Here is a 44,207-nt window from a genome sequence, read left to right as displayed (position 1 = left end):
CTCCGCCGCGACGACCGTCGCGACGACAACCGCGGCGGTGGCTTCAACCGTGACCGCCGGGACGACCGTGGTGACCGTGGCTTCGAGCGCCGTGACGACCACCGCGGTGACCGTGGCGGCTTCCGCCGCGACGACCGCCCGTCCGGCGGCTACCGCTCGGCCGGCGGCGACCGTCCGTTCAACCGCGACCGCCGCGACGACCGTCCCTCGGGCGGCTTCCGCTCCGGCGGCGGCGACCGCCCCTACGGCCGCCGCGACGACCACCGTCCGTCCGGCTCGGGCTCCGGCTCCTTCGGCCGCCGCGACGACAAGCCGCGCTGGAAGCGCAACGGCTGACGGTCACTCCTGATCTGACGGACAGGGCCCGTACGACACCTCGTGTCGTACGGGCCCTGTCCCGTTCCCGGGGCCGGTTCTCGTACATCCATCCGGGGTGCTCGTGAGTCTCCTCTCCGGCACCCGCAGGGGTGCCACCTCTGAGGAGACCGAGGAAGCCCATGCCATCCGCACGGCAGAGATCCGTACGCGTACCGCGCCGATCCGTACACAGGAGGAGTCGGAGCGCCCTGGGCGCCGTCGCGCTCGCGCTCGCCATGGGCGCGGGCGTACTGGTGGACGCGCCCATGGCGACGGCGGCCCCCGCGGCGGGGACGGAGCTGACGATTCCTGCTCCACCGACCAAGGCGCCGCCGCAGCAGCCCCTCTACGCCGCCGGGACGGGATTGCTGACGCACGTGGCGGGGCCCGATTTCCGATGGCAGCGTCTTTCGGACGGCAAGACCGCCACGGCGCCGTACTGCGACCAGTTCTCGACCGGCGACTCGTTCGCCTGTTACACCGATTTCGGACGGACGGGGGCGCTCCCCATCCACGACTTCGTCTCGGGCTCGACCGAGCAGGTCGCCCTCCCCGCGGGCCACACGTGGATGAAGGCGTTCTCCCGAACTCATGCCCTGACCTTCAGCGTTCGCCCCGACGGGTGGAAGGAGCTGCACCTCGTGGGCCGGTCGGGCAACCCGGTCAAGGACGCGGTCGTCAAGACCACGGCGAAGGTCAGCGGGACTCCCCGGGTCATGGACTTCAACGCGACCCACGCACTGATCGGCTACCTCACGAACGGGGGCCATCAGCTCGGCCTGATCGACTTCGCCGGCGCCTCGATGGAGGTCGTGCCGCTTCCTGCGGGCTCCCGCACCGACAACGCGGACGCCGCCTTCGGCTCCGACTGGGTCGCTGTCACCCTCTTGCCGTGGGAAGCGACGGTCGCTCCCCGCAACAACCTCGGCGCGCAGCGGAAGATCTACCTGCCGTTCTCTGCCGAGAGCATCCAGGTGCTCGGCAACTGGCTTCTCGTGCAGCGGCGCGAGGGTGACGTGGACATGTACTCGCTGACCGCCTCGGGGACCCCCGAACCCCGAGCACTCATCGGCAGCCCCGGTTACGGGGTCGACAACCTGCAGATGATCCAGGGGGCGGACGGGGCTGTCTACGCCGTCGGCGGCAAGGAGTCCACCTCCTGGGGCGTCAACCGCATCTTGCTGGATGCCGCGGGGCGGCCGACGGTCGAGCAGGTGCTGCGTACGACACCCGACCCAGTGGGCCGTGAGGAGCTGCGGTTCGCCCAGGGGCAGGTCGTCTTCAACCAGGAGGAGCCGTTCAGCCGGGTCGGTCATGACGTGTCACTCACCTCGCCCGCCTCGGTCTCCGCGTCGCCGACGTGGACGTGCACGGACGAAGCCGAGGGCGGCCTGTGCAGCTACGGGGATGCGTGGCACACGGCCGTGACCGGTGACGGCCGGTTCATCGGACTCTCACGGAAGCCCGACGAATTCGGCAGCGGCCTTTGCTACGAGTGCGGCGTTGTGGTGCAGGTGCGGGATGCCAAGGCCGGGGCCGCCGTGCGCAAGGTGGCGCTGGCCGGGGGTGACACGCTCGCCCTCAGGGGGGTCAGGGGCGTCTCGGGCCGGAACGTCCACTTCTACGCGAACGAAAGCGGCGCCGGACAGGTCGACGTCGTGGCCGACATCGACAGCGGCAAGATCGTGAAGAAGATCCCGCTGACGGCCTCCGCCCTGTGGGGGACGACCCTGTGGACCCCCGACACCACTCCGGGGGTCGTCGTAGGGACAGATGTGTACACCGGGCAGGTCAGGAAGGTCGACCTCGGCACGGGCTGCCGACCGTTCGACCTGAAGGTGGTCGGCGACTGGTTCTACGCGACCTGCTACATGGCCGGGACCTCCAGCGTGTACAACGCCGTCAGCAAGAAGCGCTTCGACGGACTGCCCGACGACAACGTGAAGCTCGGTGACGGGTTCCTGCTGACGGGCTACGTCCCCGACGTCACCGACTTCCGATCCGGGGTACCCGTCGTGACGAGCCACGGCCCGTCCCGGGAGGCAGCCGTCGACCCGTTCGGCGGTGGGTACGCCTACCTCGACCACCGGAACGTCGTACACGTCGCCGCGGTCGAGGGCGCCGCGAGCCCCTTGGCCCTCATGGATTCGGTGGTGCCGGGGACCGCGGACCTGACCGGTGCCAGGACGTGGGCGCCCAGCTGGTGGACGTCCAAGCCGTCCTCTTCCTGGAGCCTGTCACTGACGCGGAAGGCCACGGGCACGCTCGTCCGGACGCTGGGCGGAGGGGAGACCCGTGGGGTGGTCCGTCCGGTGTGGAACGGGAAGGACACGGCAGGGAAGTACGTCCCGAACGGGGAGTACGGGTGGACCCTGACGGTCAAGCCGGCCGACGGGCAGGGTGCCGAGCTGAAGCTTTCCGGGTCGGTGAAGGTGTCCGGCGGGGCGGAGGCGCGTCGGGACCACGTCGGCAAGGACGGCTTCGGGGATCTGGTGACGCTGGACTCCGCGGGCGTGCTGGCCTTCCACGGCGGTGACGGCAAGGGCGGTCTGACCGGGGCGAAGGCGACGGGCGCCGGCTGGCCGACCACGTCGACGGTCGTCCCCTTCGGGGACATGAACGGCGACCGGTGCAACGACGTACTGGTGCGGAACTCGACCGGCACGTTGAGGCTGTACCAGCCGGCGTGCGGGGCGGGCGTTCCGGCGTCCACGGGTTCGAAGTGGCTGGGCACGGGCTGGAACGCGTACGACGTGCTGACCTCGGCCGGGGACGTGACCGGCGACGGGCGGGCCGACCTGCTGGGCCGGGAGGCGGCCACCGGGGACCTGTACCTGTTCGCGCAGGACGCGGGCGCGGTGTTCAAGCCGCGGGTGAAGGTCTCGGCGGGCTGGAAGACGTACAAGCAGGTGCTCGGGGCCGGTGACCTGAACGGCGATGGCCGTGGCGACCTGCTGGCGGTCGACTCTGCCAACACCCTGTGGCGGTTCGACGGCGTCGGCAACGGCACCTTCAAGGCCCGGGCGCAGGTGAACGGTGCGGGCTGGGCGGCCGGCCGGGTGCAGTTCATCGGTGTCGGGGACATCTCCGGCGACGGGAAGACGGACCTCGTGTCCCGGAACGCGGCCGGCGAGCTGCTCCGCAACAGCGGCGACGGCAAGGGCGGCCTGCTGGCCACGGTGAAGATCGCCACCGGCTTCGGCGGGTACAAGAGCGTGCTCTGAGAGCGGTGGACCCGGAAGGGCCCGTACGGAGCCTCGTGCCGTACGGGCCCTTTCCCATTCCAAACCAGGGGAAAGCGGAAAGTCGTATATCACTTTCCTGATCTTGTGCATCCCTGGGTGATCCAGGCGAGTCAGACCCTGCGAGCGTGTGCGCGACTTGCGTACGAGCGCCGTCACCTGCGATCACGGGGGGATCCTTGCTGCGCAGAACAACCGTGGCCGTCGCCGTCGTGGCGACCTTCGCCACCGCCCTGCCGCTCACCGCCGCCGTCACGACCGCCACGGCGGCGCCGCTGGCGCCGGCAGCACAGGCAGCACCGGCAGCGACGCCGACCGCCGCCGAGTACGTCATTCCGGCCCGTCCGGTGCCCGACCGCTCCCTGGCCGCCTCGGCCGCCATCGAGTCCGGCTATCTGATGGCGGGCGAGGGCGCCGGGAACCACATATGGCGGAAGTACGGGGAGGCGCAGGGGGCACCGGTCCAGGTGCCCGCCGGGGAGCAGGTCGTCGCGGGCGGGCCCAACTCGCTGGCCTTCGTGAAGGACCCGAAGGGGCCCGGCACCGTCGTCACCTTCCGCGACATGCGGGACGGGAAGACCTCGACGCTGACCGTGCCGGCCGGCCACACCTACCGGGCCGTCGTCGGCGACGCGGTCCTCACCTCGACCGCCGAGACCGGTGGCGACCTCCTGCACTGGCTGACCCCGGTGAGCGGCCAGGCCGGCCAGATCACGGACAAACCGCTCTCGGTGCTGCCACCGGGCGGAGCCGGCCTGGTCAGCCACAGTTCCTCCGGCGCGCTGGTGAAGGCGGGCGGGGAACACTTCTTCGTCACCCCGGCGGGCAAGGTGCGGCCGGCTCCCGAGGGAACCCTCTACGGTGACTGGCTCATCGCCACTGAGGGCCGGTGGGCCGGAGACGAGAAGGAGCTCAAGTTCACCGTCTGGGACACCCGGGGCTCGCTCGCCCCCAAGAGCGGGAAGACCACCGACTGGTTCGGCGCCCGCAGTGGCGGTCCGAACGTCCGCGGTGTGATCGGCAACGAGCTGATCCTGGGCGGGACGGCGCACGACCTGGTCACGCGCACGCAGCGGAAGCTCCTGGACGGGGACGCGCTCCACGACGCCGCGGTGCCGGGTGACCGGATCGTGGTGGCGGGTGTCGGCCCGGCCGGGCACGGCCTCCACACCCTGGAGAAGGGCCCGGACGGCAAGGCCACCGTGGTGAAGCAGCTCGACGTGGTGCCCCAGGCCCAGACGTTCACCCGGATCGCGGCGGAGAACGGCCGGCTGCACGTGTTCGACGGTGAGCCCGGCGGGCTGAAGTACCAGCACTACCAGATGAACGCGACGGGCGCGCCGCAGGCGGGCACCTGGCGCGAACGGAACATCGGGTTCCAGACCTCGTTCCCGCCGTGCGCCACCGGCAGCACCTGTACCCCGATCACCGGTACCGGCGACGGCGGTCTGGTCTTCCCCGGCAACGGGGGGCTCTACCACGCGCAGCCCGTCTCGGACTGGGCACACACGGTCTACTGGACCAAGGCCGTCCCGGAGACGGTCCAGGTGTCCGGACGGTTCGCCGCCTACCTGCTGGCCACCGATCCCAAGCGCCCGGTCCAGGTCTACGACCTCGACGCCTCCAAGAAGGTCCGCAGCATCGTGGCGCCGGGCGGGACGTTCGCGCTGTCGGGCTACTGGCTGTGGCGGGAGAAGTCCGCCGGCGTGCTGGAGGCCGTGGACGTCCGCACCGGTGCGGTGGTCCGTACGGACAAGGCGGCGTCCTGCGACATCAAGGCGCTCGATGCGTGGGGCACTTCGGTGTACTGGAAGTGCGACAAGGAGTCCGGGGTCTACGACACCGGCACCAGGACGAGCGTGAAACTGCCCGCCCACAACACGGCACGGGTCGGCCACGGCTTCGTGGCCTGGGAGAAGGACGGCGTGCTCCGGGTCACCGACCTGAAGGGCACGAACGGCGAGCGTGTGATCGGCCGCCCGGCCAATCCCGTGTACGGCGCGGGCTGGGCCGTGGACCGCTACTCGGGGCGGATCGTCTACGGGGACTCCGGCCACAACATCCACGTGGTCGACGCCGGAGTGGCCCAGGTCACCAACCTCGCCGTCATCGACCGCGACGTCTGGCCCGTGCAGAACGTCTTCGAGAACCCCATCCGCTACGGCTACGAACGCTGGCCCGCCGCCTGGTTCCTGAACAAGCCCATCGGGTCCTGGTCCTTCACCCTCCGCCACCGCCCGACCGGAAAGGTCGTCCACCAGGAGAGCGGAGGCGGGGGGAGCGTCGTACGCCCGAACTGGCGTGGCTACTACGACGTGAACGGCACCTACGACTGGTCACTCACCGTCCGGCCCGCCGACGGCAAGGGCCCGGAAGCCAAGCAGAGCGGGTCGGTCCAGCTGCTGGGCCGGCTCGCCGCGAACCGTGACTTCGTGGGGAACGACGGCTTCGGCGAGCTGCTGACCATGGACTCCAAGGGCGCGCTGACCTTCCACCGCGGCGACGGCAAGGGCGGGCTGGGCGCCAAGGAGACCAGCCAGGGCTGGCCGATGGGCTCCACGCTGGTCACCATCGGAGACCAGAGCCAGGACGACTGCAACGACATCGTGGTCCGGACGCCGGCCGGCGAGCTGTGGCAGTACGCCCCGACCTGCCGCGGGCCGCTGTCGAGCGCCTCGGAGTCCAAGCCGCAGCGGATCGGCACCGGCTGGAACCAGTACGACCTCCTCACCTCGGGGCCGGGACTGGGCTACAACTCGCTGGCGGAGAACGGTCTGATCGCGCGCCAGAAGGGCACGGGCGAGCTGTACCTGTTCTACCGGGAGTACGCCCCCGGGCTCACTTCCGCGACCCGGCTGGAGGGGGACTTCAAGGCGTACAAGCAGCTGTTCAACGCCGGTGACCTGAACGGCGACGGGCACACCGACCTGCTGGCGGTGGACGGCGCGAACACCCTGTGGCGGTTCGACGGCACCGGGAGCAAGGACCGGAAGGCCTTCAAGCCGCGGGTCCAGGTCAACGCCGCGGGCTGGGCGAACGGCCGGAACGCGTTCGCCGCCGTCGGTGACATCACCGGCGACGGCAAGCCCGACATCGTCTCCCGGAACGCCGCCGGTGAGCTGCTGCGCAACAGCGGCGACGGCAAGGGCGGCCTGCAGGCCACCGTGAAGATCGCGACCGGTTTCGGCGGCTACAAGGGGATCTACTGATGCAGAAGAAGCAGTACGGGCAGCCCCGCCGGCGGCTGCGCCGCGCCGTCGCGGTCGGCGCGTCGGTGGCCGCGGCCGCCACCGCGATACCGCTCGTCGTGGCGGGTGCCGGCACGGCGGTGGCCGCCGGCCCGCCGGCCGTGGCCGCCGGCCCGCCGGCCGTGGCCGCCGAGTACGTGGTCCCGGCCCGGCAGCTGGCCGACCCGGCTCCTGCGCCCGTGGCCACGACCGCCGAGGGCTTCCTGCGCAAGGGCGCCACGGCCGGCACGTACACCTGGACGGCGTACGGGAGCAACGAGGCCGAGCAGGTGGGCCCGTTCCCGGGCACCCCGCACCAGGCCGGGCAGCACACGGTCGCCTTCGTGCAGGACGGGGGCGGCTCCGTCACCTTCCGCGACATGCGGGACGGTTCGGCGAAGACCGTCGCCGTACCCTTCGGCCGGACGTTCCGTGCCGTGGTCGGGGACAGCGTCCTCACCACGGAGGCCGCCCCGGCCAACACCAACCTGCACTGGCTGACCCTGGAGAACGGCCAGGTCGTGGACCGCGTCGGGGGCCGGGCACCGGGCTCCGACGTGAGCGAGGTCAGGGGGGCCAACCGGTACGGCGCCCTCCTGAAGACCTCGGACGGGACGGGGACCTACTTCTCGTGGGCGACCTCGGACGGAAAGATCCGCGAGTCGGAGGACTTCGGCGACCTGAAGGTCGTCGGGGACTGGCTCTTCACCACCGACCGGGACGACGACACCCTGGTCCGCTGGTTCAAGGTGTGGGATGCCAGGGGGCCGCTGGATCCGGGGGCCGCGAAGCGGCTCACCGAGCCCTACCTGCACTCCGGGGGGAACCTCGTGGGGGTCGTCGGAGGCGACGCGCTCCAGCTGGCCGCCGACGGCAGGCTGTACGCGCTGCCGCTGGACGGCGGTGCCGCCCGGGTGCTGGTCGACAAGGTGACCACGGCCACGGCCGGCCCCGGGGGAACCGTGGTCGCGACCGGTCCGCAGTCCGACTCGGCCGACCCCGTCCATCCCGTGCACGCCGTCGTGCCGGGTGAGGACGGCCGGTCCGTCGTCCGCCGCACCGACGTGCAGCCGGTCCCGCAGCGCATCGCCCGGATCGCGATGGACAACGGCCGGCTGCACACCCTCGACACCTACCCGCAGAAAGCCCCCCAGCTCAGCGTATACCTGATGGCTCCCGGCGGGACACCGCAGGCAGGCACCTGGCGGACGCGCTTCGGCTTCCTGGGGCGTCACTTCGCGAACGGCTGCCAGGCGCCGACGACCTGCCCCGACCTGCTGGCCCTGGGTGAAGGGCAGCTGCTGGCCGACGCGCCCACGACGGAGTTCCTGCGGATACAGACCAATGGCGGCATCACTCCGCACACCAACATCGCCAAGGTCCACGGGAGCCTGCAGGGGTCCGGACAGTACGCGGCCTGGCTCGCGCACGACCGGAAGACGGTGGGCACGTTCAACCTCTACAACACGGCGAACCCCAGCCCGATCTCGATCCCGGTGTCCGACGGGATCTTCGCGCTGTCCGGTTCATGGGTGTGGCGGGAGCAGTCCGCCGGTGCGCTGGAGGCCGTGGACGTCCGGACCGGCGGGGTGGTCCGCACCGCGACGGTCGCGGACTGTGACGTGAAGTCACTGGAGGCGTGGGCCAGTTCGATCTACTGGAAGTGCGACGGCGAGTCCGGTGTGTACGACACCGCGACCAAGGCGAACGTGCCGCTGCCCGCGCACAACAGCGCCCGGCTGGGCAACGGCTTCGTCGCCTGGGAGAAGGGCGGGGTCGTGTACTCCACGGCGCTGCGCGGCACTTCGGACACGCGGGAGCTCGGCAGGCCGGCGAGCGCACGGCCCGGTGAGGGCTGGACCGTGGACAAGCAGGCCGGCCGGATCGGCTGGGTCGACGCCCAGCAGGCGGTGCACGTGGTCGACGCCGGGGTGCCGGCGGTGGCGCTCTCCTCCTACGACCGGAACGTCCCGGCGGAGGGGGTCGTCAACGTGGGCGGAGGCCTGTTGTGGCGTGCGAACTGGTGGCTGAACCACCCGGCCGCCTCGTGGCAGCTCACGCTCACCCGCAAGGCGGACGGCACCGTGGTCCGTACGATCACCGGCGGGGAGGCCCGCGGTGAGATCCGGACCTCGTGGAACGGCCGGAACGAGTCCGGCGCGCTCGCTCCGACGGGCGAGTACCTGTGGACCCTGACGGCCAAGCCCGCAGATTCCGCGGCCGCCCCGTTGAAGGCGACCGGCACGGTCGTGCTCAGGAGCGCGGCCGAACAGCGGCGCGACGTCGCCGGGAACGACGGCTTCGGTGACCTGGTCACCCTGGACGCGAAGGGCGCGCTGACCTTCCACGGCGGCGACGGCAAGGGCGGCCTCACCGGCGCGAAGGTGACGGGTGGCGGCTGGCCGGTCACCTCCACCGTCATCCCCTTCGGCGACCTCAACGGCAACCGCTGCAATGACGTCCTGGTCCGCAACTCGGCGGGCACGCTGCGCGCGTACCAGCCGGCCTGCGGCACCGCCGTGACCCCGAGCACGGGCAACACCTGGCTCGGCACCGGCTTCAACGCGTACGACGTCCTCACTTCGGCCGGGGACGTGACCGGCGACGGCCGCCCCGACCTGCTGGGCCGTCAGGCGAGCACCGGTGACCTGTACCTGTTCGCGCACGACGGCAAGGGCGCGCTCAAGCCGGGCGTGAAGGTCTCCGGTGGCTGGAAGGCGTACCGGCAGGTGCTCGGGGCCGGCGACCTGAACGGCGACGGGCACGGCGACGTGCTGGCGGTGGACTCCGCGAACACGCTGTGGCGGTTCGACGGCACGGGCAAGGGCACCTTCAAGGCGCGGGTGCAGGTCAACGGCGCCGGCTGGGCGGCCGGCCGGCTCCAGCTGATCGGCGTCGGCGACCTCACCGGTGACGGCAAGGCGGACATCGTGTCCCGCAACGCGGCCGGTGAGCTGCTGCGCAACAGCGGCGACGGCAAGGGCGGCCTCCAGGCCACCGTCAGGATCGCCACCGGCTTCGGCGGGTACAAGGGCGTCTTCTGACGGAGGCGGTCCGCGGAAGGGCCCGTACGGCACTCCTCGTGCCGTACGGGCCCTTCCGCCGTCCCAAACCGGCAGAAAGCGGAAAGCTGCATATCACTTTCCTGATCGTGTACATCCCCGGGCGATCGCGGTGAGTCAGACCCTGCGGGCGTGTGCGCCACTCGCGTACGAGCGCCATCACTGCGATCACGGGGGGATCCTTGCTCCGCAGAACAACCGTGGCCGTTGCCGTCGCGGCGGCCGCCGCCACCGCACTGCCCTTGACAGCGGTCAACGTCACCACCGCGGTCGCCGCTCCGGCAGCGGGAGCCGAATACGTCGTCCCGGCCCGTACGGACCCGGACATCAGCGTGAAGCCGGTCCTGGCGAGTTCGCTCGGCTACGTCATGCCGGGCCGGACCCCCGGCAGCTACACCTGGCGCACCTACACCGATGCGCAGGGCACGCCGCTGGTGGTGCCCGCGGGCACGACGATCGCCGAGGGAGGGCCGAACTCCCTGGCGTTCGTGAAGAAGGCGACGGACTCCGAGCCGGCGGCGGTCACCTTCCGCGACATGCGCAACGGAGCCGAATCGACGCTCGCGCTGCCGGCCGGCCACACCTTCCAGGCGGTCGTGGGAGACGCCGTGCTCAGCTCGACCGCGGAGACCGGCGGCGCGCTGATGCACTGGCTCGTCCTGGAGAACGGCGCGATCGAGGACCGGCCCGTCACCGGGCTGCCCGCCGGCGCCGCCACCCTGAAGAGCCACAGTGCCTCCGGGGCCCTGGTCGAGGTCGGTGGGAAGTACTTCCACCTCACGCCCGCGGGCCGGACCCGTCCGTCACCGCAGGGGGTGCTCAGGGGCGACGCACTGGTCCAGGACCGGGGCTGGAACCCCGACCGGGACATCTGGGAAGCCGTCTCGAAGACCTGGGACACCCGCGGGTCACTCGCCGAAGAGGACGGCAAGGAGAGCCAGGGCGACGTCCTGGCCCTCGTCGGAGGCATGCTGCTCACGGACTGGTACTCGTACGACTGGGACACGGGTGACGGCCGGCAGGTGTTCACCGAGGCGACCTGGAGTCACGCGCTGCCGGGCGACCGGCTCGTCGTCGCGGCCAAGGCCCCGGACGGTCGGCACGCCGTCCATCTGGTTCACAAGCCCGCGCAGGGCACGGGCGCGCAGCTGACGAAGCTGCTCGACACCCCGATGGTCCCGCGCCAGATCCACAGCCTGGCGATGGACAACGGGGTGCTGCACACGGCCGAGACCGTCGCGACCAGGGCAAGGGTGGTGAGCAGGTACACCATGCCGTCCGCGGGGCTGCCGCAAGCCGGGTCCTGGGCGAGGGAGAGTGCGCCCTTCGGCCCCCTGCTGGACTGCGATGAGGACGCCTGCCCGACATCGGTCGCCGACGGTACGGGCGGAGTGATGTTCGCGCAGGGGCAGCCGGTCTACTTCGCACCCGGCGGGGAGAAGGCCGGCACTGCGGTCGGGGGCACCGGGGCGGTACCCGATACCCTCCAGGCGTCCGGCAGGTTCGCCGCGTATCTGCTGGGATCGGACCCCAAGCGGCCCGCCGAGGTCGTTTCGGGAGGCCGGAAGGTCCGCAGCATCGCGGCGCCGGGCGGGACGTTCGCGCTGTCGGGGGCCTGGCTGTGGCGGGAGCCGTCCGCGGGTGTGCTGGAGGCCGTGGACGTACGGACCGGGACGACGGTGCGCACCGAGCACCCGGCCGACTGCGACATCAAGGCGCTGGACGCCTGGGGGACGTCGGTCTACTGGAAGTGCGACGCCAAGTCCGGCGTGTACGACTTCGTGGCGAGGAAGAACGTGGCCTCGCTCCCCGCGCACAACTCCGCCCGCCTCGGCAACGGGTTCGTGGCGTGGGAGAAGGACGGGGTGGTGAAGTCCACCGACTTCCGGGGGACCACGGGGACCCGGGACATCGGCAAGCCGGCCGTCGCCGCCCACTCCCGGGGCTGGACGGTCGACCGGTATTCCGGCCGGATCGCCTTCCGCGACGCCGCGCACAACGTCCACGTGGTCGACGCGGGTGTGGTGAACGGGAACATCGCCGCGATCGACCGGAACACCTGGGACACCTTCAGGGAATACCGCAGCGCCAACTCCCACGAGCGCTACTGGACGGGTGCCTGGTACCTGAACAAGCCGGCGTCCTCGTGGACGCTGACCATCCGGCGGAAGGCGACCGGCGCGGTGGTCCGAACCTTCTCCGGTGCCGATGCCCGCGGTGTGATCAGCGCCTATTGGAGCGGCACGGACGCGAAGAACAAGCCGATTCCCAACGGCGTCTACGACTGGACGCTGACCGGCAAGCCGGCCGACGGTGCCGGCCCGGACCTGACGTCCACCGGCAGCCTGCGGATGACCGTGGCCGACCCGGTGAGCCGGGACCTGGCGGGTAACGACGGCGTCGGTGACCTGGTCACCCTGGACGGCAAGGGGTCGCTGACCTTCCACGGGGGCGACGGCAAGGGGGGCCTCGGCGGGCCGAAGGCGAAGGGGGACGGCTGGCCGACCACCTCCACGTTCGTGCCCTTCGGCGATCTGAACGGTGACCGGTGCAACGACGTGCTGGCCCGGAACGCGGCCGGTGAGCTGCGCTCCTACCAGCCCGCCTGCGGAGCCGCCGCCACGCCGGCCACGGCTTCGAAGCCGATCGGAAAGGGCTTCAACTCCTACGACCTCCTGATCTCGACGGGTGACGTCACGGGCAACCGGCGCGCCGACCTGCTGGCACGTGAGGCGGCCACCGGGGACCTGTATCTGTTCGCCCACGACGGGGTGGGCTCGCTGCAGGGACGGAGGAAGGTCTCCGGAGGCTGGAAGGGGTACAGGCAGGTGGTCGGGGCAGGTGACCTGAACGGTGACGGCCACGGGGACCTCCTCGCCGTGGATCCGGCGAACACGCTGTGGCGGTTCGACGGCGTGGGGAACGGCACGTTCAAGGCGCGCGTCCAGGTGAACGCCGCGGGCTGGGCGGCCGGCCGGGTGCAGTTCATCGGCGTCGGCGACATCACCGGTGACGGCAAGGCCGACATCGTCTCCCGCAACTCCGCGGGCGACCTGCTCCGCAACCACGGCGACGGCAAGGGCGGCCTGGCGGCCACCGTGAAGATCGCCACCGGCTTCGGCGGCTACAGAGGGGTCTTCTAGAGCTCTCGACGGGCCCCTACGGTGCCGGCGCGCCGTACGGGCCCGTCCCACGAACGATCACCGTCCCACGAACGATCACCGTCCCACGTCCCTGGGGGAAGCTTCATGCTGCGCAGAATCACCAGAGCGGCGGCCGTCGCCGTCGCCGCGGCCCTCACCACCGGGCTCGCCCCGGCCGCCACCGCCCCGGCCGTCGCCGCCGAGGCCCCGGCGGAGTTCGTCATCCCGGCTCGGCTCAAGGCCAACCCGTACGCGTACCCCGTGGCCGCGACCGACGACGGCTTCCTGCGGCCGGACCGGACCGGCTACGTGTGGACGAAATACGGCGAGACGCAGGGAACGCCCTTGTCCGACCCGCCCAAGGGGCAGGTCCTCGGCAGGGGTGCACACACCATCGCCTTCGCGGACGGCCAGACCGTGACCCTCCGGGACATGCGGGACGGTTCGCAGACGACGGTCACCGCCCCCGCGGGGCACACGGTGCACGGGGTGTCCGGGAACTCCGTCCTCACCACGGTCAAGGGCGGCGCCGGGGAGACCGTCCACTGGCTGACGCCGGAGGGCGGCGAGGTCATTGACCGTACGGTCACCGGTCTTCCGGCCTACTCGGGCGGCATGCGCTTCCAGGGTGCCGGCAGCCACGGCGCGCTCGTCGCGCTCGTCGTCGACGGTGCCGCGGCGTACTGGTGGGTGGACGGCGACGGAACCGCCCGACCCGGTCCGAAGAAGCGGACGAGGTGGGACGGCGATTTGTACGTCACGGGTGAATCGGTGATCGCGCCGTACGCGCCCCGGGAGCTCGACGGCCTCTGGAACTTCGCCGTCTGGGACACCAGGGGCGGCTTCGGCGAGGAGGACGCGAAGCACGTCAAGAGCCCGCTCGTGAGACCGGGCCGTGAAAACACGCTCGGCGTCGTCGGCGGGGAACTGCTCGTCAAGGACTGGTCGCCGGCGAAGGCGTACGCGCTTCCGCTCGACGGCAGCCCGTACCGCACGCTCCTCGACCCGTGGGAGGGTCGCCACGCCGCCACCCCGGACGGCCGTGTCGTGGCCGTCGACACCAAACCCGCCGTCGACCGGCCCGTCCAGCTCTTCCAGGCGGGCGCGGACGGCAAGGCGGTGGCCGTCCGGCAGGCCGACATCCCCCCGGTGGTCCAGGAGGCCCTGCCGATCGCGATGGACAACGGGCGCCTGTACAGCGCGGAGACCTACCCCAACCTCGACCACGCGGATCTGACCGAGTACGTGATGCCGGCCGCCGGCGCCCCCAAGGCGGGGCCCCGCAAGGGCCGCGGCTGGATTCAGGAACGGTGCGGTGTCGCGGTCGCGCCGAACAACTGCTTCCCGCTCGTCGCCGCGGGTGACGGCCGCGTGTTGTACCGGCGGACCGCGTTCGAGGGCTTCAACCAGGCGAGCCCCGGGAGACAGACGCACGACCCGATCTCCGTGCCGGCGGTCAGGGACAGCATCCAGGCGTCCGGCAGGTTCGCGGCGTACCAGGTCAGCACGGACCCCGTCGGCCAGGCCGGGATCTTCGACCTGGACAAGCGGAAGCCGCTCCGTACGATCCCGGTCTCCGGCGGTACCTTCGCGCTGTCCGGGTACTGGCTGTGGCGGGAGACGTCCCCCGGTTCGGTCGAGGCGGTGGACGTCCGGTCCGGGGCGGTCGTGCGCACCGAGACCATCGCCACCTGCGACATCAAGGCGCTCGAAGCCTGGGGTTCGTCCGTCTACTGGAAGTGCGACGGGACGTCCGGGGTGTACGACACGGGGACCAAGGCGAACGCGCAGCTGCCTGCGCACAACTCCGCCCGCCTGGGCAACGGCTTCGTCGCCTGGGAGCGGGGCGGCGTGGTCAGCTCCACCGCCCTGCGGGGTGCCGGAGGCACCCGGGAGATCGGCAGGCCGCGCGACCCCGGGGCCGGCAAGGGCTGGACCGTCGACAAGTACTCCGGGCGGATCGCCTGGACCGACGCGGGGCACGCGGTGCACGTGGTCGACGCCGGGGTCCCGAACGGCAACATCGTCGCGATCGACCGGGACACCCCCGCGGCCTTCGATGCCGCGGCCGGCACGAAAACCTGGTCCCCGGCCTGGTTCCTGAACAAGCCCGCCGCCTCGTGGACCCTCACCATCCGGGCCAAGGGGAACGGCGCCGTGGTCCGCACGATCTCCGGGACGGACGCGCGCGGCGCGGTCCGCACCACCTGGGACGGCAAGGACGGGGCGGGCAAGCCCGTGCCCGGCGGGCCCTACGACTGGACGCTGACCGGCAAGCCGGCCGACGGCCAGGGCCCCGATCTGAAGTCGACCGGATCGCTGGAGTTCTCCGACGGCGGTGCGGCCCGCCGTGACTTCCTCGGGAAGGACGCGTACGGCGACCTCTTCACCCTGGACACCAAGGGCAACCTGAGCATCCACAGCGGCAGGGGCTACTTCGGGACCAAGGTGACCGGCGCCGGCTGGCCGGCCACCTCCACCTTCGTCCCGTTCGGCGACCTCGATGCGGACCTCTGCAACGACGTCTTGGTCCGCAACGCGGCGGGCGAGCTCCGCGCGTACCGGGCGGCCTGCGGTACGGCGGTGACCCCGGCCACGCCCTCGAAGGTGATCGGGACCGGCTGGCAGCAGTACGACGTGCTCACGGGCCCCGGTGACGTCACCGGCGACGGCCGCCAGGACCTCCTCGCCCGCCAGGCCGCCACGGGCGACCTGTACCTGTACGCGGCGGACGGCACCGGCGGGTTCAAGGCCCCGGTGAAGACGGCCGGGAACGCCAGGCAGTACCGGCAGGTCTTCGGTGCCGGAGACGTGAACGGCGACCGGAACGGGGACTTCTTCGCCGTGGACGGCGCGAACACGCTGTGGCGCTTCGACGGCTCAGGCAACGGCGCGTTCAAGCCGCCGGTCCAGGTCAACGCGAACGGGTGGGCCACCGGCCGGAACAGCTTCACCGGCGTCGGCGACCTCAACGCGGACGGAATCCCCGACCTCGTCTCCCGCAACGCCAAGGGCGAGCTGCTCCGCAACAACGGCGACGGCAAGGGCGGCCTGCAGGCCACCGTCCCGCTGCCGGGCACCTTCGGAACGTACAAGGCCATCTTCTAGCGGCTGAGGAAGGGCCCGTACGACACCTCGGCGTCGTACGGGCCCTTCCGATTGCCGTGGACCCGCATGAAGCCGTGAACATGCATGAAGCCGTGAACACGTATGAAACGGAAAGCTGTATATCACTTTCGTGATCGTGTACATCCCTGGGTGATCCAGGCGAGTCAGACCCTGCGAGCGTGTGCGCGACTCGCGTACGAGCGCCGTCAAACGTCTTCATCAGGGGATCGCTTTGCTGCGTAGAACAACCGTGGCCGTCGCCGTCGTCGCGGCCGTCACCACGGCTCTTCCGCTGGCCGTGGCCACTTCGGCTGCCGCCGTCGAGGTACCGCCCCTCTCCGAGTACGTCATCCCGGCCCGGACCCTTGGCACCGGTTCCTCGCTCGTCGCCGTGAACACCACCGGCTTCCTCCGTACGGGCCGCGACGCCGGCACGTACCTGTGGACCAAGTTCGGTGAGGACAAGGCGACGCCCTTCCCGAACCAGCCCGCCGGCCGGGCCGTGCAGGCCGATCACGCCACCATCGCGTTCGTCGACACCACGGCCACGGGCACCACGGTCGTCTTCCGCCAGACGTCCCCCGCGCCCGACACCGTCATCACCACCCCGCAGGGGCACGAGTTCCGGGCCGTGGCCGGACAGGCCGTCCTCACCGTCACCAAGTCCGGCGAGTCCGAGGTGCTCCACTGGCTGACCCGGGGCGAGGACGGCCGGCTGAAGGACGCCGTCATCTCCGGCCTGCCGGCCGGCGCGATCCGCGTGGACGGCAGCAACGCCATCGGCGCGCAGGTCCTCGTCGGGGACAAGGCGTACTGGGTGAACCACCACGGTTCGGCCCTCCCCCTGACCGCCGCGGGCAAGGTCAAGGGCAACTGGCTCGTCCGCGAGGAGTCGTGGGCCGAGGGCGACCTCAACCGCGTGTACAAGTACACCGCGCTGGACACCCAGACCATGTCGGGCGAGAAGTCCGTCACCAAGTCCAGCGAGACCGGCGGCTGGGACGTCGTCGGCGCCGCGGGCAAGGACCTGCTCCTGCACAAGGACGGCAAGCTCACCGCCGAGCGACTGGGCGGCAACGAGTCCCGTGTCCTGCTCGACGGGGCGATCCCCCAGTCCATCGGCCTCTCGGACGGCCGCGTCCTGGTGATCGGCGGCACGCCGAGCGACCAGGCCGCGCACTTCGTGCAGCCCACCGAGGCGGGCACCCTCTTCGTGCAGCGGATGGCCTCGACCACGGAGCCGGTCGAGTTCAAGCGGATGGCCGTGGAGAACGGCCGCCTCGTCACCAGCGACGGCCACCCCTCGCCCAAGCCGCTGCTGAGCCGCTACACGATGGCCGCCGCCGGCGCCCCGCAGGCCGGCGCGTGGAAGGGCTGGGGCTGGCCGCAGAGCGACGAGGAGCTCGTCCCCACCGGCGAGGGCGCCCTCGTGTACGGCGGAGGCTCCTCCTACCTGCCCGCCAACAGCAACACGCACCTCACGAACGCCTCGGTGAAGCCCGTCCCGGGCACCGTCCAGGCGTCCGGCCGCTTCCAGGCGTACCTGCTGAGCACGGATGCGTCGCAGCCGGTGGAGGTCTTCGACCTGGACAAGCGGAAGCACGTCAGCAAGATCACGGCACCCGGCGGAACGTTCGCGCTCTCCGGCTACTGGCTGTGGCGGGAGGCCTCCAAGGGCGTTCTGGAGGCCGTGGACGTCCGTACCGGCACGGTGGTCCGCAAGGACAACGTCGCCCTCTGCGACATCAAGGCGCTGGAGGCCTGGGGTTCGTCCGTCTTCTGGAAGTGCCAGGGCGACGCCGGTGTCTACGACACCGCCACGAACACCACCGTCGCGCAGCTGCCCACGAACAGCACCGTACGGCTGGGCAACGGGTTCGTCGTCTGGGAGAAGGACGGTGTGCTGAAGTCCACCGACCTGCGCGGCGACACCGGGACCCGGGTGATCGGCAAGCCGGTCAACGCGGCCGTCGGTGTGGGCTGGGCGGTCGACAAGTACTCCGGCCGGATCGCGTACGCGGACGCCGGCTGGGCCGTGCACATGGTGGACGCGGGTGTGGCGGGCGGCAACATCGCCGCCATCGACCGGGAGACCCCGGCCGCCCACGACCTCGCGGGCGGGACGAAGTCCTGGTCCGGCGCCTGGTTCCTGAACAAGCCCGCCTCCACCTGGACGCTCACCATCCGCGCCAAGGCGGGCGGCGCGGTGGTCCGTACGATCAACGGCACCGACGCGCGCGGCGCCGTCCGGGCCGCCTGGGACGGCAAGGACGCCCAGGGCCGCCTCGTCGGCAACGGCGCCTACGACTGGACGCTGACCGGCAAGCCGGCCGACGGGCAGGGTCCGGAGCTGAAGTCCACCGGCGCCGTCCAGCTGACCGGCGGCTCCGCCGTGCACCGCGACTTCGCGGGCAAGGACGGCTTCGGCGACCTGGTCACCCTGGACAACAGCGGCAACCTGGCCTTCCACGCCGGTGACGGCAAGGGCGGTCTCAGCGGCGCGAAGGTGACCGGCGCGGGCTGGCCCACCACCTCCACCGTCGTCCCCTTCGGCGACGTCAACGGGGACCGCTGCAACGACACCCTGGTCCGGAACTCGGCGGGCACGCTGCGCGCGTACCAGCCGGCCTGCGGGACGGCCGTGACCCCGACCACGGGCAACACGTGGCTGGGCACCGGCTTCAACACCTACGACGTGCTGACCTCGGCCGGTGACGTGACCGGTGACGGGCGCGCGGACCTCCTGGGCCGGCAGGCGAGCACGGGCGACCTGTACCTGTTCGCGCACGACGGCAAGGGCGCCCTCAAGGCGGGCGTGAAGGTCTCCGGCGGCTGGAAGTCGTACCGGCAGGTCGTCGGCGCCGGTGACCTGAACGGCGACGGCCGCGGGGACCTGCTCGCGGTGGACGGCGCCAACACCCTGTGGCGGTTCGACGGCGTAGGCAACGGCACCTTCAAGGCCCGAGTCCAGGTCAACGGCGCGGGCTGGGCGGCCGGACGTGCCCTGGTCGTCGGCACCGGCGACATCTCCGGCGACGGCAAGGCCGACCTGATCTCCCGCAACGCGGCCGGCGAGCTGCTCCGCAACAACGGCGACGGCAAGGGCGGCCTGCTGGCCACCACGAAGATCGCCACCGGCTTCGGCGGCTACAAGGGCATCCACTAGCCACATCTGACGGGCCCGTACGACATCCGATCCGGTGTCGTACGGGCCCGTTCCGCCTCCGGCAGCCGAGGGGCAAGCGGAAACCCGCTCACCTCCGACGGCAACCACGGCAACGGCACGGGTGGGCTGCACTCCACCACCAAGATCGTGGTGCCGGTCAACCTCAAGGGACGGCTCTCCTGATGAACAAGACGATACTGCGCCGCAGCGCGACGGCCGCGACGGCCCTCGCGGCCCTGGCCACGGCCGTACCGGCCGTCATGGCACCGGCCGTGGCGGTGGCCGCCCCGGCGGACGAGATCGTGACGACGCCCATCCACTCCGACCGTGAGGTCGTGGCCGCCACGGCGGAGGGATTCGCCACCAAGGGGGAGAGCGGCCACCTGTGGTGGGCCTTCGGCAGGACCGGGAGCGTGCCGCTCACCTCCCCCGGCCCGGGCAACCTCACCCCGCTCATGGCGGGCCCGCACACGCTCGCCTTCCGCGACACTGCCGGCTCCGGCACCGTGTACCTGCGCGACATGCGGGACGGCGCCACCCGGACGATCGCCGTCCCCGCCGGCCACCAGGTCATGGGCGTGTTCGGCGAGGCGGTGCTCACCTCGACCACCGCGGCGTCCGTGAAGACCCTGCACTGGCTCACCACCGACGGCCGGGCGACCAAGGACACCCCGGTCAAGCCCCTTCCGTACAACCGCCAGGGCTGGAACCACGCCGGCCAGGGCAACATGCGTGGCGCCCAGGTGCACGACGGTCTCGGCAAGAGCATCTGGGTCGGCCTCTCGGGCGAGGTCCGGACCCTCCCGGACGACACCGACCTCCGGGGCGACTGGCTCGTCCGCCACATCGACGGGGACGTCGGACGGCCGCCGCTGGACTTCTCGGTCTGGAAGCTCGACGGCCCCCTCGGCGAGGACGACGCACGGCACGTCGCCGACCCCGGCAGCTCCGAACACGGGCCTCTCACGGTCGGTGTCGTGGGCGACGAGCTGATCCTCCGGCACGAGGACGGCGTGCTGTACGCCGTCCCGCTGAACGGGGGCCCCGCCCGGCAACTGCTGAAGGGCGTGGCCGGTGTCCGACCGCTCGCCGACGGCCGGGTCGTCACGACCAGCGGAACCGGGGTCGGCCTGAAGGCCCACGCCGTCACAGCGGGCCCGGACGGCAAGGCCGTACTGGGCACGCCGGTGGTCGACACGAAGTTCCGGGGCCTGGCGGTCCACGGAATGACCATGCAGAACGGAGAGCTGTACACGCTCAACGCGGTGGCCGGCGGAGGCTCGTCCATCCGCGCGTACGGGGCGTCCGGTGGGTGGCACGCGGACACCGGAGGTGCCTGGACCACTCCGGGAGACGCCAGGGTTCCCGGTGAGACACCCGCGACGCCGTGCCGGCCCGGGCAGCCGTGCGGGGAACTGACGGCCACCGGCCACGGGCGGGTGGTGTACCGGGGGGCGACGGAGCTGTACACCCAGGGCCACCAGTCCACCGTGCGGTACACCGGGGCGAAGCCCGCCGCCCCTGACGGCATCCAGGCCACGGGCCGGTACGCCGCGTACCGGCCCGCCGGGGACACCACCGGGCAGGTGGAGGTCCTCGACCTGGAGAAGAAGCAGAAGGTCCGGACGCTCCCCGCCCCCGGCGGGACTTTCGCCCTGGCCGGTGCCTGGGTGTGGCGGGAGAAGGCGCCCGGCACCCTGGAGGCGCTCGACGTCCGCACCGGAAAGACCACCCGCACGGACGTCCTCGCCTCCTGCGACATCAAGACCCTGGAGGCGTGGGCCACCTCCGTCTACTGGAAGTGCGACAAGGAGTCCGGGGTCTACGACACCGGGACCGGGAAGAGCAGCCCGCTGCCCGCCCATACCTCGGCCCGGCTGGGCAACGGTTTCGTGGTCTGGGAGGCGGGCGGCACGCTGAAGTCCAAGGACCTGCGCGGAACCACCGGCACCCGGGACATCGGCAAGCCGGCCGACCCCGCGCCGGGCCGCGGCTGGACGGTGGACCGGTACACCGGCCGCATCGCCTACGCCGACGCGGACCAGCAGGTCCACATCGTCCACTCCGGAGTCGCCCGACCTCCGCTGGGCCTGGTGGACGCGGACGTTCCGACGACGGTCGACTTCGCCCGGAGGGAACAGTGGCGGCCCAGGCTGTGGCTGAACTCGATGGCCGGCGCGTACTGGAAGCTGGAGGTCAAGGACAAGAACGGCAAGGTCGTCGACGTCGACGAGCCCCAGCCCGAGAGCGAACCGCACCCGTTCAAGGGGTACTTCGACTCCGCGGACCTGAGCTCGTCCCTGCCCAACGGAACCTACTCCTGGACCTTGACGCTGTCGGACAGTGCCGGCAGCAAGACCCCCCAGCTCGCCAGGTCCGGCAAGGTCACGGTGGCCGGAGTGCCCAACCGCCGCAGCTACACCATGGACCACCTCTGGAGGAACGCCCACCTGTTCGTCAAGGACAGCAAGGGACAGGTCAGTCTCGACCCGCTGTGGAAGGGCTCGGGCGGCACCGGAGTCGGGACCCGGATCCCGCTCGGCACGTGGGACAAGAACGCCACCTTCGTGCCGTTCGGCGACATGAACGGCGACCGGCGCAACGAGGTCCTCGTCCGCAACTCCGCGGGCGAGCTCCGCTCGTACGCGCCGGACTGGAACGGCAAGTTCAGCCAGGCCGGCCCGTCGCGGCTGATCGGCACCGGCTGGGGCCAGTACGACGTCCTCACCTGGCCCGGTGACGTGACCGGTGACAAGCTCCCCGACCTGGTCGCCCGCAAGACCACCACCGGAGACCTCTACCTGTACGCGGCCGACGGCGCGGGCAGGTTCAAGGCCCCGGTGAAGCTCGCCGGGAACTTCAAGCAGAGCAAGCAGGTGGTCGGCGCCGGCGACCTGAACGCCGACGGGCACGGCGACCTGATCACGGTGGACGGCACCGACACGCTCCGGATCCACCCGGGCGCGGGCAACGGCACGTTCAAGGCCGCCGTCCAGCTGAACGCCAAGGGGTGGGCCGCCGGCCGGAACGTGTTCATCGGGGTGGGCAACGTCGACGGCGACTGGAGGCCCGACCTGCTGTCCCGCAACACCGCGGGCGAACTCCTGGTCAACCTCGGCACGGGCGGTCTGTCCCTCGGTCCGACCCTGAAGATCGAGTTCGCCTCCGGGTACGGCGGCTACGCGGGGATCTACTAGTGACACACCTGCCGCCCGTCGGCCGATACCCGATCGGCTGACGGGCGGTGTCCGGCTATGCTCTGGGGAGAGCACGCCAGGGCCATTAGCTCAATTGGCAGAGCAGTGGACTTTTAATCCATTGGTTGTCGGTTCGAGTCCGACATGGCCTACCGCTCGCACAGCGCCCCGACCGGGATCCGGTCGGGGCGCTGTGGCGTTCAGGCGGGGACGTGCCGGGGCCAGTTGACCAGGGCCGTGTGCAGGGCCTCCAGTACGGCGGGCCAGGAGGCGTCGGGGGAGCGGGGCGCCCGGAAGGCCGCCGCGGCCTCCAGGGCGGCGAAACCGTGCAGGGTGCTGCGGAGCAGGCGGACCGCGTCGGTGAGGTCCGGCTCGGCGAGCTCGTACGCGCGGAAGAGCGCGTAGGTGTACTCGATCATGAGACGGTGGCCGGGCGACGCGGCGGTGAGCTCCGGGGCGAGCGGGAACTGGGTCGCGGCATAGCGGCCCGGGTGCTCCACGGCGTAGGCACGGTAGGCGGTGGCGAAGCCGGCCAGGGCGTCCCTGCCCGAGCGGCCGGCCAGGGCGGCGCCGAGGCGGTCGGCGAACTCGGCCGCGCAGCGGACGGCCAGCCGCTCCCGCAGGTCCTGGAGGCCGCGGACGTGGGAGTAGAGGCTCGCGTCCTTGACGCCGAAGCGACGGGCGAGCGCCGAGACGCTGATCCTGTCGAAGCCGGCGGAGTCCGCCAGCTCGGCGGTCGCCTCGACGATGCGGTCAGGTGTGAGTCCGGCCCGTACGGCCATGGACACCTCGCTTCCTTGGGTCGTTAATGAATTGCCTAGGGGTCCTAGGCAGCCTAGCGTGTCGGCATGAAGGCACTGACCGAGACCGAGATCCGCAGTTCGTTCGTCAACTGCTCCAAGGGCGAGGCGGCCCGCCTGCCCATGCCCAGGGACCTGGCCGAGCGCCCCTGGGAGGACCTGGACTTCCTCGGCTGGCGCGATCTGTCCGCACCCGACCGCAGCTATCTCGTCACCGGGCACGAGGGCCGGACCACCGGCATCACCCTCCGCTTCCCGTCGGCCAAGCGCGGTTTCCTGCACCGCAGCATGTGCTCGCTCTGCCTGACCACCCACCCCGGCAGCGGGGTCTCCCTGATGACCGCCCGCAAGAGCGGCAAGGAGGGGCGCGAGGGGAACTCGGTCGGCATCTACCTCTGCACCGACATGGACTGCTCCCTCTACGTCCGGGGGAAGAAGCAGCCGGAGCCGGGCGGGCGGTTCGAGGAGTCCCTGACGGTGGACCAGCAGATCGAGCGGATGACCCGGAACCTGGCCGGATTCCTCGCCAAGCTGTAGCGCGGAGGGGCCCGTACGGCCGGCCCGGAACGTAATTGGCGGCGAAGGGCTCCCGGATAGCGTAAGGTGGTGTTCACCGACGCGGGGTGGAGCAGCTCGGTAGCTCGCTGGGCTCATAACCCAGAGGTCGCAGGTTCAAATCCTGTCCCCGCTACTCAGTACGAGGCCCGGATCCGGATGCGTGAAGCATCGGGATCCGGGCCTTCGTCGTTCCCCCGTCCCCGCCCGGTCGGTCATCACGTGCCTGCCCGGCCGGTGATCACTCGTTCGGATCCCCTCCGGTCGCCCCGGTCCCTTCCGTGGCCCCAGCCTTGACCGAGGGATGGGAGACGACCGTGGCGGGTGGTGAGGGCGGCGCCGGGGCCGGGACCCGGCTGACACGGCGGCTGGTCCGCGTGCTCCCCGCCCTGCTGATCGTGCTCGGGCTGCTCTTCGACCTGCTGTCCCCGCCCAGCTTCACCGGATCACCGTTCTTCTCCGCCGCCCCCCTGGTAGCCGCTCCCCTCCATTCGCTCCGCGCCACCGTCCTGACCGGGGTACTCGCCTGCGCCGCCGTCTTCGGCCTCCATGTGCACTACGGCGACCCCTGGGCGGTGGAGTCGCTCACCGACCTGGCCACCGTGGCCACGGTCTCCGGGCTGGCGGTCCTGATCAACCGGGTGGTCCGGCGCAGCGGCGAGCGGCTCGCCTCCGCGCGCGGCATCGCCGAGGTGGCCCAGCGGGCCCTGCTGCCCACACCGGCCTCGCGCATCGGTGGACTGCAGGTCGCCGCCCGCTACGAGGCCGCCGAGGCCGACGCGTTCATCGGCGGGGACCTGTACGCCGTCCAGGACACCCCGTACGGAGTGCGGGTGGCCGTGGGAGACGTACGGGGCAAGGGGCTGGGTGCCGTCGAGGCGGTCGCCGTGGTGCTCGGCGCGTTCCGGGAGGCGGCCGAGCAGGAGTCCAGTCTGGAAGGGGTGGCGCAACGGCTGGAGCGGGCGCTCGCCCGGGAGGGCACCCGGCGGGACTCGCTGGACTCGGTGGAGGGGTTCACCACCTGCGTGCTGGCCGAGATCCCGCGCGGGGCGTCCGTGGTGCGCACGGTGAACCGCGGCCATCCGGAACCGCTGCTGCTGTTGCCGGACGGGGAGGTGCGGCGGCTCGCTCCGGCCGAACCAGCCCTGCCGCTGGGCATGGGGGCGCTGGGGGCCTGGCCGGACCGGGCCGAGGAACGGGAGTTCCCGGCCGGGGCCACGCTGCTGCTCTACACCGACGGGCTCAGCGAGGCGCGGGACGCCACCGGCGGCTTCTACGACCCGGCGGCGCGACTGCGCGGGCGGATCCACCCCGGGCCGGAAGAGTTGCTGGGCGCGCTCATCGCGGACGTACGCCGCCATACGCGCGGCGGGGCCACGGACGACATGGCGCTGCTGGCGGTCACCCGGCAAGCGGAGGGGACGGGGCAGCGCCAGCGGAGCCGGCGACGCGGCGTCCAGGGTCTCCATCATCACGGCGAGTAGTCACAAGAGCGCTCTGCGGCACCAAGTCTGATGGTGCGTCACATACTGTTCATGGCCGAGAGTATGCCGAAATGAGCTGTGAAATGACCCGGTTGGTGGTGGATACGGAGGGAATGGTCGGCCCAAACCTGGCCAGGGAATGGCCGATTGGCGGGAACGATCAATCGCGACAGCTTGGAATCATGCACCCCTGTCTATTACCGTTCGATAACGCAGCGCGGTCGTCCCAACCGTCGCAACAGGCGGCACCGTGCGCGTGCGCGCCGGAAGGAGTGCATCCCGGTGGAAGGCAACGAGAACCCCGAGCAGCCCTCCTCCGGTGCCTGGGGCGAATGGAACCCCACCGAGGACTCCGCCCGTCCGGTACGCGGCCGACACCGGGTGACCCGCCAGCGCGGCGGACTCGCCCGCAGCTCCACCGTCCTGGGCGTCGGTGTGATCGCGGCCGTGGGCGCGAGCGGCATAGCCACCGCGCAGGACCGCCCCCAGGTCGCCATATCCCTGCCCTCGCTGGATGCCGTGGGCGACGCTGCGGGCCAGGTGGCCGGCGAGGTCGCCGAGATGGCCGACAAGGCCGGGCTCCGGGACGCGGACGACGGCAGGGGCGGCAACGTCGGCGGCCGGCAGGCCGGACCCGCTCCGTTCATCCCCCGGCAGGCAGACGGCGCCGCCGACCGGGTCGCCGCCTCGGGCTCCGACGCCGGTGAGGCGCTCCGCCACCGCATCCTCCAGCAGGCCGAGTCCCAGCAGGACGCCGCCGCGGCCGCCGAACTGCTCGCCGCGGAGCGCGCCGCGCAGGACGCCGCCGCCGCGGAGGCGAAGGCCAAGCAGGACGCCGCGCGGAAGACGGCCGACGAGGCCGCCCGGAAGGCGGCCGAGGAGGCGGCGCAGAAGGCCGCCGAGGAAGCCGCCCGCAAGGCCGCCGAGGAGAAGGCGGAGGCCGAGCGCGCGGCCAAGCCGGCCACCGGCTCCTACTCCCTGCCGACCTCCTCCTACACGCTCACCTCCCACTACGGGGACGCCGGCTCCATGTGGTCCTCCGGGCACCACACCGGCCTCGACTTCGCCGCGCCGACCGGTACCCCGGTCAAGGCGGTCCACGGCGGCACGATCACCTCGGCGGGCTGGTCCGGGGCCTACGGCTACCGGATCGTGCTCAAGCTCGCCGACGGCACCGAGATCTGGTACTGCCACCTCTCCTCGATGTCGGTGACCTCCGGCCCGGTGAGCACCGGCCAGACCATCGGCCGGGTCGGTGCGACCGGCAACGTCACCGGGGCCCATCTGCACCTGGAAGTGCGTACGGCCGGGGGCTCGACCCTGGATCCGCTGTCCTGGCTGGAGTCCAGGGGCCTGAACGTCTAGCGACCGGCAGCCGCACGGGCCGGGGCGCGGGCTGGACGGGGTCTTCCGCCGGGAGCAGCTCCTCCAGCGCCGCCGCCCGGACCAGTGCCGGGCCGGCCACCGGCCGGTGCAGCCACATCCGTTCCAGCAGATCCCGCTCCCGCTCGGTGAATTCCGGTACCCGCGCCGGGCCGCCGCGCCGCGCCCGGTGCCGCAGCAGCGCGAGCTGCGCCGCGTCCGCCTGGTAGGCGGCCAGCGCCCGTCCCCCCGTACGACCGCCCGTCCGCCGGGCCAGGACGCGGGCCAGTGACCGGGCCGGCATCGAGGTCAGCGCCGGGATCTCGGCCGGGGCCAGCCAGCCCGCCGCCGCGTAGACCGCCAACTCGCTGGTCATCGTACGCAGTTGGCGCCGACGGGTGGCCAGGGCCAGCCAGACCAGCAGCCCGAACGCCGGGACCATCACGGAGCCGTACACCACGTAGAAGCCGTACTCGCCCAGCTCCGAGGAGCTGTTCCAGAGCGCGTGCACGCCCATCGCGAGCACGAGTCCCGCCAGCGGCAGACCCACCCGCCCCGAACGGCGTGAGCAGAGCGCGGCAGCGCCGAAGCCGAGGCCGGTGAGCACCGTGAACAGCGGATGCGCGAAGGGCGACAGCATGATCCGCACGAAGAAGGTCGCGGCCGTCAGCGAGTCGAGCACGCCGATACCGCTGCCGAGGTCCTCGCCGAAGGCGTTGCCGAGGTAGAGGATGTTCTCGGTGAAGGCGAAACCGGTCGCGGTGAATCCGGCGAGGACGATCCCGTCGGTGAGGCCGCTCAGCCGCCGCCTCCGGAACAGGAACACCAGCAGCAGGGCCGCCGCCTTCGCGGACTCCTCCACCACCGGGGCGATCGCGACCGAGCCGAGCTGGTCCGCGTCGGAGGGGTCGGTGGTGGCGCCGGCTATCCACTCCGTCGCGAAACTGTTGGCCAGTATGGCGATCAGCGCGGCCGCACAGGCTCCCCAGCCGAACGCGTAGAGCAGGTGCGGCCAGGGGCCGGGCGCGACCCGGCCCAGCCACCGGAACGCCGCCATGAGCAGCGGCACCGGCAGCAGGGCGAGACCCAGCCCGACGAAGAAACCGGCGGTGCCGGTCTCCTCCCGGACCAGCTCCAGGATGGCGGCCCCGGAAACGGCGAGCAGGCCGAGGAGCACACACGTACGGACCGTGCCCGACGGGCGCGCGAGAACGTCACGGGCGGCAAGCAGGGCGCGGACCGCCGCGCCGCCCAGCGCTCGGACCTCCATGCCGTCACAGTAACGAGCGCCTCCGACACGTGCGGTGACGTACCGGTGGATTCGCCGGTCGGGGTCAGTTCCCGTCGTTCGGGGTGCGCCGGAAGAGCAGGTCGTGTACGACGTGCCCCTTGTCGAGCCCCTGCCCCTCGAACCGGGTCAGCGGCCGGAACGCCGGACGCGGTGCGAAACCGCCGTCCTCCTGCGTGTTCTCGAAGTCCGGGTGCGCGGTGAGTACTTCGAGCATCTGCTCGGCGTACGGCTCCCAGTCGGTGGCGCAGTGCAGCACGGCACCGGGCGCCAGCCTGGTCGCGGCGAGGCTGAGGAACTCCGGCTGGATCAGCCGGCGCTTGTGGTGCCGCTTCTTGGGCCACGGGTCCGGGAAGTAGACGCGCATCCCGGCGAGGGAGTCCGGTGGCAGCATCTCGCGGAGCAGGATGATCGCGTCGCCGTTGGCGACCCGGACGTTGGTGAGGCCGTTCCGCTCGGCGAGGGCCAGCAGGTTGCCCTGGCCGGGGGTGTGCACGTCGGCGGCGAGGACGCCGGTGTCCGGGTCGTCGGCGGCCATCTGGGCGGTGGCCTCACCCATGCCGAAGCCGATCTCCAGGACCACGGGCAGCCCGTCGAACAACTTCTCGAGATCGATGACCGAGCGACCGTCGATGTCCAGGCCCCAGGTGGTCCAGAGCCGCCGCAGGGCGTCCTCCTGCCCGGTGGTCACCCGGCTGCGCCGCGGCTGGAAGCTGCGGATCCGCCGCTCGTGGTGCGATCCGGCGGGGTCGGGCGCGGGCCCTTCCGGCCCGAACCGAGACTCGGTGCGCCAGCGGGGCGGTGTGTACGGGGGCGCCTCCGGCGCCTCGACGGGAAGATCCGCGATGTCGACATCCGCGACGCGGGCCGACTGCTCCACGCCGTCGGCGCCGGGCTGGGAATTCAGGGACTCAGACACAGTGCGTCGATTCTACGTTCCACCCCACGAGACGGCGCGCCCCGCGCCCGTCAGGGGCGCGGGGTCGGGACGCCGCGGGCCATGTGTCCTGTCAGGGGCGCGGGGAACTGCGCGCCCGGCCACGTCCCGGCCCGCGGGCCGGGTAGAAGGGGCCGGCCCCGGAAGGGGGGCGGGCTCTGGGTCGGCATGCCGCGGGGCATGTGTCCGGTCAGGGGCGCGGGGAACTGCGCGACCGGCCACGACCGGGCCCGCGGGCCGGGTAGAAGGGGTCGGCCCCGGAAGGGGGGCGGGGTTTGGGGCCGCAGGCCACAGTTTCGGGATGGGGGTCCCCCCGGACGGAGTCTGGGGGAGGGCGGGGTGGGGCAATGGCTCCGCGTAGCGGCAAGGTCGCAGGGGCGAAGCCCCCGCACAGGAAGGCCACCGGCCGACCGGATCCCTCAGCCCCGCACCGCGTCAAGCACCCGCCGGGCGACCTCACGCCCGATCGGCAGCGACGCGGTCGCCGCAGGCGATGGCGCGTTCAGCACGTGCACCGTCCGCGGCGCCTCGCGGATCAGGAAGTCGTCCACCAGCGTGCCGTCCCGCAGCACCGCCTGCGCCCGCACCCCCGCCGCCGCCGGCCGCAGATCCGCTTCCTCGGCCCCCGGCAACAGCCTCCGCACCGCCTCCGTGAAGGCCCGCTTCGACAGCGAGCGGTGGATCTCCCCGGCGCCGTACCGCCAGTGCCGCCGCGCCATCGCCCAGGTCCCCGGCCAGACCAGCTCCGAGGCCACGTCGCGCGGGCGGACCACCGACCAGCCGTACCCCTCGCGGGCCAGCGCCGGCACCGCGTTCGGCCCGACGTGCACGCCGCCGCCGATGCCCCGGGTGAGGTGCACCCCGAGGAAGGGGAACGCCGGATCGGGCACCGGGTAGACCAGGCCGCGCACCAGCGAGGGCCGCGCCAGGTCGTAGTACTCGCCCCGGAACGGCAGGATCCGCATGCCCGGGTCGTCACCGGCCAGCCGCGCCACCCGGTCGCACTGCAGCCCCGCGCAGTTCACCAGCGCCTTCGCCCGCACGACCAGGCCCGAGGAGGTGCGCACCGCGACCGCGGACGGACGGCGGGAGATCAGCTCCACCCGCTCCCCGTAGAGCACGTCGGCGCCCGATGCCTCGCCCAGCTGCGCGGCGACCCGTCCGTAGTCCACGATGCCGGTGGTGCCGACGTGGATCGCGGCCAGCCCGCGGACCTCCGGCTCGTACTCGGCGATCTGCGCCGGGCCCAGCTCCCGCACCGGAATGCCGTTCTCCCGGCCGCGCTGGACCAGTGCGTGCAACCGCGGCAGCTCCGACCGGTCCGTCGCGACGATGAGCTTCCCGGTCACCTCGTGCGGAATGCCGTGCTCCGCACAGAACTTGACCATCTCGGCCGCGCCGCGCACCGCGAATCGGGCCTTCAGTGACCCCGGGCGGTAGTAGATCCCGCTGTGGATCACTCCACTGTTGCGGCCGGTCTGGTGCCGGGCCGGGCCCGCCTCCTTCTCCAGCACCACCACCCGCGTGCCCGGCGCGAGCCGCGACAGCGCGTGCGCGGTCGACAGGCCGACGATTCCGCCGCCGATCACCAGCACATCGCAGTCCAGGCTGCCCACTCGCGCCACCTCCCACCCCTGATACTGCACCGTGCCACTGACAGCCAAGCGCCGGGGCACCGCGGAGCAGGCGAAAACCGGCCCACCGGGTCACCCGTCAGGCGGGCGTGACCAGCAGCGGACGGGCCCGTTCCCGCAGCTCGGCGACCCGGGGCTCGTCCCCGTACGGCTCCAGCCGGTGCAGCAGGTCCCGTACGTACTCGGTGGTGCGGGCGGAGGAGATCCGGCCCGCGACCTCCACCGCCCGGGTCCCGGCCGCGCAGGCCGCGTCCAGGTTGCCGGACTCCAGCTCCGCGACCGCGCTGACCACCAGGCGCAGCCCGTGCGAGCGCACGTACTCCTCCGTCGGCCGGGACAGGGCCTGCTCGGTGAACCTCCGGACCTGCCGGGGCAGTTTCAGGTCGCGGTAGCATTCCGCCGCATCCGCGGCGAACCGGTCGTAGGAGTAGAAACCCAGCCAGGTCGGGTCGGGGTCGCCCTCGCGCGCCCGCTCCAGCCAGCCCTCCGCCGCCCGCAGCGCCGAGCCGGCCGCCTGCGAGTCCCCCGCTTTGGCGTGCGCCCGCGCTTCCACCAGCCGGAAGAAGCTCATCGTCCGGGCGGTGGCCAGGCCCCGGTTCCGCTCCACGGCGGCCTGCGCCAGGTCCACTCCCTCGTCCGCGAAGTCCCGGTAGGTGGCCTGCAGGGACATGGACGCCAGCACGTACCCGCCGAGCGGTACGTCGGCCGCCGCGCGGGCCAGCCGCAAGGCCTGGATGTAGTACCGCTGGGCCGCCTCCTGCTGCCCGGTGTCGAAGGCCATCCACCCGGCCAGCCGGGTCAGTTCGGCGGTGGCGCCGAACAGCGCCCGCCCCACCTCGTCGCTGTACGAGCCGAGCAGCAGCGGCGCCGCGTCCACCCGCAGGCATTCGGGGACCATCGACGAACGCCAGTCCCCTCCGCCGTACTTGGAGTCCCAGCGGCGGGCGTCCTCGGCGGCCTCGCGCAGCTTGGCCACATCGCTGTGGCCGACCCGTTGCGGTGTCGCGTCCGACAGCAGCGGCGCCGGTCCGCCGCGCGTTTCGGGTCCCGGCTGCGAGGGCACAACGGAGGTCGGCGACGGCGCGGGCGACGGCGGTGGCGATGTGGACACGGCAGTAGCGGCGGCAGGGGCAGCGGGGACGGCAGCGGGAGTGGACGCCTGTGAGGGCACCGGCACGCGTGCCTGCCCGGGTGTGGGCCCGGCCGCCGGCCGCGACGCCCGGCCCGCCCGCCCGACCCGCGGCGCCTGCCCGGGTGCCGCTCCGGACGCCGTCCCGGCCGCGGGTGGTGTGGCGGCAGGCGGTGGGGCGGCGTGCGGTGTGGCGGCAGGGCTCTCGGCCGGTGCGGGGGCCGGCCCGGGTGGCGGCGCGGCCTCCCGCGCCACCGAGCTGTCCGCCGGCGATATCAGCCACCGCGAGGCCGGCATCGCGTACGCCGACACCGAGAAGGACCCGGCGAGGGACTGCCAGATCCCGCCACCGCCCCGCCGGCCCGCCAGATCCAGCCGGTACAGATCGGTGGCCGAACGCACGGCCGCCCCCACGTCGCGCGGGAAGCTCAGACCCACCTCGGGCGCCGGATCGGCATCGGCCAGCCCGATCTCGTGCAGCGGCACCGGACGCCCGAGCTTGGCGCCGATCGCGGCCGCGATCAGATGCGGGGCGGCACCCTGCGGCACCATGCCCTTCGACACCCACCGGGCCACCGAGGTCTTGTCGTAGCGGAGCGTCAGACCCCGCTGCGCGCCGAGGTCGTTGACCCGCCTGGCCAGCCCCGCGTTGCTGATGCCGGCGAGGGCGAGGACGGCGCCGAGTTTCTCGTTGGGCTCGCGGAGCTCCCTGGACATGCGCCACCCCTCGTCACGCGGAACGCACCACACAAGCCGGCCGCCGGGCATAGGCGCCCGGCATTCGTAAACCCAGCGTAGTTCGCCGCATGCCAAGCGTTAAGGGCCTGCCTTCCCTATGGCGGGATTGTTGTCCGTGGTCGCGAACGCGCGCCGCCCGAGCGCCGGGGGCGCACGCCCGTGCCCGTGCTCCGGCCGTGTGGCCGTGCGCCCGGCCGTGCGCTCTGGCCCGGCCGGGAGCGCGGCGATTCGATGTCCGGTGCGTGGGTCGGCCCACTGCGCGGATCCGGTGGGCCGGGGGACACCGCCGCCTCAATCCCCGCGGGTGGCGGACCGGTCCGGGGGGTGGGCCGCGCCCCCCGGGCCGCGCCCCGCGCCGCCGTCTTACGGCCAACACCCGCCCGCCGCCCGCCCGAAGAATGGCCGAAAACCGACTGTGGCGTGCGCGGGGATTCCGGTCACCGAGCGTCAAATGCGGCATGAACGGCGCGCGTTCCCTCATCTGTGCGCCCCCTTTGCCGACCCTTGTGCGCCTCTCTCGTGGCAGCATGGACCCCGTCCCACAGGTGCCCACGAAGCTGGTAGCGGGGAGGCGGCGATGCGCTGGTTGGTGGGGTGGAGCAGTATCGCCGCGAGTTTCGGCACGGCGGGCCGGGTGACCGGCGCCGGCCACGACGGCGTGCTCCGCGGGGGCCTGGCCGACGCCGCCCATCCAGACGACCCGGCCGAGGACGCCGAGCGGACCGTCCACCCCGTCGGCGCCCAGCTGCTCTGGGGCGACCCCGACCCGCTGTGGGCGGTCGGCGACTGGCGAGCCGACGAGATCCGCACCGTCACGGCCGACCCCGCCGACCCCTTCACCCGGCTCGCCGTGCTCGGCTGCTGCGGCGCCGACGACGAAGAACTCCGCCGCGCCCTCTACACCGCCCGCGGCGGCGCCCTGCGCCACCTGACCTCCTGGTCCGGCAGCCACACCGTCGTGGTGCAGACCGGCCGGCGGATCAGCGTCCTCGGCGACCTGGCCGGAGCCCGGCCCGTGTTCTACACCCCCTGGGCGGGCGGCACCGCGTACGCCACGGCCGCGCTGCCGCTCGCCGACCTGATCGAGGCACAGCTCGACATCGGCCACCTCGCCGCCCTGCTGGCCTGCCCGGACAGCCCCGAGGCCCTGGGCGACGGCACCCCCTACGCCGGGGTCCGGCGCATCCCGCCCGGCCACGCCCTGATCCTGCGCGAGGGCTCCCGCGAGATCACCGGCTACGAGCCCGTCGCCTCGCTCGCCGTCGCCGCCCCGGAGCTCGAAGCCGGCCGCGCGGTGGAGGGCGTACGGGAGGCATTGGTGGATGCGGTGCGCGCCCGGCTCACGGCTCCGCGGCATGCTCCCGAGACCTTGCCGTACGACCCCGGACCGGTGCCCGGAATGGGGCCGGCGGACCGCCGCGCGGCCCGCGGCATGCCCGCACCCGTACCCGGCATCGGCGCCGACCTCTCCGGCGGCAGCGCCTCCGCCACCCTCGCGCTGCTCGCCGCCGGACTCCCGGGCGCGCCCGGCACCCTCCTCGGCCACGGCGCCACCGCCGCCGGCGAACGGCTGCTGGCCGTCACCTTCAACGACCTGGCCACCCCGCAGGGCCGCGAGCCGGAACTGGAACGGGCCCGTGCGATCGCCGCCGACCCGCGCCTGCACCACGTGGTGGTCGCCGCCTCCGACGACGCCCTCCCGTACGCCGACCTCGACGGACCGCTCACCGACGAACCCGGCCCCGGACTGGTCGTGGCCGCCCGCGAGCGGCGCAGGCTCGCCGCCGGGTCCGCCGACCACCTCGTCGGCCACGGCGCCCGCCAGGTCCTCGACGGGCACCCGGCCCGGCTGGCCGACCTGCTGATGGACCGCCGCCGCCGGCCCCTCATCCGCCCCGTGGCCGCGCTGGCCCGCTCGGCCGCGGCGGAGGGCACCTCGCTGCTGGTCCCGCTCACCGTCTACTCGGCGGCCCGCCGCCTGGCCCGTACGCCGTACCGCGCGGGGGTGGAGACGGTCGCGGCCCAGCTCCGCGACGGCCGCCTGCCCGTCCTCCCCGACGGCCCGGTGAACGCCTCCCTCTCCGCCCTCACCTGGTGCCGGCCCGGCCCGGCGGCCCGCTGGCTCACCGGCGAGGCACTGGCCGAAGTATCGATCCGGCTCAGCGCCGCGGCCGGGCGGCCACCGCTCTCGCTCCGCCCCGGCGAGGCCCGTGCCCGCTCGGCGCTGGCCCGGCACGCCGCGGACCACCGGGTCTTCGAGCAGGCAGCCGAGGTCCGCAGCCAGCGCCTGCACGCCCCCTTCCTGGACAACCAGGTCGTCCGGGCCGCCCGCGCCCTCCCCGAATCCCTGCGCGTCCAGCCGGGCGCCCGCGCGACCATCCTGCGCGAGGTCCTCACCGGCACCGGCGTCCGCGAACTCCCGCCCGGCTGGGGCGCGGCCACCCACACTCCGAACGAACGGGCCACCCGCCTCGGCCTGCGCGCCGCCCTCCCCGACCTCCTGCTCCTCTTCTCCTCCCCCTACCTCGCCGACGCCGGCCTGATCGACGCCCGGGTCGTCCAGCAAGCCCTCACGGACGCGGCGGCGGGCCACCCCATGCCCCTGGACGGCCTGGCCGACCTGGTCTCGATGGAGCTCTGGCTCCGCCGTCTCCTGGCCCGCCGCGGCACCTGCTGGACCGGCACCTCCACTCCCCGCCGACGGGCGGTCCCCACCGGCGTCCCCCTCCGCCGCCCGGCCCTGTCCTGACCCGGCACGGGCGTCCGCGCCGTTCCCCCTCGTTGAGCTAACGGCAGGTGATCACCGCGTCCGCCCAGGCCGCGAGGACCGGCCGGCCGGGCCGGTCGGCCCGTTCGACCGTGAGGCGGAGGGATTCCGCGCCGGACAGCGAGACCCGGACGGGCAGCGGAGCATCGCCGTGGCCGACCGGCGCGGAGCGCCAGACGCGGGTGCCGTCCGCGTAGACGGAGAAGCGCACGGTGCCCGAGCCCGATCCCTTCGGCAGGGACAGGTCGTCCACACCGACCCGCGCCGAGAACGCCGTGCACTGCCGGTTGAGCCGGATCTCCACCCGGGACCGGGCGTTGACCGTGATGCCCTGCTCGAAGCGCTGCCCGCCGACCCGCAGCCCCCACCGTTGCCAGACCCAGCTGCTGCGCCACGCGTCCAGCTCGGGACGGCTGTGGTCGCCGAGCACCGCGTAGCCGAGCCGGGCCAGCTGGTAGCCGGTCGGCGGCGCGGAGACGGGCGGCGAGGTCGGCTTCGGGGTCGGCTTCGGCACGGTCGAAGGCTTCGGTGCCAGCGCCGGCGGAGCCGGGCGGACGGTCGGGCTCTGCGTACGCGACGGAGCCGGGGAGGGCCGGGCTGCCGCCGGACGGGACGGCCGTTCGGCCCGCGGCTCCGGTACGGGCGCCACCGCGGCCGGCGGCTCCGGATCGGAGGGGCTCGGCGAGGGCGCCGGCCGCGCCGGGGGCTCGGGTCGTACGGGAGCCGCCGCGCTCGGCGCGGGCTTCGCCCCGGCCTGCGGCTCCACCTCGTCCCCGGCGAAGGCGAACACCACTCCGGCGGCCGCGGCCACCGCGATGCCGGCCGCGAGGGCGGCCTTCGCGGGCAGCCCGAGCCCCTCGGAGGCCGCCGCGGCCCCCACCCCGGAGGACCCGCCGACGGCACCGGCACCCGAGCCGGCCGCACCGGCACCCGCACCAGCGCCCGCCGCACCCGCACCGCCCGTCGCGGCCGCCGCCGCACCCGCGCCGCCCGCGGCGACCGCACCCCCGGCCACCACCCCGGCGGCCTTGGCCGCGTACCCCGCCGCGAACCACCCGATGACCGCGACCGGAAGCAGCGCCGGGATGCCCGCGTTGACGTCCTTGAGCTCGCCGACGGCCAGCCGGCACCTCACGCACTCCTCCAGGTGCCCGCGCAGCCCGCGCTCCGCGCGCATCCGCAGCCCGCCCCGCGCGAACGCGCCCAGCCGGTCCGCGTACCGCGCGCAGTCCCCGCCCGCACTGAGCGCCGTACTCACGTGTGCCTGCAAGTACGCCTGCTTCAGGCCCTCCCGGGCCCGGCCGGCCAGCACCGCCGCCGCGTTCGCGGTCAGCCCGAACAGCGGGGCGATCGAGCTGGGCGAGGCCTCCTCGACGGTGGTGTGCCACAGCACGGCCTGCCACCGCTCGGGAAGGCTCCGGAACGCCTGCACGGCCAGCGAGCGCTCGGCCTCCTGCATGGCCCGGACGTCAGCACCCAGCTCCAGGGTGTCCTCCCCGGACAGCCCGGAGAGGCCGGACGGCCCGGCCGTGCCCTCGGTACCCGCAGCTCCCGCTGCCGCCTGCTCCGCGAACACCGCGAAGTCCTCGACGAGCTGCTCCCGCTTCGCGGTCTTCGTCCACGCGGCGGCCACCCGGCGGACGGTGGTGAGCAGGTACGCCCGCACCGCCTGGTCCGGTCCGGCGCCGCCGCGCACCGCCTGCAGGGTCCGCGTGAACACCTCCGCGGTCAGGTCCTCGGCGGTGTGCCCGTCGCGGCAACAGGTCCGCGCGTACCGGCGTACGGCATCGGCGTGCCGACGGAACAGCTCCTCGTAGGCGCTGTCGTCGCCGCCGCGCAGCCGGGCGATCAGGTCACCGTCGGACGGGGGCAGTTCGGCCGAGGTCGCCCCGCTGCCGTGGCCCCGCTGGGCCGGCACCTGCCGTGCGGGCGGGCTGCCCGCCTCGACCTCGCCCCCGGCACCACCGTGTGGTCCGTTCCGACCGTCAACGCCCATCGCGGAAGCCTTCGTACGAGACCCTCAACCGGTACACGCCGGAAAGCGTGTCACACGGGGGCCGGGCGCCGGACCCCTCTCCGGTCCTTCCACTCATCCGGGCACGATTCGGCGAATAGCCCCACGTGTCCTCACCCGTTCGAGCGGTCGGTCGTTCGAGGGATCCGGCATGCCACCGCAGGTCCCACCCGCACGGGTGACCCGGGGCGGGTGACCCGTGGCAGGGTCGGCCGGGCCGGCCGGAGCCGGCCGGCCGTCACGCCGTCACGCCGTACGCGAGCGCAAGCCCTCCAGCAGGATGTCCAGCAGCCGGGTCGAGGCAGCGGCCTGCTGGGCCGGGTCCGGCAGCGCCGGCGCTGCCGTCGCTATCACCAGCAGTACGTCGGCCACCGTGACGTCCGCCCGCAGCTCGCCCGCGGCCCGCGCCCGCTCCACCAGCTTGCCGACCACCTCGAGCAGCGCTCCGGCGCCCGCGTCCTCGGCGGGCTCGCCCGGTGCGGCCGGACGCGTGCCGACGATCCGCGGCTCCGACTGCTGCCGCTGCTGCGGCACGCGGGCGTCCTCGGCCGCCACGGCAGCCGCCGCGGCCTCCTCCTCGGCCACCGAGCCGACCCGCAGCACCTGCGGCGGCAGCAGCCGGCCGGCACCCGAGGCCACGGAGGTCCGCAGGAACCGGGACAGCGCCTGCCAGGGCTCCTCCTCCTGGCCCAGCGCGGCCCGCGCCTGCTCCGTCAGCCGGGCGGTCTCCTCCTCGGCTATCCGCCGGACGAGCACGTCCTTGCTCGGGAAGCGCCGGTACACGGTGCCGACGCCCACCCGGGCCCGGCGGGCTACGTCCTCCATCGGGGCCCCGTACCCCAGTTCCCCGAAGACCTCACGCGCCGCCCGCAGCACGTGTTCGAGGTTGCGCTGCGCGTCCACGCGCAGCGGAGTGGAGCGGCCCACGCCATGCGTGGTGCTGCCCGCGATCATGCGGCTGGCGCCGTCCGTGAGCGCCGTCGCAGAAGCATGGAAATCGGAAATGTGCATCTGTTTCCCCCGGTAATCATTTGTCTCCCCCCGGAGACACTCCCCGCCTTCGTGTCGAGTGGGCCGTGGTCATCGAGGCCCGGTCCTGCTGCTCGACGAGTTACGAACATAGTTGAGCCAGAGTCAATTCAGAAGAGGCAGCCCCGTACGGACCACCGCCCGATCGGAGCATTCACCCCCACTTTTCCGATTCCGCCCTCCGGAATCGACCGTTCCGGACCCTCTGACCTGCACTCCTTGCACCCCCCGGACCCCTTCCGGCAGCACCGCCCCACGGCCTCCTCCGGTCACACAATTTGACGGGCCTGTGGACAAACTCCCGGCCACGATGCGTCATGGGATGGTGAAGGCTGCTAACTCCCGGGGCGAGGCCCCCGGTAACCCGCCCCGCACGCGCATCCTGGTCGTCGGCGGCGGCTACGTCGGCATGTACACGGCCCTCCGGCTCCAGCAGAAGCTCAGAGCCGGCGAAGCCGAGGTCACGGTGGTCACCCCCGAGCCCTACATGACCTACCAGCCCTTCCTCCCCGAAGCCGCGGCCGGTTCCATCTCCCCCCGCCACGTGGTCGTCCCCCTCCGCCGCGTGCTGACCGAGTGCCGCATCGTCATCGGCGAGGCCCGGAGCATCGACCACGCCAAGCGGACCGCGACCGTCCACACCCTCGCCACCGACGAGGAAGGCGCCGGCCCGCTCCACCTGGAGTACGACGAACTCGTCCTCGCACCCGGGTCCATCTCCCGCACCCTGCCCATCCCCGGCCTCGCCGACTACGCCATCGGCTTCAAGACCGTCGAGGAGGCCATCGGCCTGCGGAACCACGTCATCGAGCAGATGGACATCGCCTCCTCCACCCGCGACCCCGCCATCCGCGACGCCGCCCTCACCTTCGTCTTCGTCGGCGGCGGCTACGCAGGGGTCGAAGCCCTCGGCGAACTCGAGGACATGGCCCGCTACGCCTCGCGCTACTACCACAACATCAAGCCCCAGGACATGAAGTGGGTGCTGGTCGAGGCGAGCGACCACATCCTCCCCGAGGTCGGCCCCGAACTCGGCAAGTACACCGTCAGCGAGCTCCGCCGCCGCAACATCGACGTACGCCTGGACACCTGCCTCGACTCCTGCGAGAACCGCGTCGCCGTGCTCAGCGACGGCAGCCGCTTCCCGACCCGCACCGTCGTCTGGACCGCCGGCGTCAAACCCCACCCCGTCCTCGCCGCCACCGACCTGCCCAAGAACGAACGCGGCCGGCTCTCCTGCACCGCCTTCCTCACCGTCGAAGGCGTCGAGCACGCCTGGGCCGCCGGCGACGCCGCCGCCGTCCCCGACATCACCGCCGACGAGCCGGGCCGCGAATGCGCCCCCAACGCCCAGCACGCCCTACGCCAGGCCAAGGCCCTAGCCGACAACCTGCTCGCCTCCCTCCGCGGCGAACTCCTCACCGAGTACGCGCACAAGTACGCGGGCTCCGTCGCCTCCCTGGGCCTCCACAAGGGCGTCGCCCACATCTACGGCCGCAAGATCAAGGGCTACCCTGCCTGGCTGATGCACCGCACCTACCACCTCAGCCGGGTCCCCACCCTCAACCGCAAGATGCGCGTCCTCGCCGAATGGACCCTCGCCGGCCTGTTCAAACGCGAGATCGTGTCCCTCGGGTCCCTCGAACACCCCCGCGCCGAATTCGAACTCGCGGCAGGCATCCGCCACCACGGGCCCCGGCCCCACCTCCAGAAGCCGGGAGAGGGCTGACGCCGGCAGTGCGGTCGGCCACACTGGACGTGTGACCATAGGTGTGCCCACACCTGCGCAGAGTGACCACGGCGTGACGGCGAGGCATGCCGGTACACCGCCCCCGCTCTCGGACCCACCCGAGCGGGAGCACCCACCGCCCAGCGACCGTCCCTGAACAACACAGCGACCACGAGCGACACCACGAGGCTTGAACGCAGTGAACTTCACGCGCTGGAGCGCCCGGTTTCCCGGAACGCAACGCCGCGCCGCCGCCCGGACCGAACACGCCGCCGCCCAGGCCAAACGAGGCGAAGGCTCCGTCCCCGCTGCCCGCGTCTCCGCGCCGGACGGCCGTCCCGCCGACCCCACCACCTCCGGCACCGGCACCGGCAGCCCCTTCGCCACCGTGCCCTCCCCCGACGAACTCTCCGTACGCGAGGTCCTCGGCCGGCTCCCGGCCCTCGTCGCCCTGGTCCACGGGCCCGACCACCGCGTCTCCTACCTCAACGACGCGTACACCGCGGGCTTCGGCCCCCGCCCCGTCGGCGCCCCCGCCGCCGAGGCCCTCCCCGAACTCGGCGAACTCGGCCTGCTCCCGCTCCTCGACCAGGTTCAGCGCAGCGGCAAGCCCCGCACCGCCAAGAACCGCACAGCCCCCGGCGGCGGGAACTCCTACACCGTCACCTGCACCCCCGTCGCCTACTCCGACCCCGGCGGCACCGGGGTGATGATCCACCTCGCCGACGTCACCGACCACGCCGAGGCCGTCGACCGGCTCCGCGCCAGCGAACGCCGCCAGCGCGAGGCCGCCGTCACCCTCCAGCGCTCCCTGCTCCCCCAGGAACTGGAACAGCCCGACGACCTCCGCATCGCCGCCACCTACCAGCCCGGCGGCACCGAGGCCGCCGTCGGCGGCGACTGGTACGACGTCATCACCCTCGGCGCCGGCCGCACCGCCCTCGTCATCGGCGACGTGATGGGCCGGGGCGTCCGCGCCGCCGCCGTCATGGGCCAGCTCCGCACGGCCGTCCGCGCGTACGCCCGCCTCGACCTGCCGCCCCACGAGGTCCTGCAGCTCCTCGACGGACTCGCCGCCGAGATCGACGCCAGCCAGATCGCCACCTGCGTCTACGCCGTCCACGACCCCAACGAAGGGCTCCTGGCCTACGCCTCCGCCGGCCACCTGCCCATCCTGGTCCGCGACGCCGACGGCACCGTCCGCCGCGCCGCCGACCCCACCGGGCCCCCGCTCGGCACCGGCGGCTGGCTGCACTCCTCCGGCACCATCGCCCTCGGCCCCGGCTCCACCGCCGTCCTCTATACGGACGGCCTGGTCGAGCGCCGGGGCGAGGACATCGACGAAGGCGTCTCCGCTCTGGAACGCGCCCTCTCCGGAGCCCAGGGCACCCCTCAGGTCATCTGCGACCGCCTGATGCGCGCCCTCGGCGTGGACGCCGACCACGACGACGACGTGGCCGTCCTCGTCCTCCAGCACCCCACCCGCACCGGCCAGGACGCCGAGCTGTTCCACAACGCCGCCCTGGAACTCCTCGGCGGAGTCGAAGCGGCCCCCCGCGCCCGCGCCTTCGCACAGGGCGTCCTCGCGTCCTGGCGGTTCCCCGTCGAACTGTGCGACCTCGGCGTACTGGCGGCCAGCGAACTCGTCGCGAACTCACTCCAGCACGGCACCCCGCCGATGCGCCTGCGCCTGCGCCGGACCGACCGCCGGGTGATCGTCGAGGTCACCGACGGGGACGACCACCTCCCACGGCGCCGCCGCGCCGAACCGGGCGACGAGACCGGCCGCGGCATCTCGATCATCGCGACCATCGCCTCCTCCTGGGGCTCGCGCCGCACCCCGGGCGGAGGCAAGGCCGTCTGGTGCGAGTTCGCCCTCCCGGACAAGGACAAAGACAAGGACAAGGACAAGAGCTAGGGAAAACGTGCGGGGCCCGCTCCAGGAGGAGTGGGCCCCGCACGTTCGCTCTTCGAGTCCGTCCGGACCTACGCGGCGACCGGCTCGGCCTCCACGCGCCGCACCGCCGACGCCTTCGCGGCACGCACCGACCACGGGTTGTCCTGCGCGGCCGTCAGCTGCTTCCCCAGCCGCAGACCCAGCCACCCGATGCCCAGCGACACCACCACGAAGATCCCGATGTAGACCATCGGCAGCCCGGCACCCACCGGCACGCCCAGCGGGCCGAGCGCCAGCGCCATCTGCTTCACCAGGGCGAAGGCGGAGTTGTACTGCCCGACCGAGCCCTCCGGGGCCAGGTCCGCGACCAGCGGGGCCAGAGTCGGCGACAGCATCGCCTCACCGATACCGAAGAGCGCGTACGTCGTGATGAACGCGGCGGCGGCCATCACGGCGCTGCCGTGCCCCAGCCCGGAGAACCCGGCGATCACCCAGGCACCCGTCCAGATCAGGCCGACCAGCGCGATGACCCGGGACCGGCGGCGCTTCTCGACCATCCTCAGCACGACGAACTGGGCGACCACGATCGCGCCGGTGTTGGCGGCCAGCGCGAAACCGAGGGTCGAGGGGGAGATCCCGGCGGCCTCGGTGCCGAAGGCGGCCAGACCCGACTCGAACTGCCCGTAGCAGGCGAAGAACAGCACGAACCCGAGCACGCACAGCTGGACCATCGCCTTGTGGCGCAGCAGTCGCTTCCAGGCGCCGCCGGCGGCCTGCGCCGGGTCCTTCGGGACCGCGTCCTTGATGGCGGGCGCGTGCGGCATCCTCACGGAGAGGACGACCCCGGCCAGCACCAGGAACATCACGGCCTCGATGCTGAAGAGCAGGGTGAAGCTACCGGGCCGGTTCTCGTCGACGATCTGTCCGCCGAGCAGGCCGCCGATGCCCAGGCCCAGGTTCTGCATGAAGAACTGGAGCGCGAAGGCTCGCGTCCGGGTCGCCGGGGTGGAGCACCACACGATCATCGTGGCCAGCGCGGGCTGCATCACGGCCTGGCCGGCGCCCAGGGCGAGCGCGGAGAGCAGGATCGGCAGCACGCCCGTCGCCAGCCCGAGGGACATGGCGCCCAGCGAGGCGGTGACCGCGGCGCCGATCACGACCGGGACGGGACCGCGGCGGTCGATGACGCGACCGGTGAAGGGGAGCGCGACGAGCGCACCGAGGGCGAAGGCGATGAACGCGCCCGTCGCCCACATGGAGCCCATATGCCGCACCTGCGCCACATAGATGTAGAGGAACGGAACCGTGAAGCCGATGCCGAACGCCGTCAGCGCGTTCCCGGCCTGGATCCGCCGCATCGCAGCGCCCATCACCTTGGTCACTTCTCACCCTCCCTTAGAGCTGAAGACTTCATACCTAAAGTTCGAGTGTTAAGAGTACACATCGAAGGAGTTCGACGCCAATGGGGCGTGCCATACTCATCGCCATGGGTGAGACCCCCGACGGCACTGGGGCCGTCAACGAGCCGACCATCGACGAGCAGATCGCTGCCTACCAGCGCGAGTTCCAGGACCTCGACCCGCAGGTCGAGAAGGTCGTGTCGGGGCTGAGCCGGCTGAACCGCCGGATGAACGTCGCGTACGGACGCCAGACCTCGACCCTGGGCATCAGCAACGCCGAGTGGGAGGTCCTCAAGGCCCTCGTCCTCGCCGGCGCCCCGTACCGGATGGGCCCGAGCGAGCTGGCCAAGCAGCTGGGACTGACGCCGGCCGCGATGACGCACCGGATCGACCGGATGACGGCGGAGGGGCTGGTCACCCGTGAGCGCGACGAGTCCAACCGCGTGCGGGTGATCGTGGAGCTCACCCAGGAGGGCCGGAGCAAGTGGCTCGACGCCATGCGCATGGCCTCGGTCTTCGAGGAGGACCTCCTCCAGGACCTCTCCACGGCTGAGCGGGGCCTGCTGGGCGACATCCTGACCCGCCTGCTGGACCGCGTGGAGGACCTCCAAACCCGGGGTTGACACGCCCGGAGGGGATCCGTAAAGTACTCCGAGTTGCCGCGGGGCCGTAACGGTTCTGCGACAGCACATCCCGCCGCCCCGTAGCGGCAACCCAACTCAGCACGATCCCCGACAGGGAACGAATTCGGCATGCCCGAATTCATTTCCGAGGCCCGATTATGGGCCGCCCGGGAAATCCGCTAGAGTTCGGGAGTCGGAAGGGCCCAACAGCCCCGAAGACAAATCCCGCTGACTGGGAGTCAGGCCCGCAAGGATCTGATAGAGTCGGAAACGCCGAAAGGGAAAAGCGCGAAAGCGCCGGAACCGGAAAGCGCCGAGG

The 44,207-nt window shown here is 72.6% G+C and carries 22 protein-coding genes, 2 tRNA genes and 1 pseudogene; 17 read left to right on the top strand and 8 right to left on the bottom strand.

What is annotated here, in order from left to right; translation table 11 throughout:
* From AC067U_RS08885 to AC067U_RS08845, 9 genes and pseudogenes are all read left to right on the top strand, one after another.
* A pseudogene (locus AC067U_RS08885) lies at window positions 1-336 on the top strand (DEAD/DEAH box helicase); the annotation flags it as partial.
* Between the two features lie 161 nt (window positions 337-497).
* Window positions 498-3,581 carry an FG-GAP-like repeat-containing protein gene (locus tag AC067U_RS08880; protein ID WP_478828970.1) on the top strand — a complete coding sequence of 1,028 codons (3,084 nt, stop codon included), beginning with the start codon at window positions 498-500 and terminating at the stop codon, window positions 3,579-3,581.
* Between the two features lie 197 nt (window positions 3,582-3,778).
* Window positions 3,779-6,808, top strand: coding sequence for an FG-GAP repeat domain-containing protein (locus AC067U_RS08875; protein ID WP_478828969.1), 3,030 nt, complete (start codon window positions 3,779-3,781; stop codon window positions 6,806-6,808).
* The gene (locus tag AC067U_RS08870; protein WP_478828968.1) at window positions 6,808-9,870 is read left to right on the top strand and encodes an FG-GAP-like repeat-containing protein; all 3,063 of its coding nucleotides are present in this window, start codon (window positions 6,808-6,810) and stop codon (window positions 9,868-9,870) included. The genes AC067U_RS08875 and AC067U_RS08870 overlap by 1 nt, the downstream gene beginning before the upstream one ends.
* Window positions 9,871-10,070: 200 nt before the next feature.
* Window positions 10,071-13,031 (top strand): FG-GAP-like repeat-containing protein, encoded by a 2,961-nt coding sequence (locus tag AC067U_RS08865; RefSeq protein ID WP_478828967.1) that lies wholly within the window; start codon window positions 10,071-10,073, stop codon window positions 13,029-13,031.
* 105 nt (window positions 13,032-13,136) lie between these two features.
* Window positions 13,137-16,139, top strand: a complete 3,003-nt coding sequence (locus AC067U_RS08860) for an FG-GAP-like repeat-containing protein (RefSeq protein WP_478828966.1) — start codon at window positions 13,137-13,139, stop codon at window positions 16,137-16,139.
* A 232-nt stretch (window positions 16,140-16,371) separates the two neighbouring features.
* Window positions 16,372-19,305 carry an FG-GAP-like repeat-containing protein gene (locus AC067U_RS08855; protein ID WP_478828965.1) on the top strand — a complete coding sequence of 978 codons (2,934 nt, stop codon included), beginning with the start codon at window positions 16,372-16,374 and terminating at the stop codon, window positions 19,303-19,305.
* A gap of 182 nt (window positions 19,306-19,487) precedes the next feature.
* Window positions 19,488-22,502 (top strand): FG-GAP repeat domain-containing protein, encoded by a 3,015-nt coding sequence (locus tag AC067U_RS08850; protein ID WP_478828964.1) that lies wholly within the window; start codon window positions 19,488-19,490, stop codon window positions 22,500-22,502.
* A gap of 79 nt (window positions 22,503-22,581) precedes the next feature.
* A tRNA-Lys gene (locus AC067U_RS08845) sits at window positions 22,582-22,654 on the top strand.
* A gap of 48 nt (window positions 22,655-22,702) precedes the next feature.
* Here AC067U_RS08845 and AC067U_RS08840 read toward each other — a convergent pair.
* Window positions 22,703-23,284 (bottom strand): TetR/AcrR family transcriptional regulator, encoded by a 582-nt coding sequence (locus AC067U_RS08840; RefSeq protein ID WP_478829558.1) that lies wholly within the window; start codon window positions 23,282-23,284, stop codon window positions 22,703-22,705.
* A gap of 66 nt (window positions 23,285-23,350) precedes the next feature.
* Between AC067U_RS08840 and AC067U_RS08835 the strand changes: the two genes are divergently transcribed.
* From AC067U_RS08835 to AC067U_RS08820, 4 genes are all read left to right on the top strand, one after another.
* Window positions 23,351-23,839: an FBP domain-containing protein gene (locus AC067U_RS08835; protein ID WP_478828963.1), complete on the top strand. Its 489-nt coding sequence runs from the start codon at window positions 23,351-23,353 to the stop codon at window positions 23,837-23,839.
* A gap of 80 nt (window positions 23,840-23,919) precedes the next feature.
* A tRNA-Met gene (locus AC067U_RS08830) sits at window positions 23,920-23,993 on the top strand.
* A gap of 181 nt (window positions 23,994-24,174) precedes the next feature.
* The gene (locus tag AC067U_RS08825) at window positions 24,175-25,341 is read left to right on the top strand and encodes a PP2C family protein-serine/threonine phosphatase (protein WP_478829557.1); all 1,167 of its coding nucleotides are present in this window, start codon (window positions 24,175-24,177) and stop codon (window positions 25,339-25,341) included.
* Window positions 25,342-25,623: 282 nt separating this feature from the next.
* Window positions 25,624-26,706 carry a M23 family metallopeptidase gene (locus AC067U_RS08820; RefSeq protein WP_478828962.1) on the top strand — a complete coding sequence of 361 codons (1,083 nt, stop codon included), beginning with the start codon at window positions 25,624-25,626 and terminating at the stop codon, window positions 26,704-26,706.
* Here the strand turns inward: AC067U_RS08820 and AC067U_RS08815 are convergent.
* The 4 genes from AC067U_RS08815 to AC067U_RS08800 form a co-directional block, all read right to left on the bottom strand.
* Window positions 26,612-27,973 (bottom strand): PrsW family intramembrane metalloprotease, encoded by a 1,362-nt coding sequence (locus AC067U_RS08815; RefSeq protein WP_478828961.1) that lies wholly within the window; start codon window positions 27,971-27,973, stop codon window positions 26,612-26,614. The genes AC067U_RS08820 and AC067U_RS08815 overlap by 95 nt on opposite strands.
* A gap of 64 nt (window positions 27,974-28,037) precedes the next feature.
* A complete protein-coding gene (gene trmB, locus AC067U_RS08810; protein ID WP_478829556.1) occupies window positions 28,038-28,838 on the bottom strand; it encodes a tRNA (guanosine(46)-N7)-methyltransferase TrmB in 801 nt (266 codons plus the stop codon).
* Between the two features lie 509 nt (window positions 28,839-29,347).
* On the bottom strand, window positions 29,348-30,544 hold the full coding sequence (gene lhgO / locus AC067U_RS08805) for an L-2-hydroxyglutarate oxidase (RefSeq protein ID WP_478828960.1): 1,197 nt from the start codon (window positions 30,542-30,544) through the stop codon (window positions 29,348-29,350).
* 97 nt (window positions 30,545-30,641) lie between these two features.
* Window positions 30,642-32,408: a sporulation protein gene (locus AC067U_RS08800; protein ID WP_478828959.1), complete on the bottom strand. Its 1,767-nt coding sequence runs from the start codon at window positions 32,406-32,408 to the stop codon at window positions 30,642-30,644.
* A gap of 598 nt (window positions 32,409-33,006) precedes the next feature.
* Here AC067U_RS08800 and AC067U_RS08795 point away from each other — a divergent pair.
* The gene (locus AC067U_RS08795; RefSeq protein ID WP_478828958.1) at window positions 33,007-35,178 is read left to right on the top strand and encodes an asparagine synthase-related protein; all 2,172 of its coding nucleotides are present in this window, start codon (window positions 33,007-33,009) and stop codon (window positions 35,176-35,178) included.
* Between the two features lie 37 nt (window positions 35,179-35,215).
* Here the strand turns inward: AC067U_RS08795 and AC067U_RS08790 are convergent, their stop codons facing one another.
* Window positions 35,216-37,192, bottom strand: coding sequence for a sigma-70 family RNA polymerase sigma factor (locus AC067U_RS08790; protein ID WP_478828957.1), 1,977 nt, complete (start codon window positions 37,190-37,192; stop codon window positions 35,216-35,218).
* A gap of 264 nt (window positions 37,193-37,456) precedes the next feature.
* A complete protein-coding gene (locus tag AC067U_RS08785; protein WP_478828956.1) occupies window positions 37,457-38,221 on the bottom strand; it encodes a TetR/AcrR family transcriptional regulator in 765 nt (254 codons plus the stop codon).
* A 340-nt stretch (window positions 38,222-38,561) separates the two neighbouring features.
* Between AC067U_RS08785 and AC067U_RS08780 the strand changes: the two genes are divergently transcribed.
* Window positions 38,562-39,968, top strand: a complete 1,407-nt coding sequence (locus AC067U_RS08780; protein WP_478828955.1) for an NAD(P)/FAD-dependent oxidoreductase — start codon at window positions 38,562-38,564, stop codon at window positions 39,966-39,968.
* Window positions 39,969-40,167: 199 nt separating this feature from the next.
* A complete protein-coding gene (locus AC067U_RS08775; RefSeq protein WP_478829555.1) occupies window positions 40,168-41,886 on the top strand; it encodes an ATP-binding SpoIIE family protein phosphatase in 1,719 nt (572 codons plus the stop codon).
* A 68-nt stretch (window positions 41,887-41,954) separates the two neighbouring features.
* Here AC067U_RS08775 and AC067U_RS08770 read toward each other — a convergent pair whose 3' ends face one another.
* Window positions 41,955-43,235: an MFS transporter gene (locus tag AC067U_RS08770; RefSeq protein WP_478829554.1), complete on the bottom strand. Its 1,281-nt coding sequence runs from the start codon at window positions 43,233-43,235 to the stop codon at window positions 41,955-41,957.
* A gap of 116 nt (window positions 43,236-43,351) precedes the next feature.
* Between AC067U_RS08770 and AC067U_RS08765 the strand changes: the two genes are divergently transcribed.
* Window positions 43,352-43,888: a MarR family winged helix-turn-helix transcriptional regulator gene (locus AC067U_RS08765; RefSeq protein ID WP_478829553.1), complete on the top strand. Its 537-nt coding sequence runs from the start codon at window positions 43,352-43,354 to the stop codon at window positions 43,886-43,888.
* The last annotated feature ends 319 nt before the right edge of the window (window positions 43,889-44,207 follow it).

This window comes from Streptomyces sp. NPDC043853, from assembly GCF_056436025.1.
This window is presented reverse-complemented; position numbering and strand designations above follow the sequence as displayed.

Coding starts and splice junctions, on each gene's coding strand:
- AC067U_RS08880 (WP_478828970.1), top strand. CDS start 498: ATGCCATCCGCACGGCAGAGATCCGTACGCGTACCGCGCCGATCCGTA.
- AC067U_RS08870 (WP_478828968.1), top strand. CDS start 6,808: ATGCAGAAGAAGCAGTACGGGCAGCCCCGCCGGCGGCTGCGCCGCGCC.
- AC067U_RS08860 (WP_478828966.1), top strand. CDS start 13,137: ATGCTGCGCAGAATCACCAGAGCGGCGGCCGTCGCCGTCGCCGCGGCC.
- AC067U_RS08850 (WP_478828964.1), top strand. CDS start 19,488: ATGAACAAGACGATACTGCGCCGCAGCGCGACGGCCGCGACGGCCCTC.
- AC067U_RS08840 (WP_478829558.1), bottom strand. CDS start 23,284: ATGGCCGTACGGGCCGGACTCACACCTGACCGCATCGTCGAGGCGACC.
- AC067U_RS08835 (WP_478828963.1), top strand. CDS start 23,351: ATGAAGGCACTGACCGAGACCGAGATCCGCAGTTCGTTCGTCAACTGC.
- AC067U_RS08815 (WP_478828961.1), bottom strand. CDS start 27,973: ATGGAGGTCCGAGCGCTGGGCGGCGCGGCGGTCCGCGCCCTGCTTGCC.
- AC067U_RS08800 (WP_478828959.1), bottom strand. CDS start 32,408: ATGTCCAGGGAGCTCCGCGAGCCCAACGAGAAACTCGGCGCCGTCCTC.
- AC067U_RS08795 (WP_478828958.1), top strand. CDS start 33,007: ATGCGCTGGTTGGTGGGGTGGAGCAGTATCGCCGCGAGTTTCGGCACG.
- AC067U_RS08790 (WP_478828957.1), bottom strand. CDS start 37,192: ATGGGCGTTGACGGTCGGAACGGACCACACGGTGGTGCCGGGGGCGAG.
- AC067U_RS08785 (WP_478828956.1), bottom strand. CDS start 38,221: ATGCACATTTCCGATTTCCATGCTTCTGCGACGGCGCTCACGGACGGC.
- AC067U_RS08780 (WP_478828955.1), top strand. CDS start 38,562: ATGGTGAAGGCTGCTAACTCCCGGGGCGAGGCCCCCGGTAACCCGCCC.
- AC067U_RS08770 (WP_478829554.1), bottom strand. CDS start 43,235: ATGGGCGCTGCGATGCGGCGGATCCAGGCCGGGAACGCGCTGACGGCG.
- AC067U_RS08765 (WP_478829553.1), top strand. CDS start 43,352: ATGGGTGAGACCCCCGACGGCACTGGGGCCGTCAACGAGCCGACCATC.